This is a genomic window from Bradyrhizobium sp. USDA 4011 (genome assembly GCF_054063415.1).
The window spans coordinates 4018863-4076533 of sequence record NZ_JBSSGG010000001.1 but is presented as its reverse complement, the minus strand read 5'-3'; the positions used below and the strand labels follow the sequence as shown (position 1 = coordinate 4076533).

46 protein-coding genes and 4 pseudogenes (2 of these 50 cut by a window edge) are annotated in these 57671 nt (G+C 65.7%); 13 read left to right on the top strand and 37 right to left on the bottom strand.

Annotation, left to right across the window (positions count from 1 at the left end; genetic code table 11):
* The 3 genes from addA to ACVW1C_RS19010 all read right to left on the bottom strand — a co-directional run.
* On the bottom strand, positions 1-1669 hold the 5' end (the start) of the coding sequence (gene addA, locus ACVW1C_RS19020) for a double-strand break repair helicase AddA (protein ID WP_456759739.1). 1808 nt of this gene lie to the left of the window's left edge; the window shows 1669 of its 3477 coding nt (coding positions 1-1669); the start codon lies at positions 1667-1669; the stop codon falls past the left edge of the window.
* On the bottom strand, positions 1663-4809 hold the full coding sequence (gene addB, locus ACVW1C_RS19015) for a double-strand break repair protein AddB (RefSeq protein WP_456759738.1): 3147 nt from the start codon (positions 4807-4809) through the stop codon (positions 1663-1665). Before addB ends, addA begins: the two co-directional genes overlap by 7 nt.
* An 83-nt stretch (positions 4810-4892) precedes the next feature.
* Entirely contained in the window at positions 4893-5969 is a 1077-nt protein-coding gene (locus ACVW1C_RS19010; RefSeq protein ID WP_456759737.1) for a LysR family transcriptional regulator, read from the bottom strand.
* A 113-nt stretch (positions 5970-6082) separates the two neighbouring features.
* Between ACVW1C_RS19010 and ACVW1C_RS19005 the strand changes: the two genes are divergently transcribed.
* Positions 6083-6829, top strand: coding sequence for a hypothetical protein (locus tag ACVW1C_RS19005; protein WP_456759736.1), 747 nt, complete (start codon positions 6083-6085; stop codon positions 6827-6829).
* Positions 6830-6831: 2 nt separating this feature from the next.
* Positions 6832-7845 carry a DUF2891 domain-containing protein gene (locus ACVW1C_RS19000; RefSeq protein WP_456759735.1) on the top strand — a complete coding sequence of 338 codons (1014 nt, stop codon included), beginning with the start codon at positions 6832-6834 and terminating at the stop codon, positions 7843-7845.
* 208 nt (positions 7846-8053) lie between these two features.
* On the opposite strand, the gene ACVW1C_RS18995 is transcribed toward ACVW1C_RS19000, so the two are convergent.
* From ACVW1C_RS18995 to ubiE, 8 genes are all read right to left on the bottom strand, one after another.
* Positions 8054-8776, bottom strand: a complete 723-nt coding sequence (locus ACVW1C_RS18995; RefSeq protein ID WP_456763115.1) for a nucleotidyltransferase family protein — start codon at positions 8774-8776, stop codon at positions 8054-8056.
* A 170-nt stretch (positions 8777-8946) separates the two neighbouring features.
* Positions 8947-9267: a PilZ domain-containing protein gene (locus ACVW1C_RS18990; RefSeq protein WP_429029154.1), complete on the bottom strand. Its 321-nt coding sequence runs from the start codon at positions 9265-9267 to the stop codon at positions 8947-8949.
* A gap of 87 nt (positions 9268-9354) precedes the next feature.
* Complete coding sequence (tsaE, locus tag ACVW1C_RS18985) at positions 9355-10878, bottom strand: tRNA (adenosine(37)-N6)-threonylcarbamoyltransferase complex ATPase subunit type 1 TsaE (protein WP_456759734.1); 1524 nt, start codon at positions 10876-10878, stop codon at positions 9355-9357.
* Positions 10875-13385, bottom strand: a complete 2511-nt coding sequence (locus tag ACVW1C_RS18980) for an ATP-binding protein (protein ID WP_456759733.1) — start codon at positions 13383-13385, stop codon at positions 10875-10877. Before ACVW1C_RS18980 ends, tsaE begins: the two co-directional genes overlap by 4 nt.
* A 427-nt stretch (positions 13386-13812) precedes the next feature.
* Positions 13813-14271, bottom strand: coding sequence for a dUTP diphosphatase (dut, locus tag ACVW1C_RS18975; RefSeq protein WP_456759732.1), 459 nt, complete (start codon positions 14269-14271; stop codon positions 13813-13815).
* Positions 14268-15692 (bottom strand): bifunctional phosphopantothenoylcysteine decarboxylase/phosphopantothenate--cysteine ligase CoaBC, encoded by a 1425-nt coding sequence (gene coaBC, locus ACVW1C_RS18970; protein WP_456759731.1) that lies wholly within the window; start codon positions 15690-15692, stop codon positions 14268-14270. The genes dut and coaBC overlap by 4 nt, the downstream gene beginning before the upstream one ends.
* A 65-nt stretch (positions 15693-15757) precedes the next feature.
* On the bottom strand, positions 15758-17332 hold the full coding sequence (gene ubiB, locus ACVW1C_RS18965) for a 2-polyprenylphenol 6-hydroxylase (protein ID WP_456759730.1): 1575 nt from the start codon (positions 17330-17332) through the stop codon (positions 15758-15760).
* Entirely contained in the window at positions 17329-18090 is a 762-nt protein-coding gene (gene ubiE, locus ACVW1C_RS18960) for a bifunctional demethylmenaquinone methyltransferase/2-methoxy-6-polyprenyl-1,4-benzoquinol methylase UbiE (RefSeq protein ID WP_456759729.1), read from the bottom strand. Before ubiE ends, ubiB begins: the two co-directional genes overlap by 4 nt.
* Before the next feature lie 140 nt (positions 18091-18230).
* On the opposite strand from ubiE, the gene mutM reads away from it, so the two are divergent.
* The 3 genes from mutM (at position 18231) to ggt (ending at position 21465) form a co-directional block, all read left to right on the top strand.
* Complete coding sequence (gene mutM / locus ACVW1C_RS18955) at positions 18231-19112, top strand: bifunctional DNA-formamidopyrimidine glycosylase/DNA-(apurinic or apyrimidinic site) lyase (protein ID WP_456658356.1); 882 nt, start codon at positions 18231-18233, stop codon at positions 19110-19112.
* Position 19113: 1 nt separating this feature from the next.
* Complete coding sequence (locus ACVW1C_RS18950) at positions 19114-19677, top strand: GNAT family N-acetyltransferase (protein WP_456759728.1); 564 nt, start codon at positions 19114-19116, stop codon at positions 19675-19677.
* Positions 19678-19785: 108 nt separating this feature from the next.
* Complete coding sequence (gene ggt / locus ACVW1C_RS18945) at positions 19786-21465, top strand: gamma-glutamyltransferase (RefSeq protein WP_456763114.1); 1680 nt, start codon at positions 19786-19788, stop codon at positions 21463-21465.
* Positions 21466-21615: 150 nt separating this feature from the next.
* Here the strand turns inward: ggt and ACVW1C_RS18940 are convergent, their stop codons facing one another.
* On the bottom strand, positions 21616-22974 hold the full coding sequence (locus tag ACVW1C_RS18940) for a serine protease (protein ID WP_456759727.1): 1359 nt from the start codon (positions 22972-22974) through the stop codon (positions 21616-21618).
* Between the two features lie 110 nt (positions 22975-23084).
* On the opposite strand from ACVW1C_RS18940, the gene ACVW1C_RS18935 reads away from it, so the two are divergent.
* Complete coding sequence (locus ACVW1C_RS18935; RefSeq protein WP_456759726.1) at positions 23085-23885, top strand: HesA/MoeB/ThiF family protein; 801 nt, start codon at positions 23085-23087, stop codon at positions 23883-23885.
* 105 nt (positions 23886-23990) lie between these two features.
* Here the strand turns inward: ACVW1C_RS18935 and ACVW1C_RS18930 are convergent, their stop codons facing one another.
* Positions 23991-24998, bottom strand: a complete 1008-nt coding sequence (locus ACVW1C_RS18930; RefSeq protein WP_456759725.1) for an aldo/keto reductase — start codon at positions 24996-24998, stop codon at positions 23991-23993.
* A 120-nt stretch (positions 24999-25118) separates the two neighbouring features.
* On the opposite strand from ACVW1C_RS18930, the gene ACVW1C_RS18925 reads away from it, so the two are divergent.
* Entirely contained in the window at positions 25119-26039 is a 921-nt protein-coding gene (locus ACVW1C_RS18925; RefSeq protein WP_456759724.1) for a LysR family transcriptional regulator, read from the top strand.
* A 286-nt stretch (positions 26040-26325) separates the two neighbouring features.
* Here ACVW1C_RS18925 and ACVW1C_RS18920 read toward each other — a convergent pair whose 3' ends face one another.
* Positions 26326-27330, bottom strand: a complete 1005-nt coding sequence (locus ACVW1C_RS18920) for a 2-hydroxyacid dehydrogenase (protein ID WP_456759723.1) — start codon at positions 27328-27330, stop codon at positions 26326-26328.
* A gap of 355 nt (positions 27331-27685) precedes the next feature.
* Here ACVW1C_RS18920 and ACVW1C_RS18915 point away from each other — a divergent pair, with 355 nt between their 5' ends.
* Complete coding sequence (locus tag ACVW1C_RS18915; protein ID WP_456759722.1) at positions 27686-28210, top strand: SH3 domain-containing protein; 525 nt, start codon at positions 27686-27688, stop codon at positions 28208-28210.
* A gap of 72 nt (positions 28211-28282) precedes the next feature.
* On the opposite strand, the gene irrA is transcribed toward ACVW1C_RS18915, so the two are convergent.
* Entirely contained in the window at positions 28283-28774 is a 492-nt protein-coding gene (gene irrA, locus ACVW1C_RS18910; protein WP_456759721.1) for an iron response transcriptional regulator IrrA, read from the bottom strand.
* Between the two features lie 329 nt (positions 28775-29103).
* On the opposite strand from irrA, the gene fabA reads away from it, so the two are divergent.
* The 3 genes from fabA (at position 29104) to fabV (ending at position 32143) form a co-directional block, all read left to right on the top strand.
* Complete coding sequence (gene fabA / locus ACVW1C_RS18905; protein WP_028343922.1) at positions 29104-29625, top strand: 3-hydroxyacyl-[acyl-carrier-protein] dehydratase FabA; 522 nt, start codon at positions 29104-29106, stop codon at positions 29623-29625.
* Positions 29626-29668: 43 nt separating this feature from the next.
* Complete coding sequence (gene fabB, locus ACVW1C_RS18900; protein WP_456759720.1) at positions 29669-30892, top strand: beta-ketoacyl-ACP synthase I; 1224 nt, start codon at positions 29669-29671, stop codon at positions 30890-30892.
* A gap of 78 nt (positions 30893-30970) precedes the next feature.
* Positions 30971-32143 (top strand): enoyl-ACP reductase FabV, encoded by a 1173-nt coding sequence (gene fabV, locus ACVW1C_RS18895; protein ID WP_456759719.1) that lies wholly within the window; start codon positions 30971-30973, stop codon positions 32141-32143.
* Positions 32144-32365: 222 nt separating this feature from the next.
* Here the strand turns inward: fabV and ACVW1C_RS18890 are convergent, their stop codons facing one another.
* From ACVW1C_RS18890 to rimP, 9 genes and pseudogenes are all read right to left on the bottom strand, one after another.
* Complete coding sequence (locus ACVW1C_RS18890) at positions 32366-32962, bottom strand: glutathione S-transferase family protein (protein ID WP_456759718.1); 597 nt, start codon at positions 32960-32962, stop codon at positions 32366-32368.
* A gap of 340 nt (positions 32963-33302) precedes the next feature.
* Positions 33303-35460 (bottom strand): annotated as a pseudogene (gene pnp / locus ACVW1C_RS18885) (polyribonucleotide nucleotidyltransferase).
* Positions 35461-35774: 314 nt separating this feature from the next.
* A complete protein-coding gene (rpsO, locus tag ACVW1C_RS18880) occupies positions 35775-36044 on the bottom strand; it encodes a 30S ribosomal protein S15 (RefSeq protein ID WP_016844725.1) in 270 nt (89 codons plus the stop codon).
* A gap of 2 nt (positions 36045-36046) precedes the next feature.
* Positions 36047-37156, bottom strand: coding sequence for a tRNA pseudouridine(55) synthase TruB (gene truB / locus ACVW1C_RS18875; protein ID WP_456759717.1), 1110 nt, complete (start codon positions 37154-37156; stop codon positions 36047-36049).
* Positions 37156-37566 (bottom strand): 30S ribosome-binding factor RbfA, encoded by a 411-nt coding sequence (rbfA, locus tag ACVW1C_RS18870; RefSeq protein WP_092120693.1) that lies wholly within the window; start codon positions 37564-37566, stop codon positions 37156-37158. The genes truB and rbfA overlap by 1 nt, the downstream gene beginning before the upstream one ends.
* A 174-nt stretch (positions 37567-37740) precedes the next feature.
* Positions 37741-40446, bottom strand: coding sequence for a translation initiation factor IF-2 (gene infB, locus ACVW1C_RS18865; protein ID WP_456759716.1), 2706 nt, complete (start codon positions 40444-40446; stop codon positions 37741-37743).
* A 107-nt stretch (positions 40447-40553) separates the two neighbouring features.
* Positions 40554-41240: an RNA-binding protein gene (locus tag ACVW1C_RS18860; RefSeq protein WP_456759715.1), complete on the bottom strand. Its 687-nt coding sequence runs from the start codon at positions 41238-41240 to the stop codon at positions 40554-40556.
* Between the two features lie 15 nt (positions 41241-41255).
* Positions 41256-42869: a transcription termination factor NusA gene (nusA, locus tag ACVW1C_RS18855; protein ID WP_173639716.1), complete on the bottom strand. Its 1614-nt coding sequence runs from the start codon at positions 42867-42869 to the stop codon at positions 41256-41258.
* A 3-nt stretch (positions 42870-42872) separates the two neighbouring features.
* Positions 42873-43649 (bottom strand): ribosome maturation factor RimP, encoded by a 777-nt coding sequence (gene rimP / locus ACVW1C_RS18850; RefSeq protein WP_456759714.1) that lies wholly within the window; start codon positions 43647-43649, stop codon positions 42873-42875.
* 339 nt (positions 43650-43988) lie between these two features.
* On the opposite strand from rimP, the gene ACVW1C_RS18845 reads away from it, so the two are divergent.
* Positions 43989-45059, top strand: a complete 1071-nt coding sequence (locus ACVW1C_RS18845; RefSeq protein ID WP_456759713.1) for a DUF2336 domain-containing protein — start codon at positions 43989-43991, stop codon at positions 45057-45059.
* Positions 45060-45234: 175 nt separating this feature from the next.
* Positions 45235-46122 (top strand): annotated as a pseudogene (locus tag ACVW1C_RS18840) (phytanoyl-CoA dioxygenase family protein).
* Positions 46123-46169: 47 nt separating this feature from the next.
* On the opposite strand, the gene trmB reads toward ACVW1C_RS18840, so the two are convergent.
* The 13 genes and pseudogenes from trmB to ACVW1C_RS18775 all read right to left on the bottom strand — a co-directional run.
* Positions 46170-46910 carry a tRNA (guanosine(46)-N7)-methyltransferase TrmB gene (gene trmB, locus ACVW1C_RS18835; protein ID WP_456759712.1) on the bottom strand — a complete coding sequence of 247 codons (741 nt, stop codon included), beginning with the start codon at positions 46908-46910 and terminating at the stop codon, positions 46170-46172.
* Positions 46907-48031, bottom strand: coding sequence for a M20 family metallopeptidase (locus ACVW1C_RS18830; RefSeq protein ID WP_456759711.1), 1125 nt, complete (start codon positions 48029-48031; stop codon positions 46907-46909). Before ACVW1C_RS18830 ends, trmB begins: the two co-directional genes overlap by 4 nt.
* Before the next feature lie 206 nt (positions 48032-48237).
* Complete coding sequence (locus tag ACVW1C_RS18825; RefSeq protein WP_456759710.1) at positions 48238-48654, bottom strand: helix-turn-helix domain-containing protein; 417 nt, start codon at positions 48652-48654, stop codon at positions 48238-48240.
* A gap of 262 nt (positions 48655-48916) precedes the next feature.
* On the bottom strand, positions 48917-50530 hold the full coding sequence (gene lnt, locus ACVW1C_RS18820; RefSeq protein WP_456759709.1) for an apolipoprotein N-acyltransferase: 1614 nt from the start codon (positions 50528-50530) through the stop codon (positions 48917-48919).
* Complete coding sequence (locus ACVW1C_RS18815; protein WP_207834320.1) at positions 50527-51639, bottom strand: hemolysin family protein; 1113 nt, start codon at positions 51637-51639, stop codon at positions 50527-50529. Before ACVW1C_RS18815 ends, lnt begins: the two co-directional genes overlap by 4 nt.
* Before the next feature lies 1 nt (position 51640).
* On the bottom strand, positions 51641-52138 hold the full coding sequence (ybeY, locus tag ACVW1C_RS18810; protein ID WP_456759708.1) for an rRNA maturation RNase YbeY: 498 nt from the start codon (positions 52136-52138) through the stop codon (positions 51641-51643).
* A gap of 68 nt (positions 52139-52206) precedes the next feature.
* Positions 52207-53202, bottom strand: a complete 996-nt coding sequence (locus ACVW1C_RS18805) for a PhoH family protein (protein WP_456759707.1) — start codon at positions 53200-53202, stop codon at positions 52207-52209.
* A 65-nt stretch (positions 53203-53267) separates the two neighbouring features.
* Positions 53268-54657, bottom strand: a pseudogene (miaB, locus tag ACVW1C_RS18800) (tRNA (N6-isopentenyl adenosine(37)-C2)-methylthiotransferase MiaB).
* 59 nt (positions 54658-54716) lie between these two features.
* Entirely contained in the window at positions 54717-55415 is a 699-nt protein-coding gene (locus ACVW1C_RS18795; RefSeq protein ID WP_456759706.1) for an HAD family hydrolase, read from the bottom strand.
* A gap of 5 nt (positions 55416-55420) precedes the next feature.
* On the bottom strand, positions 55421-55873 hold the full coding sequence (locus tag ACVW1C_RS18790) for a Fur family transcriptional regulator (RefSeq protein WP_092120651.1): 453 nt from the start codon (positions 55871-55873) through the stop codon (positions 55421-55423).
* 65 nt (positions 55874-55938) lie between these two features.
* Positions 55939-56424 carry a ribosomal protein S18-alanine N-acetyltransferase gene (gene rimI / locus ACVW1C_RS18785; protein WP_456759705.1) on the bottom strand — a complete coding sequence of 162 codons (486 nt, stop codon included), beginning with the start codon at positions 56422-56424 and terminating at the stop codon, positions 55939-55941.
* The gene (tsaB, locus tag ACVW1C_RS18780; protein ID WP_456759704.1) at positions 56421-57116 is read right to left on the bottom strand and encodes a tRNA (adenosine(37)-N6)-threonylcarbamoyltransferase complex dimerization subunit type 1 TsaB; all 696 of its coding nucleotides are present in this window, start codon (positions 57114-57116) and stop codon (positions 56421-56423) included. The genes rimI and tsaB overlap by 4 nt, the downstream gene beginning before the upstream one ends.
* 160 nt (positions 57117-57276) lie before the next feature.
* Positions 57277-57671 (bottom strand): annotated as a pseudogene (locus ACVW1C_RS18775) (NifU family protein); it runs 176 nt beyond the window's last position.

The window sequence follows — 57671 nt, the reverse complement described above, 5'->3', positions numbered from 1 at the left end:
AGACGCCGTCGAACGGTGCGCGCCAGCCTTCGATGTCCTGGCGGTCGTCGGCGACGGCGAGATCCCAGAGCTCGATCAGGCTGGGGCCGGCGTCAGCCATCGCGTTGTGGATCGGATAGCCGTTCTCGACCGCATGAATGCTGCGGAATATCTCCTGCTCGCGGAACACGTGGTCGACCGAATGCAGGATTACCGGTCCCGAGCGGAACGAATAGGTGAACGACACCGGATCGAATTTCAGCCCGGCCTCCTCGAACCGCCGCTTCAGCTCGCGCCGCCGCAGGTCGAATTCGCGTGGGGCTGCGCCCTGGAACGAGAAGATCGACTGCTTCTCGTCGCCGACCGCGAACACGGTACGCACGAGGCCATCGCGCGCACCCGCGCCGGAGGTGAATTCCGAGATGATATGCGCGACGATGTCCCATTGCCGAGGACTCGTGTCCTGCGCCTCGTCGATCAGGACGTGATCGACGCCGCGGTCGAGCTTGTAGTGCACCCAGCCCGAGGAGACGCGGTCGAGCATCGCCAGCGTCTTGTCGATCAAATCGTCATAGTCGAGCAGGCCGCGCTCCAGCTTCTCGCGCCGGTAGTGCGCGGCTGCCGCGGTCGCGATGTGGATCAGCGCCTCGGTACGGTCGCGCGCGACCACGGCGCGCCGCCGCTCGATCAAGGGACCCAGACGATCGACCTCCGCCTCGAACCTGTGGCCTGCGACGGCATTCTTCTTGATGAAATTGTTGGTGACGACAGACGCACGCGGCGCGCGGTCATCGGTCAGGAAGACGCCGAGATATTCGTCGACCTGGGCCGCGCCGGTAAAGGTCAGCGCGCTCCGCAGCCGCTCGGCCTGCTTCTGATCCGCCTTGCTGCTGGTGTCGAGGAGCGTGGCCAGTTCCTTCCAGCTCGACCGCGGCAGGTTCGGCCCATCGACGATCTCGCGCTCGACATCCTCGATGCGAATATCGGCGGAGACGCCGAGCGCGGCCGACATCTGCGCGGCGGCGGCCGCGGCGCTGCCGGCGGCATCGGTCCAGGCCATGAAATGGTCGCGGCTGAGGCAGGCCTCACGGACCACCTCCTTGAAGGTGACGTCGGCGGCGCTCGCCATCGCCGTCCGCAGCGCGCGGCCGATCGGACTGTCGGGAATCCGCGACGCCTCGAGGAACACCGCGAGATTGGCGCGTTCCATCATCTCGTTCTGGTCGCGGTCGTCGAGCACGGCGAAGCGCGCCGGCACGTTGGCCTCGAACGGGAACTGTTGCAGCAGACGGGTGCACAGCGCGTGGATGGTCTGCACCTTCAACCCGCCGGGCGTCTCCAGCGCGCAGGCAAAGAGCTTGCGCGCCTCGCGCCGCAGCGTGGCGCTGGGATGTGCGATGCCGGCCTCGCGGATCGCGGTATCGAGCGCGGTGTCGTCGAGCGTCACCCAGTGGCCGAGCGTCGTGAACACGCGCTCGGCCATGTTGGCCGCGGCAGCCTTGGTGAAGGTGATGCAGAGGATCTTCTCCGGCGGCACGCCTGACAGCAGCAGGCGGATCACGCGCTGGACCAGCACATGGGTCTTGCCCGAGCCGGCATTGGCCGACACGAAGGTCGACGCCTTCGGATCGGACGCGCGCGCCTGCGCGTCGCGCACCGCCGGCGGGATGGGTCTGAGTGCCTTCACCATTCCTCGATCCCCAGGCCGCCGGCCGCGGACCATTCCTTGATGCGCGCAAGATCGTCATAGGCGCCGTAACGGTTCGCCCACATCGAGAGGTTCAGCGAGGTGTAGGCCTGCTGCTCGTCGTCGAAGGCGCGGATCAGATCTTCCAGCTTGCGCCGCGCGCTGTCGGCGGCTTCATCGGGCGGCTGCGGCGTATCGTTGGTCTTGATCTTCAGCTGCAGCGAACGCTGCTCGCCCGGCGGGTTGTTGCCGCTCAGCCTGACATAGACGAGGTCGCCGACCGAGGAATTCGCCGGAATGCCGGCAAAGCCGCCCTCGCGCAGGATCGCGGCTTCCAGTGTGAGCTGCGGCGACAGGCCCATGCGCACCTGCTTGCCGGTCGGCGGCTGGCCGGTCTTGTAGTCGAGGATCGCAAAGCTGCCGTCAGCATGCCGTTCGATGCGGTCGGCGCGCGCCGAGAGCACGAACGTCCTGGCATCGTCGAGCGGAATGCCGATCTCGCCGCGGATCTCGGCCTTGATTGCAGCAATACTGCCGCGCCGGGCCTGCTCCCATTCGGCAAACCACGCCGCGATACGCTGGAAGCGTGGCCACCACAGCGCGCGCGCTTCGGGCCGCTCCATCAGTGGCGCAAAATGCTTGGCCCCGATGTCGCGCAGCGCGCTCTTGATGTCGTCAGGCAGCGCGTCGGCATAAACCTGTGTGAACTCGCCGAGCGATTCGTGGATTGCGGAGCCGCGATCGGCCGCCGACAGCGGCATGTCGACGGGATCGAGCGGATCGAGCTTCAGGATGTAGCGCGCATAGATCGTGTAGGGATCGCGCAGCCAGTCCTCGATCGCGGTGACCGACATTTTCAGCGGCCGCGCCTCGCGCGGGGGCCGCGGCTCCGGCTGCGGGATCGGCTTGACGGTGTCGGGCCGGTCGAGTTCGGCTGCATATTGCACGTAAATTTCGCCGGCCGTTGTCGCCGCCTTCCAGCGCGCTTCGCCTGCCACGGCTTCGAGCCGGTGCAGGAAGCGCGAGGCGACCGCGGGCGCGCCGCCGACCTTGGCCGCATGGGTGAGGATCACCTCGTCATGGCCGAGCAGCTGCGCAAAGTCGTGCGCAGAGAGGCCGATGCGCCGTTCGGGGAGATCGAGCCCGAGCTCGTGCCGCATCGGCCGGCTCAGCCACGGATCGATCCGCGGCGCAGGCGGCCAGACGCCCTCGACCAGACCGCCGAGGATGACGCGATCCGACTCGGTCAGACGTGCCTCGAGCTGGCCGAAAATGTTGAGCTGCGCGCGCGCCGATTCCGGCCGCCGCACCATGCGGTCGGCGAACGCGGTCTGGAACACCTCGGGATAATCTGACAGCGGCGTCATTAGCCCGCTCGGCTGCTGCTTGGCGAGCAGCTCGTCGAAGGCGGACGCGAGCGAAGCCCCGGCGCGCTCCTCGAACACGATTGCGACGCCGTTCTGGTCGGCCGACAGTGCGATCAGCGCCTCGCGGTGACGCGCCGCCAGCTCGGCGAAATCATGGGGCTTTGACGAGGCCATGCCTTCCAGCGGCGCCAGCGCCGCCTGCAATCTGGCGATCAGGCCCTCGGCCTGGTTGAGCTCATTGTCGCGCAGCCGGGCGCGCGGCTCCATGGCATGCAGTGACGAGGTTTCGCCGCCATGCAGCTTGACGAGCTCGGCGCGGAAACGCGCGAAGTCCCGCGCAAGGCCGCTGGTTGCGGCTTGCGGCCGTGTGCCGCGGAGCAGCGCGATCTCCAGCACCTCGATCGCGCGCTTCAGCGCGCCATGCGCGCCGCCGAGCCGGAACAGCGGATGCTTGAGCAGCGCGAGCAATGTCGGCGGCTCCAGCCCTTTGGCCGCGGCCTCCGCGGTGAGGCGGGCGAACACGCCGGGCGGCGTTTCCATCAGCGCGTCGCCGCCGGAATCGTCGAACTCCAGCTTCCAGCGCGTCAGCGAGGCCATCACGCGGCGCGCCAGCGCGCGATCCGGCGTCACCAGCGCGGCCGATTTGCCGAGATGCCGCGCCTCGCGCATCGCGACCGCGATCGCCAGCGCCTCCATTTCCGGATTGGGCGCCTCGACCACGGTGAGATTGGTCATCCCGGCGGAAATCCGCGCCACGATCTCGGGCCGCTCCAGCCGGTCGTGCCACTGCGCGGTCGCGGTCGACGGCCGCATCGTCTCCGACACCAGCACCTCGCGGCCGAGCGGCGCAGGCTCGGCAAGGCTCTCGACGTCGCGGCGCTTGATGCCGAAGCGGTCGAGCAACGCGTGCATCGCGAATTGCGGGTGGTTGGACGAGGGCGGTGTGGTGAACCTGCCGTCGTCGCCGCGTTCGCCGCCGATCGTGTCCCAGGAATCTTCGTCGAGATCGGTGTCGAGCCCGGGCAGCACCACGGCGCCGTTCGGAAGCTTCGCCACCACGTGGAGGAATTTTGCGGTGGCCGGCATCGAGCCGGTCGAACCGGCCGCGATCACCGGGCCGGCGTGATGCGCGGTCAGCCGCGCTGCTTCCGCCTCGATCAGCTGATCGCGGCGCGCCGCGGGCTCGATCCGGCCGATCTCCTTGAGGTAGTTCGGCCAGGCGTCGCGCGCGATGCGCAGGAAGTCGAGCGAATGCTGCCAGTATTTGTCGAGCTGGTCCGGCACCAGGCGGTCGAGCGCGCGCCAGTCGACGCCGCGCGTCACCATGTCGTCCATCAGCCGCGCCAGGTCGCCGGCGAGCTGCAGCGTCGAGGCCGGACCGCCGACCACCAGCGGTGCCGACACCGGCGTCTTCGCCCAGGCCGCGACCAGATGCCCCAGCGTCAGCCGGCGCTCGAGCTCGCCGAGTCTCGGCGGGATCTCCAGCGGGGCGGCGCCGCCGACGTCGTCGGCCTGGTCGGCGAAAGCGAGCTCGTCCTCATCGATCTCGCCGAGCGCGACGATGCGCGGCAGCACCGCGGCGTCGGAAACGAGCACATCGAGGAATATCTCGCGCGCCAACCGTCCGGCGCGGCGGGTCGGCAGATAGAGCGTGGCGCCGGCGAGCTTTGCCGGATCGCTCTGCGCCTCGAATCCCGCGACCAGCCGGCCATCGACCAGCGCCGAGATGACGGTGCGCAGGAACGGCGCTGAGACGGGAACGCTGAAAACGCGCATGGGCTGCCTGGTTCGAATCAGGCGCCAATATAGGGAGCGGCGGCTGTCGTTAGCCACCCCTGCGGGTCAGCCATCACCACTGATTATCGCAGCCGGGCGGCGCAGCGATCGACGGCATCCAGGAACCAGCGCAGCGCCGGATCTTCAGCCGCGCGGACGGTATGGATCAGGTCGATCGCGAAGGCCGGGATGTCGATCGGCGGCATCACGACGGCAATTTCGGCGAGATGCGTGAAACGCCGGGCGACGCGCTCCGCCATCGTGGCGATGAGATCGGTGCCGGCCACGGCGAAGGGAACGGCCACCACATGCGCGAGCGTCACGGCCACCCGTCGCTTCAGCCGATGGCGCGCCAGCAGCGCGTCGATCACGCTCGGCAGCCCGTCGCCGCCGGCCGCGGAAAACAGCGCGTGCGGCAGGGTCGCATAATCTTGCAGGCTGAGAGCCTCCGATCGGCTCGCGCGCGCGCCGTCGCGGATGCAGACGAAGCGTTCCTCGAACAGGCGGTGCCGGACGCAGCGTGGCGAGTCCGCCAGATGGCCGCCGATCAGCGCGTCGAGTTCGGCGCGCTCGAGCTTGGCCAGGGCCGCCGTCGGGTCAGTCAGCGGGCGCACGGCAAGGTCGATGCCCGGCGCCTCCATGCGCAACAGGCGGCTCAGTTCCGGGACCACAACGAGGTCGCCGTAGTCGGTCGCCGCGATAGTGAAGCGCCTTCGCGCGCTGGCCGGATCGAAGCCCGGATCGGGCGCCAGCGCACCCCTGATTTGCCGCAGCGCCTCTCCGATCGGCCCGGCCAGGGCCAGCGCCCTTTCGGTCGGCTGCATGCCCGCGCCGGCGCGCAGGAACAATTCGTCCGCAAACAGCGCGCGCAGCCTCCGCAACGCGCTGCTCATCGACGGCTGGGCGAGGCCAATGCGCTCGGCCGCGCGGGTGACGTGGCGCTCCTGCATCAGCGCCTCGAAGGCGACCAGCAGGTTGAGATCGACGGCGGCTAAATTCATCACAGCAATAATGCCTATAAGAATAATCGATTTCAACAATGATCCACACAAGCCTAGGGTCGCGATGGACACGACGACGAGGCCAAAAGGTTTGAGACGTTCAGACTTGGGACGATCATTCACGAAGCTGATGCCGCGCGGGCCGACCTTGCTGGTCATCGGCGTGCTGGCTTTCCCGGCCCTCGCGGAAAGCGTGCGCCCGCTGATGGCGGCGGCGATCTTCGTCCTGGTTCTCGGGACCTTTCTCCAGGTCGACGGCGCGGCGTTCCGGCGTGCGCTGGGGCCGTCCGCTGGTCTCGCTGCTGTTGCCGGCGCTGGCGATGCTGGCCTGTCCGCTTGCGGTCGGATTCGCGGCGCGCGGCGCCGGATTTCGGCCGGAGCTGATCGTTGCGCTGGTGCTCTCGGTATGCGCGCCGCCATCGACCGGCACGGCGGCGGTCGCGCGCATGCTCGGCTTCGACGCGACCATTCCACTCGCCGTCACTCTGCTGTCGATGGCGTTGTCCCCGATCACGGTTCCGCTGATCGCGGCGGGATTTGCCGATCTTGCGCTCGATCCGCTGGCGCTCGCGACGCGGCTGGCGCTGCTGGTCGTCGGCGCCGGCGCGCTGGCGTTGCTGCTGCGCCGTCAGGCCGCTGCACAATTGGCGCGGCATTCGCGCACCATCGACGCGCTTGTGTTCGCCTCACTGTTGCTGTTCGCGATCGCCACCATGGCCGGGGTGCGTGCGCAGATCCAAGCGCAGCCGGCCACAGCGCTGACCTTGGTCGGCCTTGCCTTCGCCTGCAATCTCGCGCTGCAAGCGCTTGGCGCGCTGCTGACGCCGGGTCCGCTGGCCGAGCGGTTGACCACGGGCCTCATTCTGAGCAATCGCAACGTCGGACTGGTCTGGTCGGCGATGGGCGCGGCGGTGTCGCCGATGACGGCGCTGTTCTTCGCCGCCGCACAGTTTCCGATCTATATGATGCCGCGCCTGATCGAGATGCTGGTTCGGCGCGCGCGAAAGGAGAAAGCCTGATCATGAGCGAGACGATCCTGACCGAAGACCTCGCCGTCCGTTTCGCCCGCATCGCGCTCGGCCATGTCGGCCGCGAATATCCGAACAAGCCGGATCATGTGCTGGCCGGGCCGCAGGACGCACGCACGCCGCGCGAACTGCATCCGGTGTTCTTCGGCAGCTACGACTGGCACTCTTGCGTCCATAGCTACTGGATGCTCGCCCGGCTGCTGCGGCGCTATCCGGCGTCCGAAGCGGCGGACGAGATCCGCACCCTGTTCGACGCGCAGTTCGTCGCGGAGAAGATCGCGGCCGAATGCGCCTATCTCGCCGCCCCGACGGCGCGCGGCTTCAAGCGGCCTTACGGCTGGGGTTGGCTGTTGAAGCTCGCAACAGAACTCTCGTTGCTCGATGAGACGCGATGGCGGGAGCGGATCGCGCCGCTTGCCGCAATCTTCGCTCAGCGCTTTCGCGATTTCCTGCCGCTCGCCACCTATCCGGTGCGGGTCGGCACCCATTTCAACACTGCGTTCGGGCTGCGCATGGCCGCCGACTACGCCGCGGTGACGCAGGACGATGCGCTCAGTGCGCTGCTGCGCGACACGGCGCTGCGCTGGTACGGCGCCGATCAGGACGGTCCCGCCTGGGGTGAGCCGAGCGGCGACGATTTCCAGTCGTCCGCGCTGATCGAAGCGGAGTGCATGCGCCGGCTGCTGGCACCGGGCGACTTCCTGCCCTGGTTCGACCGCTTCCTGCCGCGGCTCGCGCAACGCGAGCCGGCGACCCTGTTCCGGCCCGTCACGGTCACCGATCGGTCGGATGGCAAGCTGGCGCATCTCGACGGGCTCAATCTCAGCCGGGCATGGTGCTGGCGCGCGCTGGCCGGCGCGTTGCCGGAGGGCGATGCGCGGCGCCCGATCCTGCAGGATACTGCGCGAGGCCATCTCGACGCCGGCCTGCCGCATATCGCCAGCGACTATATGGGCGAGCACTGGCTCGCGAGTTTTGCAGTGCTCGCGATCGACAGCGATGATTGATGGGTGGGTCTAGGTTGAGCTGGAACGGCGTCGTAGTTCACCTCTCCCTTCGGGAGAGGTCGATTTGCGCAGCAAATCGGGTGAGGGGTTACGGTCTATCGAGGGAGCAAGAGCCCTCACCCGGATTGCTTCGCAATCCGACCTCTCCCCGACGGGGAGAGGTGAACCGAAAGCGCGGCAAGCCGATTCAACCAAAACTCATCCCGCTCTAAGCGACGCTTTCGAGGAAAGCTTCTTCCGCGGCCTGGATTGCATCGGGGGTCCCGACATGCATCCAGACGCCGTCGAGGCGCAGGCCGAACAGCCGCTCCTGCTCGTTGGCGCGGTCGAACATCTTGGTCAGCGAGAATTCGCCGGCGGGGGCGTCGGCGAACAGCGCGGGCGACATGATCGCGGCGCCGGCATAGACGAACGGCACCACCTGGTTCTCCCGCCGCTTGCGCAGCGCGCCGTCCGGCAACATCGAATAGTCGCCGCGGCCGCTATAGCCGATGCTCGAGGCGGTCGGCGCCATCAGCAGCAGAATATCCATCCGCGCGGGATCGAAGATCTCGGCCAATCGCGCCAGATTGGAGCGCACGCCGTCGATCCACATCGTGTCGGCATTGAGATGGAAGAACGGCGCATCACCGAGCAGCGGCAGCGCCTTCACCACCGCGCCGCCGGTGCCGAGCACCTGGTCGCGCTCGTCGGAGATGATCACGCGCGGGTGGCTGCGGGTCTTGACGTGCTCGATGATCTGGTCGGGCAGGTAATGCACGTTTACGACCGCTTCGCTGACGCCGGCGCCGGCAAGCTTGTCGAGCACATGGTCGAGCAGCGGCTGGCCGGCGACGCTCACCAGCGGCTTCGGCATCGTGTCGGTCAGGGGGCGCATGCGCACGCCGAGGCCCGCAGCGAGCACCATAGCCTTGTGGGGAGTGACGGGCATTTTCCTGATATTCTCGGTCATCATCTCTCGGCGCCGATCATATCACGGCGATTCGGCAAGCGCATCGATCAGACGCCATAGTCACGGGACATGACGGCCGTAAGACGGCAACGACCCTCGTTGGAGCATGATCTTGCCGGAAAACCGTCTCCACTTTTCCGGATCATGCTCTAGACGTCGGCAGCCTGCGCGCCGCGTCTGGCAGTTTTCTTCTTCTTGTCGCCTTGTTTGAGGAAGTTGACGCCGATCTGGTCGCCATTGACCCATGCCAGTTCGCAGCGGCGATAGGCCAATCCTGTGGACGACAGCAGCAGAAAGAACTCCTTCAGGTTCAGGCCCTCGACCGAGCCGTCGACGGAGAGCTTGGCGCCCGTCTCCGACACGTCTTCCATGGTGCAGTCGCGCCGCCAGGTGCCGTCAATGCCCATCATGTGCGCGGCTATGCCGCGCTCAAACGTGACACGATCGCCCCTGCGTCGTTCCGTCCCCATCGTGTGGTCCTGCTCCCGATCCGGCCGCCTCCCGGATGAAATGCGGCCTTCGCAACTTTAGAAGACCCAAGGCTAATAACCCGTAAACTAAGGTACTGGAGGAGGGACGTTGGCCGTGTACCAGATGCGGAAGGTGGCCAACGCCGGATGGGCCAGCGACCGTTCGAGGTAGGTCCAGATCCGCGGCTGGTGCTTCAGATATTGCGGCTTGCCGTCGCGGCGGTTGAGCCGCGCAAAGGTGCCGAGCAGACGGGTGTTCCGCTGCGCCGACATGATCGCATAGAGCTCGGCGAAGCCTGCGGGATCGAAGCTCTCGTCGGTCGCGCGCCGCGCCTTGATGTAGCGGGTCAAGAGCGACAGCTCGAGCTGCTCGGGCACGTCGATCCGCGCATCCTGCAGCAGCGACACCACGTCATAGGCCGCGGGGCCGAGCAGCGCGTCCTGGAAGTCGATGATGCCGACGCGCAGGATGCCGGTGCGCTCGGCAAGCCAGATGATGTTGGGCGAATGGAAGTCGCGGATCACCCAGGTCTGCGGCGCCGCGGCGGGCTTCTGCAGAAGGCCGCGCCACATTCCGAGGAATTCGCTGCGGAGCTCCTCGTCCGGCTGCACGCCGCGGTCGGGCAGGTACCATTCCAGCATCAGCCCGATCTCGATCAGCCAAGCGTCGATATCGAACACGGGAATGTCGTAGCTCTCGTCTGACGTCACCGGCAGCGTGTCGGGCAGCACCTCGCGATGCAGCGCCGCCAGCATGTCGACGGCGGCCTCGTAACGTTCGACGATCGGCCGCGGTGGGTCGCCTTCGATCACGCCTTCGGCGCCGAGATCCTCGGTGATCAGGAAGCCTGATTCGAGATCGATGTGGCGGATCGCGGGTGCGGAGAAGCCGTGCTTGCGCAGGCCATTTCCGATGGCGACAAACGGCCTGACATCTTCGGCGAGATGCACCGCCGCACTGTAGGACCGGCCGTTATAGATCGCCGGGCCGTCGGGACGGCGCGGCGAGTTCATCAGGATGACGCTGCCGTCGTCGTTGCGCAGCCGCGCATAGGAGCGCGTCGAGGCATCGCCCGGCATGCGCTCGCGCCGGGCGTTGAGGAAGCCGCAGCGCTCGAGGAACCGGCGCAGCTCGTTGAGCCGCGCGACCTTCGCCGCGCCTTTGCCATGGCCGGTGATCTCGGCCGCGCGTGCGGCCGATCCGAGCGCCGGGCGGTGGCTGAACGCGATGTCGATGCGGTCAGTGGGCATGGCGTCCGGCGCGCGTTCCGGCCATTCGATCAGCGCCACGATGTCGTCGGGCAACGGCGACAGCCCGAGCTCCTCGAGCTCGCTGGCATCGTTGATGCGATAGAGGTCGGCATGAACCAGCGGAAACGACGGCAGCTCGTAGCTCTGCGCCAGCGTGAAGGTCGGGCTCGGCACTTCCAGCGTATCGTCGGCGGCGAGGTAGCGGATCAGCGCGCGGGCGGCCGCGGTCTTGCCGGCGCCGAGGTCGCCCGACAGCGTGATGACGTCGCCGGCGCCGATCAAGAGCGCGAGGTCGGCCATCAGCTCGGCCGTCGCGGTTTCGTTCGCGAGCGCCACCGAGAATGTCGAGGTCGCCGTCATTCGGCGGCGTTGCGATGTGCGGTCTGGTCGATCGGGAAGTCGCAGGTCACGGTCGTGCCGCGGCCTACGGTCGAATCGACGCGCACCCGTCCGCCATGCAGTTCGACAAAGGAACGGACCAGCGACAGGCCGAGCCCCGCGCCGCGATGCCGCGAGCCGTGCGAATGGCTCTCGAACCAGTTGAACACCTTGTCGCGCATCTCGGCCGGAATGCCGGGACCGGCGTCGGTCACCGAAAACACCACGCTGTGCTCGGTGCGGTGCGCGCTGATCGTGACGGTGGCGTCATGCGGCGAGAAGCCGACTGCGTTGGCGAGCAGATTGTAGAGCACCTGGACCACGCGCCGCTCGTCGCCGACGAAGGCGCCGATGTTGGGCTCGATATCGACCTTCAGCGTGATGCGGTCGGTCGCGAGACGGTCCTGGATGCCTTCGGCGGCGGCCTCGATCGCCTGGCCGATATTGACCGGGCCGAGCTCGAGCTTCATGGCACCGGCGTCGATGGTGGCGAGATCGAGAATGTTGTTGGTCAGCGCCAGCAGCGCGTTGGTCGATTTGGTGACGTAGTCGAGATATTCGGCCTGCTTCGGCGTCAGCGGCCCGGTCGAGGGATCGCTGAGGAAATGCGCGAAGCCGATGATGGTGGTGAGCGGCGCGCGCAGCTCGTAGGAGACGTGGTGGACGAAATCCACCTTCATCTGGTCGGCGGCTTCCAGCGCCTCGTTGCGCTCGCGCAGCGCCCGCTCGACATTCTCGGTGTCGGTGATGTCCTGGAACGCCAGCAAGGTCTTGCCGTCGGGCAGCGGGATGGTCATGCAATTCAGCACGCTGCCGTCCTTGCGCTCCAGCTTGAGCGCGACCTGGGCGCGGTTCTCGATCGCGGTGATCTGCTCGCGCAGCGTCCGCCAGGTCAGCGCGTCATCGAACAGCGGCCGGCACAGCGCTTCCACCGCCTCGATGTGCGGTTCGCCCTGCAGCGCATCGGCCGGCAGCTTCCACATCTTGGCGAAGGGCGGGTTGAACAGCTCGGCGCGGCCGTTGCTGCCGAACACCGCGACCGCTTCGCCGAGATTGTCGAGGGTCTCGCGCTGCACCCGGGTCAGGCGGTCGTAGCGGCGTGCGAGATCGAGGCTCTCGGTGACGTTGTCGAACAGATAGGTGACGCCGCCCTCGAGATTGGGCGTGGTGACGACGCTGATGGCGCGGCCGTCGGGCAGGAACCAGGTGTAGGTCTCGGATTCGACCGCGCGATAGGCCTCGTGCAGCTTGGCCTTCCAGGCGCGGAAGTCCGGCTGCTCGGGCAGCTTGCGGTTGGCGCGCAGCCGGTCCAGCACGCTGGAATCATCGGGATTGCTGTCGAGGAAGGCCTGGTCGAGGCCCCACAGCCGCCGATACGACTCGTTGTAGAAGGTGAGCCGCCGGTCGGCATCGAACACGGCAACGCCCGAGGATAGCTGATCGAGGGTGCGCCGGTGCGCCTCGACCATCCGCGCGATCGACGCGCGCAACGCGGCGGCTTCGCTGGCGTCGATTGCGATACCGGCGCTGCCGCCGGAGAGCTTGAGCGCCTGGACGTCGTAGATCCGCCGCTCGCCGCTGACCACGATCGGCAGCCGTGCCGCGTAACTGGCATTGTCGTTCAGCGCGCGGGTCAGTTCGGTGCGCTGGTCGCTTTCGAGCAGTTCGAGATTGCGCTGCAGCGCGTCCGACACGCTCTTGCCCTCGGTGGCGCGGACATAGGCAGCGTTGGCATAGCGCAGATTGCCCTCGAGGCTCTTGGCCCAGATCGGCCATGGCGCGGCAGCGGCGAAATCGCGCAGCAGCTCGGTCTCCTCCTGCAGCGTCTTGTAGCGCAGGTTGGATTCGGCGAGTTCGCGGCGCAGGCCGCCGAGCTCGCGGATCCGCACGATGGCCTGGCCGCCGATCGCGCGGCCCATCGCCTCGATGGCGCGGCCGGCCGAGGTCGAGAGGTTGAGCAGGAACGCTTCGCCCTTCTCGCGCAGCGCGTCGACCGCGTGGTCCATCTGCAGCGCCGGCTCGGGCGGCAGCCAGGTTCCGAAGGCGAGGATGCGTTGCGGCGCGCTTTCCTGCGACATCACCAGCGAGACGTCGCCCGAAATCTGCGGCCGGTTGTCGCCCGCCGCCCAGGATATCAGGACCTGCGGTTCGACGAACAGCAGCGCGCGCAGCCGGTCCGATTGCGCCTGCAGGTCCGTGATCTCGGACTGCAGCTGCTCTTCGTTCCGGGTGGCGCGCAGGCGGGTGCGCATCAAGAGGATCGCGGCGACGGCGGAGAAGCCGACCAGCGCGAACGACGTCGCGAGAACCGCGATCTCCTGATGATTGAAGCCGAGGTGATCCGACATCGCCTGGGCGACCAGGCTTTCAGCGGCAAAGGATGCGCGGGCCGGCAGCAATGCGCTGATGGCGAGCCCAAGCATGCCGTCGCGCGCCAGTGAGGTGCATGACAGCAGGGTTCGACGCATTGCCGCGACTACGCCCGACATATGTTGCCCCAGAACGCACAAACCTTAAGGCATGATCCGGAAAACAGGAGACCGGTATTCCCCCACGGCAAACGTATAACGTCTGTCCGGGGATCATGCCCAAGCAGGACCCAACAGCCCGACGAAGACCCCCCGTCGCGCTCGAATCAATCCAGAATAGTCCCAACCGGACTCGGCGAGTAAGAGTCCAGACCGTGAACGCAGAATCCGCTGTGAAAAAATGCGGCGGCTGATGTGGATTTTATACGAATTGAGTCCGTATTCACGCGGAGAGCGCGCCCGAAACGTGATCTCCCGGAGACGGCCGCACACTTCTCTGGTCGCGTTCTAGAGCTTCGGTTCTGATTGAATCAGAACCGCAGCTCTAGATCCTTGTTTTGACGCGTTTTCTTCACGCGAACCGGTGCCCACTTCGCTCGAAAACGCTTTAGCGTCCGGTCGAGCCGAAGCCGCCGCCGCCCCGCTCGGTCGGTGACAGCACGTCGACCGGAACCAGCTCGGCCCGGATGACCGGCGCGATCACCATTTGCGCGATGCGCTCGCCGCGCCGGATCGAGAACACCTCCTGGCCGTGATTGATCAGGAGCACGTTGATCTCGCCGCGATAGTCGGCGTCGATCGTGCCGGGCGAGTTCAGCACCGTGACGCCGTATTTGGCGGCGAGGCCGGAACGCGGCCGCACCTGCGCCTCATAGCCCGGCGGTAGCGCGATCGTCAGCCCGGTCGGAACCATCTCATAACGGCCCGGCAGCAGCAGCAGCGGCGCCGACCGCGGCACCGCGGCCAAAAGGTCGAGCCCCGCTGCGTCGGCGGTCTGATAGATCGGCAGCAGGAGATCTGCGCCATGCGGCAATTGGTGGACTTCGACCTTGATGGTGGCGCTCACGATGCGGTTCCTACGGCTCTTGCGATGCGCGACACCAGCACGGTCGCGACTTCGTCCTTGGTCATGACCGGCCAGGAGTCGACGGTGACGTCCTTGCCCTCGCGCGAGAGCAGATGAACGGTGTTGCGGTCGCCGCCCATCACGCCGGTTGCCGGCGAGACGTCGTTGGCGACGATCCAGTCGCAGCCCTTGCGCGCGAACTTCGCCTTGGCGTTCTCGATCAGATGCTCGGTCTCGGCGGCAAAGCCGATCACCAGCGGCGGCCGCTTCTCCTTCAGCTTGGAGATTGTCGCGAGGATGTCCGGGTTCTCGACGAGCTGCAGCGGCGGCATCCCGGCCGGGGTCTTTTTCAGTTTCTGGCTGCCTTCGGTGGCGACGCGCCAGTCGGCGACCGCGGCGGCAAAGATCGCGACGTCGACCGGCAGCGCGGCCTCGACCCGGTGCAGCATGTCGCGTGCGGACTCCACGCGCATGACGGCGATGCCCTGGGGATCGCCGAGCTCCACCGGGCCGGTCACCAGCACGACCTCGGCGCCGGCGGCGCGCGCGGCGGCGGCAATGGCAAAGCCCTGCTTGCCGGATGAACGGTTGGCGATGTAGCGGACCGGATCGATCGCCTCATGGGTCGGGCCGGCGGTGATCAGCACGCGCTTGCCGGCCAGCGGACGCGGCTGCGGTGGCCGCAGCATGCGGTCGGCGGCGGCGGCGATCTCGGTCGGCTCGGCCATCCGCCCGACGCCGGCCTCGCCGGCTTCCGCCATCTCTCCGGCATTCGGGCCGACGGTGTGGACGCCGTCGCGGCGGAGCTGCAGTACGTTGCGGCGGGTGGCCGGATTGTTCCACATCAGCGGGTTCATCGCCGGCGCCAGCAGGATCGGCCGGTTGGCCGCAAGCAGCGTGGCGGTGGCCAGATCGTCGGCATGGCCCTGCGCCATCTTGGCCATCAGGTCGGCGGTCGCCGGTGCCACCACGATCAGATCGCAGTCCCGCGCCAGGCGGATATGACCGGCGTCGAACTCGCTCTCGGCGTCGAACAGGTCGGTGTAGACGCGCTCATGCGACAGCGCGCTGGCGGCCAGCGGGGTGACGAATTGCTGGGCCGCCTTGGTCAGCACGCAGCGGACCTGGATGTGCCGCTCCTTGAGCCGCCGGATCAAATCCAGCGCCTTGTAGGCCGCGATCCCGCCGCCGATGATCAGGGTCACAGTGGGCTCGCCGGCCGCGCTGGCGACCCGTGGAACGGGGGCTGCAGCCGTCAGGGAACCCGCGTGGGGCGTCTCTGCGGGCTCCGGACCGCCCTCTGCGAGGTCACGGAGGATCACCCGGATCTCCTCCTCGACCGAGCGCCCGTTCCTGGCGGAGCGAAGCCGCAGATAGGCCTTCAGCGTGTCGTCGAGTTTGCGGATGGTCAGGCTGGCCATGGCGTGCCCCCAGCATCATGCTCAAATAATGATAGCGATGCTATCACATAGTGCATGCATTGCAATCAGTGCGCGCGAATAGCGAAAAAGATTGCGATCAGGGCGGCGGCAATGACCCAGAGGCCGACGGTCTGCACCCGCGCCTTGCGGGCCTCGGCGCGGGCCATTTCGTCGATCGAATCGGACGACAGCATGTGGCCCTCCCGGGTCATGGTCTCCAGCTGCTCGAGCACCGTCACGGCGCGGTTGGCAATCGACGGCAGGTTGGCGACGATGCGGCCGAGCTCGCCCGCGCCCGATAGCGCGCCCTGGATGCGTCCGGCCGGGCCGAGATTGTGCGTGATCCATTCGCGCACCACCGGGTCTGCGATCTTCCAGATGTCGAGCTTGGGGTCGAAGCCGCGCGCCACGCCCTCGACCACAACCATTGTCTTCTGCAGCAGGATCAGCTCGGGCCGCGTCTGCATGTCGAACAGCCCGGTGACCTCGAGCAGAAGCGTCAAGAGCTTCGCCATCGAGATTTCTTCGGCGGTGCGGTTGTGGATCGGCTCGCCGATGGCGCGGATCGCCTGCGCGAAATTCTCCACCGAATGGTGGCCCGGCACATAGCCGGCCTCGAAATGCACCTCGGCGACGCGGCGATAGTCGCGGGTGATGAAGCCGAGCAGGATCTCGGCAAGGAAGCGCCGCTCCTTCAGCCCAAGCCGCCCCATGATGCCGAAATCGACCGCGACCAGCCGGCCGGCCTCGTCGAGGAACAGGTTGCCCGGATGCATGTCGGCATGGAAGAAGCCGTCGCGCAGCGCGTGGCGCAGGAAACTCTGGATCACCTTGCGGCCGAGGTCCGGCAGGTCGACCTGGGCCTCCGCCAGCCGGGCGTGATCGTTCAGCGCGATGCCGTCGATCCACTCCATCGTCAGCACGCTGTGGGCGGTGCGATCCCAATCCACTGCGGGCACCCTGAAGTCCGGATCGTCGCGGGTGTTCTCGGCCATCTCGGACAGCGCGGCCGCCTCGAGCCGCAGGTCCATCTCCATCGCGACCGAGCGCGACATCGTGTTGATGACCTCGATCAGCCGCAGACGCCGCGCCTCGGCGGAATGCGCTTCCGCCTTGTGCGCGACAAAGAAGAAGTCGCTGAGGTCGCGCCGGAAGCGCGCGGCGACATTGGGCCGGAGCACCTTGACCGCAACCTGATGCCGGACGCCGTCGCGCTCGACCTCGGCGCGGTGCACCTGCGCGATCGAGGCTGCGGCAACCGCAGGACCCAGATGCACAAAGGCCTGCGACAGCGGCCGTTCCAGCGATTGCGTGAGGACGGCTTCGGCCTCTTCCTGCGCGAATGGCGGCAGGCGGTCCTGCAGGGCCTCGAGATCGAGCGCCATCGCCACGCCGACCACGTCGGGCCGGGTGGCGAGGAATTGCCCGAGCTTGAGATAGGCGGGCCCGAGCCGGGTCAGCGCGCGCGACAGCCGCGGACCGGATTTGGCGGAGCGGCGCTCGATCAGCCGCGCCAGCTTCAACGCAAGCTGCCCGGGCGGCGGCACCAGCGAGGGATCGACGACGCCGAACACGCCCTCGCGCGCAAACACGAAGCCGGCGCGGGCAAGGCGCGCGATGTGGGTCAGTGCAGAGATCACAAACGCCAGCCCGAATGCAGCGCCACGATGCCGCCGGAGAGGCTCTGCCACTTCACGCGCGCAAAGCCGGCGGCGCCGATCATTTCGGCGAACGCGCTCGGCCGCGGGAATTTGCGGATCGACTCGACGAGATATTGATAGGACTCGGCGTCGCCGGTGACGGCGCGGCCGAGCGGCGGGATCACCTTGAAGGAGAACAGGTCGTAGATCCGGTCGAGGCCGGGCACATCGACGGTGGAGAATTCCAGGCACAGGAAGCGGCTGCCGGGCTTGAGCACCCGGTAGGCTTCGCGCAGCGCAAGCTCGATCTGCGGCACGTTGCGGATGCCGAACGCGATGGTGTAGGCGTCGAACGAACGGTCGGCGAAGCCCAACGCCTCGGCATTGCCCACGACGAACGACACCCGGTCATCGAGGTGCTGCCTCGTGGCGCGCTCGCGGCCGACGGCGAGCATGTCGGTATTGATGTCGCAGACCGTGGCATGGAAGCCGGCGCCCGCGGTCTTGGCCGCCCGGAACGCGATGTCGCCGGTGCCGCCGGCGACGTCGAGCAGCGCGAACGGCCGGTCGCCCTTCGGCGGGTCGAGCGTCGTGATCATAACGTCCTTCCAGGCCCGGTGCAGGCCTGCCGACATCAGATCGTTCATCAGGTCGTAGCGCGACGCCACGCTGTGAAACACGTCGTTCACCAGCGTCTGCTTCTCGCCCAGGGGCACGTCCCTGAAGCCGAAATGGGTGGTTTGATCCGGCCGATCCATCACTCAGAACTCTTACCCTTTTTGGTCGCGTTTTCTTCACGCGAACCGGGACCCGCTTCGCTCGAAAACGCTCCAGCCGGACCATAGCGCGGCGGCCGCAATGGCGCTATCACGTCACTTCCAAAAGGTGAATGCCTGCCATGCCGGAATTACCCGAAGTCGAGACCGTCCGCCGCGGACTGCAACCGGCCATGGAAGGGTCCAAAATCCTCAAGGCTGAGGCCCGCCGCAAGGATTTGCGGTTTCCGTTTCAAAAAGACTTTATCGCCCGGCTCGAGGGCCAGACCATCACCGGGCTCGGGCGCCGTGCCAAATATCTGATGGCGGACCTGAACTCCGGCGACGTGCTGCTGATGCATCTGGGCATGTCGGGCTCGTTCCGCGTGCTGAAGCAGGAGGGCGCGGCGGCGCCGGGGCAATTCCACCATCCGCGCAGCGAGGATCGCGCGCACGATCATGTCGTGTTCCACATGTCGTCGGGGGCTGCGGTCGTCTTCAACGATCCGCGACGCTTCGGCTACATGAAGATCATTGCCCGCAATGCGATCGAGGATGAACCGCTGTTGAAGGGGCTCGGACCCGAACCGCTCGGCAACGAATTCGACGCGGCGATGCTGGCGCGCTCCTGCCACAACAAGAAGACCAGCCTGAAGGCCGCGCTGCTCGATCAGCGCGTGGTGGCGGGACTTGGCAACATCTATGTCTGCGAGGCGCTGTTTCGTTCGCATCTGTCGCCGCGGCGATTGGCCGCGACGCTCGCAACCAAGAAGGCCGAGCCCACCGACCACGCCAAACGGCTGGTCGACGCGATCCATTCGGTGCTCAACCAGGCGATCAAGGCCGGCGGCTCCTCGATCAGCGACCATCGATTGACCAACGGCGATCTCGGCTATTTCCAGCATTCGTTCCAGGTCTACGATCGTGAAGGCGAGACATGCCGCACCTCGGGCTGTGAAGGCATCGTCAGGCGCTTCACCCAGAACGGCCGTTCGACGTTCTGGTGTCCGAAGTGCCAGAAGTAACATGGTCGAGACGCCACGCATCGAGACGCGGCGCCTGATCCTGCGGCCGCTTGCACTGTCCGATGCCGCGGCGATCCAGCGTCACTTCAACAATTGGAACGTGATCAAGACTCTCGCCACCGTGGTGCCGTGGCCCTATCCCGAGGACGGTGCGGAAAGCTTCATCAAGCGGGAGCTCGACAAGATCGCGGCCGGCGAGGAGAGCTATCAATGGGTGCTGGTGTTGCGCGCCGGCGATGGCGAGGCGATCGGCAACATCAATTTCCGGCCGCGCGCCGACGGCCGCAAGGGCAATCGCGGGTTCTGGCTGGCCGAGCCTTACTGGAATCAAGGATTGATGACAGAGGCGATCGCCGCGGTGAATGATTTCGCCTTCCTGACGCTCGGCCTCGATCACTTCCATGTCTGCAATGCGCAGTCCAACGTCGCCTCGCGCCGGGTCAAGCAGAAGACCGGAGCCGAATTTGTCGGCTTCGTCGAGCTTCCGCACCACAATGGCGAATCCAGAGCGAAGAAATGGAAGGTCACGCGCGAAACCTGGCTGCGCGATCGCCCGACGACGTGACCCTCAATGGCGAATGCCGCCGTGAGAAAAGTTGTGGCGCCTTGACCGCGGATGCGAGGCCGCAGAACATGGCGCCCATCGCTCCTTCAAAACGAGAACACAATGGCGATTAACGGCAACTGGCGCGATCGCGCCGCGACAAGCTTTCAGTGCGAGAAGCAACCGGCCACCAGCAGCCGCGGCATGGTGGTGAGCAATCATCCGCTGGCATCGAGCGCGGGCGCCGAGATGCTGGCTGCCGGCGGCAACGCGATCGATGCAGCGATCGCGACCCTGTTCACGCTGACTGTGGTCGAGCCGATGATGGTCGGCATCATCGGAGGCGGCATGGCGCATATCCGCCTCGCCGACGGCAGCCATCGCTTCATCGACGGCCAGAGCACGGTGCCGAAAGCGGTGCGGCCGGACACCTACACCTCGAAGCCCGGTTCGGCGCATGACGTGTTCGACACCGTCGGCAACGAGAATCTGAACGGGCCGAAGGCGGTCGCCGTGCCGGGCTCCTTGAAGGCCTGGTGCGAAACGCTGCGCCGCTTCGGCACCATGAGTCTCGCCGACGTGATGCAGCCCGCGATCAAGCATGCGACACGCGGCTACGCGGCGACGCCCTATTTGCACGAATGCATCACCGATGGCGCCGAGGAGATGCTGAAGGACAAGCCGATCTCGGCGATCTATCTGCCTGATGGCACCCCGCTGAAGCCGGGCGAGCGCGTCGTGCAGGCCGAATATGCCGAGACGCTGAAATACATCGCCGACCATGGCGACAACGCGCTCTACCAGGGACCGCTCGGCGACATCCTGGTCGACTACATGAAGAAGAGCGGCGGCTTCATCGCGCAGGAGGATCTCGCGGCCTATAAAACCGTCGAGCGGCAGCCGATCCGTTGCGACTACCGCGGCTGGGAAATCCTCGGGCCGCCGCCGCCCGCGGCGTCAGGCGTGCACATCACAGAGATGCTCAACATCCTGGAAGGTTATGATGTCGCGCGCCTCGGCTTCGGCACGGCCGAGACCATCCACTATCTTGCCGAAGTGCTGAAGATCGCCTTTGCCGACCGCGAAGCCGCGAGCGGCGATCCCGCTTATATCAACGTCCCGCTGGAGCGGCTGACCTCGAAGGCCTATGCCGAGGAGCGGCGCCGCGCCATCGATCCTGATCGTGCGCAGGCCTGGAGCGCCGGCGTCACCCAGCTCGAAAGCGCGCACACCACGCACATGACGGCAGCGGATGCGATGGGCAATGTGGTCGCGACCACCCAGACCATCAACAATCTGTTCGGCGCCAAGATCCTGATCCCGGGCCTCGGCACCGTGCCGAACAACTACATGAACCTGTTCGATCCGCGGCCGGGACACGCGCTGTCGCTCGCCGCGGGCAAGCGCGTCACTACCTCGATGTCGCCGATGATGGCGCTGCGCGACAACAAGCTGGTGTATGCGCTGGGCCTGCCCGGCGGAAAGCGCATCTTCCCGAGCGCGATGCAGGCGCTGATCAATTTGATCGACCACGGCATGAGCCTGCAGGAGGCGGTCGAGGCGCCGCGGGTCTGGACCGAAGGCAATGCGCTGGAGGTCGAGCAGGCGGTGCCTGAGGCGATCCGCGCTGCGCTCGCCGCCAAAGGCCACAAGGTGCAAGTGGTGCCGACGGTCGCCGGCGGCATGAACGCGATCCAGTTCCACGCTGACGGCACCATGTCGGGCGCGGCCTGCTGGCGCGCCGACGGCACCCCGGTCGGCATCGCCGGCGGTCTGGCCCGCGCCGGGGTGCGGTTTGCGTTGAGGTGACGCCGACTGCGCTGTTTGACAGGTTGAACCGAGAACCATCCTCAACGTCGTCCTGGCTTTCGCCAGGACGACGTGTGGGAAGAGCCGAGGCTGAATCACACGAGTCTCTGGAATATCCGATCGCCCGCATGCGCGGGCGATGACAGCATCCTATTTCCTGACGCAGATCACGCGGACCACGGCGGCCTTGGCGTCCTCCGATTCGCCCGCCGCGGTGACGCCGTGCGTCTTCAGGAAGTTGCGCACCGTCTCGGCCGGCACCAGCGCGGCTTGCGCAGGCGGTGCCGCGTTTGCCGGGCCCGCGACGATGACGGGCTTCAGCACCGCGATGCCGGCAAATTTGCCGCCGCCATCGAGTGCTGCCGCGCCGGAGAATCCGATCGCAGGCGGCGGTGACAGCGCCTGATCGCCGCCGCCAAGTTGCGCAACCGAGGCCTTGACGCTGCTCGCAGCCGCGCCGCCGCCCTGGTTCTGCGGATCGGCGATGCCGGTGATGTCGAGCGCGGTCTGCGTCGCCTGGCCCGCGATGTTGAGCGGCTTCAGCCCGCGCGCGCCATAGACGCGCAGCAAGGCGAGATCATGATCCTTGTCCGCGGCGACCCGATCGGCATTGCCGTAGCCCGGGATCGTCAGCGCGATGCAATCGTCGGTCGCCACCCGGTCGGTGATAATAGCGCCATCGTCGCTGACCACGACGCCGGTGCCATATTCGACGGTCTTGCGCGGCGGCGGACCGGCCTGCACGCCGGACGGAAATGCGTCGAAGGCGCTCGACATCGCGATCACCACCGGCTCGACGGTGGTCTGCATCGCCTGATCATAGAGAATGGTGAGGATGCGCACCTCGTCACCCTTCAAGGTGCCGCGCAGATAGAATTTCTTCAATCCCTGCATGCCCGACAGCACGAAGAAATCCGGCTTCACCACGGTGTAGTCGATGGTCCGGCCGGCCGGCTCTTTCTTCTCCTGCTCGGCAAGCTTTGTTGTGGTTGGGCTCGCTTCCTTGCGCCGGGTCAGCAGCACCTGGACGGTGCTGGTCGGCGAGGTCCATTTGGCGCCGGAGGCGTCGCTGGTGAGCTGCGGCACCAGCTTGGTGGGAATGCCGAGCCGCGCCCCGGTGGCAGGCTCGGTGACGATCCTCCAGCCGACACTCTCCTGCTTCCGTCGCGCGGTGTCGGCGAGCACGCCGCGCTCCTGCGGGTTCAGCACGCCGGTCGGCTTGCCGCCGCGGTTCTTCTGGAATTCCTTGATCGCATTGACCATGCGCTCGCTGACGTCGCCGGTAATCGCGCCGTTATATTCGCCGACCCAGGCGAGGTCGGACTGCAGCGCCAGCCGCCCGGCCTGCGCCATCGCGCTCGCGGTATCCTCCGGCTTCTGCAGAGCGGGGCGGACCGGCACCGTCGCCACGGTCTTCGGCTTGGCCCCGGCCGTCGTCGGTGGCGTCAACTGGGCGTGCGCGGCGCCGATACCCGCGACCATCAATGTTGCGGAAAGCACCAATCTCATGACAAATCCGAGGGAAATGACTGATACCATTGACGTCCACGCAATTGAGCACATCTGCTTGGTCGGCAACAACCGCGCTCCGGTTCAGGGACAGCGCGCAGGACATCCTCATGCTGAGTGCCGACGAACTTGAACGCTATGCCCGCCACATCGTGCTGCGCGAGGTGGGCGGCCCCGGCCAGAATGCGCTGAAAAAGGCGTCGGTGCTGGTGATCGGCGCCGGCGGCCTCGGCGCCCCAGTGCTGATGTATCTGGCCGCCGCCGGCGTCGGCCGGCTCGGCGTGATCGATGACGATATCGTCTCGCTCTCCAACCTGCAGCGCCAGATCATCCATACGACGTCTGATATCGGCAAGCGCAAGGTCGACAGCGCGGCAGCGCAGATTGGTGCGCTCAACCCGCATGTGGCGTTCGAGCCGCATCCGACGCGGCTCACCGCCGGCAATGCGATGGCGCTGATCGGAAATTACGATCTCGTGCTCGACGGCTGCGATAATTTCGAAACCCGCTATCTGGTCGCCGATGCCTGCTTCCTCGCGAAACGGCCGCTGATCACCGCCGCGCTGGGCCAGTTCGACGGTTCGCTGACCACGATCCGCGCGCATGAGAAGAATGCCGAAGGCGTCTTCAACCCGACCTATCGCTGCCTGTTCCCGGAGGCGCCGCCGCCGGGAACGGTGCCGGCCTGCGCCGAGGCCGGCGTGATGGGCGCGCTCGCAGGTGTCCTGGGATCGATGATGGCGCTGGAGGCGATCCGCGAGATCGTCGGCTTCGGCGAGGGCCTGGTCGGCCGCCTCCTGATGGTGGATGCGCGGGCGATGCGGTTCGAGACCCTGCGCTACACACGCGATCCGCAGAACCCGCTCAACGGTGATGCGCCCGGCATCACCGATCTGAGCGGGCATCGGTAGTTTGTCAGAGCATGATCTGGAAAAGTGCGAAACGGTTTTCCGAAAAGATCATGCCCAAACAACAAGCTAAAGCGCGATGACGATTCAACCCACTCTCATCGCGCTTTAGGACGCGGCCGCGGGCTTCTCGCTGTCCATGTGCCGGAGGTGCTCCTCCGGATAGCGTCCGCCGGCGGCCGCGCCGGGCGGAAATGCTTCGGCGAGCGCGGCGAGATGCGCCGCGGTCAGCTTCACATCGCGCGCGCCGAGGGCCTCGGTCAGCCGCTCGCGCCGCCGCGCGCCGACCAGCGGCACGATGTCCTTGCCTTGCGCCGCGACCCAGGCAATCGCGACCTGCGCCGGAGAGGCGCCGATCTCGCCGGCGATGATGCGCAGCCGATCGGCGAGCGCGAGGTTGGTGTCGATATTGCCGGCCTGGAAGCGCGGGCTCAGCAGGCGGAAGTCCTTCGCGCCGGCGTGGTCCTTCGACCAGTGCCCGCTGATGAGCCCGCGCGCCAGCACGCCATAGGCGGTGACGCCGATGCCGAGTTCGCGGCAGGTCTTCAGGATGTCGGTCTCGATGCCGCGCGAGATGAGCGAATATTCGATCTGCAAATCGGCGATCGGATGCACCTTGTGGGCGCGGCGGATGGTGTCGGAACCGACTTCGGAGAGACCGATATGCCTGATCCAGCCGGCCTTGATCATGTCGGCCATCGCGCCGACCGTATCCTCGATCGGCACATTGGGATCGAGCCGCGCCGGGCGATAGATATCGATGTGATCGACGCCGAGCCGCTGCAGCGAATAGGCGACGAAGTTCGTCACGGCAACGGGACGGCTGTCATAGCCAAGAAAGCCGTAGTTGCGATCGCGCAGCGCGCCGAACTTGACGCTGATCTGCAGGTTGTCGCGGCTGCGGCTCTTCAAGGCCTCGCCGATCAGCATCTCGTTGTGGCCCATGCCGTAGAAGTCGCCGGTGTCGAGCAGCGTGATGCCGGCCTCGAGCGCGGCATGGATGGTGGCGATGCTCTCGCCGCGGTCGGTCGGACCGTAGAAGTCGGACATGCCCATGCAGCCGAGGCCGATCAGCGAAACCGTCGGACCGGTGGAACCGAGTTTGCGTGTGTCCATGGTGGTGTTCCCAAAACGTTGGAGCGGATGATCCGCCGCCAAATGACGCGGCTGATATGGGCCGGTCCGGTTTTGGGATAAGCTGGACAATCCAGAATGGGTTGTTCACTATATCGAACAATGCAGGATTTCGACCTTCGCGACCTCGATGCCTTCGTGGCGGTGGCGCGCACGCGCAACTTCCGGCGTGCCGCACTGGAGAGCCACGTCTCGGTCTCGAGCCTCAGCCAGCGCCTGCGTGATATGGAGGAGCGGCTCGGCGTCCGCCTGATGAACCGCACCACCCGCAGCGTTGCGCTGACCGAAGCCGGCGAACTGCTGCTCGCCCGCGTCGCACCGGCAATGGTCAACGTCGCCGACGCGATCACCGAGGTGCGCGGCCTGCGCGCGGAGCCGTCGGGGCGGCTGCGCATCAACGCGCCGCCGCCCGCGATCGATCTCGTGCTGGCGCCGATGGTCGCGCCGTTCCTCGCGAGATATCCGCAGGTCGATCTCGATATCGTCGCCGAAAGTGCATTCGTGGACATTGTCGCGCAAGGCTTCGACGCCGGCGTGCGCTACGGCGAGCATCTGGCGCAGGATATGGTGGCGGTCCCGCTCGGCGCGCCGCAACGCTACGCGGTCGTGGCGTCGCGCGATTACGTCGCGAAGCATGGCCGGCCGATGCATCCGAAGGATCTGCTGGCGCATGCCTGCATCCGCACCCGCTTCGGCAGCGGCGCGATCTTCGATTGGGAGTTCGAGAAGAACGGCCGGCTGGTGAAGGTTTCGCCACCGGCCAGGCTGATCGCGACCTATCTCGGCCTCGCGTTGCGCGCGGTCCATGACGGCGTCGGCTACTGGGCGACATTCGAGGGCTATGTCCGCTACGGGGTTAAGTCCGGCGCGCTCGTCAGCGTGCTCGACGACTGGTGTCCGCCGTTTGACGGGCCGTTCTTGTACTATCCGAGCCGCCGCCAGCCGCCGCCGGCGCTCGCCGCGTTCGTGTCGTTCGTCGCCGACTGGCGCAAGCAGGCGCGGCGGAAGACGAAGCCGAGCTAGTCCCACATCGTCGTCCCGGCGAAGCCCGGGACGCGCCGGTATTTGTTTACAGCGAGTGCCGGCCGCGCCGTCTCCTTTGCATGGGGTTGTTTTCGATATTTTTGCCAGCCGCTCTCTTCCCTTCCCCTTGAAAGGGGGAAGGTCGGGATGGGGGTTAGCCGCAGACGCCGCTGCGCGTGGAGAGAGCGGGATCCCCACCCGCTTTGCTCTGATGAGCAAAGCGACCTCCCCCTTTCAAGGGGAGGTCGGAGCTGCGTGGCTTGTATGCGTGATCCAGGCTACGAAATCACAGCATGCTCGGCAGCACGCGATCCGGCGGCTTGTGGGCGTCGAGGAAGGTTCGGATGTTGATGATCACCTTTTCGCCCATTTCGACGCGGCCTTCGATGGTGGCCGAGCCCATATGCGGCAGCAGCGTCACCTTGCCGGCCCTGGCGAGCCGCACCAGCTTCGGGTTTACCGCGGGCTCGTGCTCGTAGACGTCGAGGCCCGCGCCGCCGACATCGCCGGCTTCGATCAGCTTGATCAACGTGTCCTCGTCGATCACCTCGCCGCGCGCGGTGTTGACGATATAGGCTTCCTTCCGGATCAGCTTGAGCCGCCGCGCCGAGAGCAGATGATAGGTCGCCGGCGTGTGCGGGCAGTTCACCGAGATGATGTCCATCCGCGCCAGCATCTGGTCGAGGCTTTCCCAATAGGTCGCCCCCAATTCATCGGCGATCATGGGCGCCACCGGACGGCGGTTGTGATAGTGGATCTGCAGGCCGAAGGCGCGGGCACGGCGCGCCACGGCCTGGCCGATGCGGCCCATGCCGATGATGCCGAGCCGCTTGCCGCCGATGCGGTGGCCCAGCATCCAGGTCGGTGACCAGCCGGCCCAGTGTTGCTTGCCTTCGGTCAGGATCGCGGCGCCTTCGATCATGCGGCGCGGCACGGCAAGGATCAGCGCCATGGTCATGTCGGCGGTGTCCTCGGTCAACACCTTCGGCGTATTGGTCACCGTGATGCCGCGGGCATGCGCGGCGGTGACGTCGATATTGTCGACGCCGTTGCCGAAATTGGCGATCATCTTCAGCTTGCAGTCGGGCTGATTGATCACGTCCTCGCGGATCATGTCGGTCACGGTCGGCACCAGCACGTCAGCGGTCCTCGCCGCCTCGGCGATCTGTTCCGGCGTCATCGGCGTGTCGTCGAGATTCAGTCTGGCATCGAACAGCTCGCGCATCCGGGTCTCGATCGAGTCCGGCAGCTTGCGGGTGACGACGACGAGAGGCTTTTTCTTCACCGACATGTCCTGCTTTCATGAGGCGCGCGGCCCGTCAAAAACCGAGCCGTTGAGGCCTCATTAACCCGGTTGTTCGACACTGCTGATAGCCGCGCTGTCCCGCCGTTTCCTTCGCGTTTCCTAGGGTTCCCCGATACTTGCCCCGGCTGTCGCCAAGGGGAGACAACGGGAATTCGGGTGTTCTGGCTCTCAGGCGTTCCGTCCTCTCTAGCAGAAGGCCGGGCCAAGACAAGAACCCCTCGGATCCGTGCGGTCAGGGAACGAAGGGCGCCGGCGCAGGGGCCTTCGGGCACGGGCTTGAATTGGATTTGGGTTGCAGCTCGCCGAATGCGGGTTGGGCATCTCGGCAGGAGACGAGTTGATGGTCTGGCGTTTGGGTTCATTGGTGACGCTGGTCGGGAGCATGCTGAGTGCGTCGGTCATGCCCGGCCATACCGCCAAGGATTTGAGCCCCACCACCAGCGGCCTGCCGATACCGCGCTATGTCAGCCTGAAATCCGATCATGTGAACGTCCGGGCCGGCCCGACCAAGGACAATGACGTCGCCTGGGTCTACACGCGGTCGGGGCTGCCGGTCGAAATCACCGCCGAGTTCGAGAACTGGCGCCGGGTGCGCGATTCCGAAGGCGCCGAAGGCTGGGTCTATCACTCCCTGCTGTCCGGCCGCCGCACTGCGGTCGTCACGATGAAGAACAAGGACGATCTGGCCTCGCTGTACGATCGCCCCGACGCCACCAGCGCCATCGCCGCGCGCCTGCAGGCCGGCGTCGTCGCGCAGGTCAAGAAATGCGCCAATAACTGGTGCCGGGTCACCGGCAACGGGTTCGACGGCTGGATCGAGCAGCAACGCCTGTGGGGCGTCTACGCCGACGAGAAGGTGGACTGAGTTTCTTCGTCGCAAACGACAATGGCCGGGACGAGCCCGGCCATCACAACTCAAATCGACGTCAAGGCCGGATCAGCGCTTCTTGCGCAGCCGCACGACCATGTCGACGCGGGATATCTCGTAACCTTCCGGCACGTCGGGCATTTTCGACAGCATGAGGTTCGGATCGGGAATGTCGACCAGCTCGTGATTGTGCTCGAGATAGAAGTGGTGATGCGTCGACACGTTGGTATCGAAATAGGTCTTGGTGCCGTCGACGCTGACCTGACGCAGCAGGCCGGCATCGGTCAGCTGGTTGAGCGTGTTGTAGACGGTCGCCAGCGACACCGGAACCTTGGCCAGCGTCGCTTCCTCGTACAGCATTTCAGCGGTCAGGTGGCGGGCACCCTTACCGAACAGCAGCCAACCCAGCGCCATGCGCTGACGGGTCGGCCGGAGGCCGGCAGACTGCAGCATCTCGTTGACGTCATGCCACGGACAGCCGGTCAGGGCAGGGTGATGCCCCGCGCCCCGGGCAGCCGGGTGCACGGCATCATCGTTCACAGCCGGTACTTCGTCGTTCATATCCACTCTATGCACCCAACTCAGGCAATATTCCTCATAAATATAAAAAGGATGCCCATCAGATGCAAGTTTTTCGCAACTAGAACGAATCCAAGCGGCGGTAGAAACCTAAGGAGAAACGGCAATTTATCATCGGAATGCCGCTTTGCCGCCCGATTGGCCCTATGTTAGAGAGCGCGCGGACCACATATGCGCTTTCGGCAGAGATAACAGGCCGGTAGCGTACCCAGGTAGCGCCAAGATGCGGGACGGGATATTCCGGTTCCCGTGGGTAGATTAAGGTCCGACCAAGCAAAGCGCTTCATCGGGACATCAGAGGTGGAAAGAGGATGCTGGATCGGCGCGGCGGTTACGAATACGAGGATTTGCTGGCTTGCGGGCGGGGCGAGCTTTTCGGTCCCGGCAACGCCCAGTTGCCGCTGCCACCGATGCTGATGTTCGATCGCATCAGTGAGATCTCGCAAACCGGCGGCGAGTACGGCAAGGGGCTGGTGCGCGCCGAGCTCGAAGTGAAGCCTGATCTCTGGTTCTTCGGCTGCCATTTCAAGAACGATCCGGTGATGCCGGGCTGTCTCGGCCTCGATGCCATGTGGCAAATGGTCGGCTTTTACCTCGGCTGGATCGGTGGCGAAGGTCGTGGCCGCGCGCTCGGCCTCGGCGAGCTGAAGTTCTCCGGACAGGTGCTGCCGCACGCGCGCAAGGTTGTGTACAACATCGATATCAAGCGCGTGATGCGGTCAAAGCTCGTGCTTGGAATTGCCGACGGGTGGCTTTCCATGGACGACGAGATTATTTATCGCGCCAAGGACTTGAAGGTCGGATTGTTCAAGCAAGGCACCGCGCCATCTTGAGCAGGATCATCATGCGGCAACATAAAGGCAGGGCGAGGCGAACATGAGGCGGGTTGTCATCACGGGGATGGGGATTGTCTCGTCCATCGGTAACAACACCCAGGAAGTGCTTGCGAGCCTCTACGAGGCAAAGTCGGGCATTTCGCGCGCGGAGAAGGCCGCCGAGCTCGGCTTCCGTTCGCAGGTGCACGGTGCGCCGACGCTCAATCCCGCCGAGGTGATCGATCGCCGCGCGATGCGGTTCCTTGCCGAGGGTGCTGCGTGGAATCACGTCGCCATGGAGCAGGCGATCCGCGACTCCGGCCTCGAGGAAAATGAAGTCTCGAACATCCGCACCGGCATCATCATGGGATCCGGCGGACCATCGACGCGCACGCTGGTAGAGGCCGCCGACATCGCGCGCGCCAAGGGCCCGAAGCGCGTTGGTCCGTTCGCTGTGCCGAAGGGGATGTCTTCGACCGCGTCGGCGACGCTTGCCACCTGGTTCAAGATCAAGGGCGTGAACTACTCGATCTCCTCGGCCTGCGCGACATCGAACCATTGCATCGGCAATGCCTACGAGACGATCCAGATCGGCAAGCAGGACATCATCTTCGCCGGCGGCTGCGAGGAGCTCGACTGGACGCTGTCGGTGCTGTTCGACGCCATGGGCGCCATGTCGTCGAAGTACAACGACACGCCGGCGACCGCCTCGCGACCCTACGACATCAGCCGCGACGGTTTCGTGATCGCCGGTGGCGCAGGTGTCGTGGTGCTCGAAGAGCTCGAGCATGCCAAGGCGCGCGGCGCGCGGATCTACGGTGAGGTCGTCGGCTACGGCGCAACCTCCGACGGATACGACATGGTGGCGCCGTCGGGCGAGGGCGCCGAGCGCTGCATGCGCATGGCGATGTCGACGGTGGACACGCCGGTCGACTACATCAATCCGCACGCCACCTCGACGCCGGCCGGCGATCCGCCGGAGATCGAGGCGATCCGCAAGGTGTTCGGTAGCGGCGACAAGTGCCCGCCGATCTCGGCGACCAAGGCGCTGACCGGCCACTCGCTCGGCGCCACCGGCGTGCAGGAAGCGATCTACTCGCTGCTGATGCTGAACAACGGCTTCATCTGCGAAAGCGCGCACATCACCGAGCTCGATCCGGTCTTCGCCGACATGCCGATCGTGCGCAAGCGCATCGACAACGCCAAGCTCAATACCGTGTTGTCGAACTCGTTCGGCTTCGGCGGCACCAACGCCACGCTGGTATTCAGGCGGCTTGATGCCTGATTTCGCCTCTCCTCGCTTGCTGAGGCAGGTCCGCAGGCAGCGAATGGGGATATTGCAACGATCCGGAATGGGGTGGGAATGATTATTGAACCGCGCGTGCGAGGCTTCATCTGCACGACGGCACATCCGGTCGGCTGCGCCACGAATGTCCGCGAACAGATCGCCTACGTTCTCAAGCAGGGCCCGATCGCGGACTGCCCGAAACGGGTCGCCGTGCTGGGCTGCTCGACGGGCTACGGCCTCGCGAGCCGCATCGTCGCGACCTTCGCCGGCGGCGCGGACACGATCGGCGTATCGTTGGAGCGCGAACCGTCGGAAAAGAGGAGTGCCAGCGCCGGCTGGTACAACAACCGCGCCTTCGAGATCGAGGCCCAGAAGATCGGACGCTCGCCGCTCACGCTTGAGGGCGATGCCTTCTCCGACGAGATGAAGAAAGACTTCATCGAGCGTGTGCGCGAAAAATTCGGACAGCTCGACTTGCTGGTCTACAGCATGGCGGCGCCGGTCCGGACCGACCCCGACACTGGCAAGACCTATCGCTCGGTCATCAAGCCGCTGGGCGCGCCGGTCGAGATCAAAACGCTCGACACCGAGACCGGCGAGGTCTTCCAGACCACCCTCGAGCCTGCGAACGAGGATCAAACCGCGGCCACGGTTGCGGTGATGGGCGGCGATGACTGGAAGCGCTGGATCGACCAGCTCGCCGATGCCGGCGTGCTGGCGCCGGGCTTCCGGACGCTCAATTACACCTATATCGGCAGCGAGCTGACCTGGCCGATCTACTGGAACGGCACGCTCGGCCGCGCCAAGGTCGATCTCGACAGCAAGGCGGAAGCGATCCGGGCCCGGCTTGGTGCGGACGCCGCCCGCGTCGTCGCGCTGAAGGCCGTAGTTACACAGGCGAGCTCGGCGATTCCGGTGGTGCCGCTCTATGGCACGGTGCTGTTCAAGGTGATGAAGCAACTCGGGCTCCATGAGGGCTGCATCGAGCAGATCGACCGCCTGTTCCGCACCCGCCTCGGCAAGGGCGTCGAGCTCGACGATGCGCAGCGCATTCGGGTCGACGATTGGGAGCTTTCGCCCGAAGTGCAGACGGAAGTGTCGCGGCGCTGGCCGCTGCTCACCACCGAGACGCTCGGCGAATTGGCGGATCTCGGCGAATACAAGAGCCAGTTCCTCCGCCTGTTCGGCTTCGGCATCGACGGCGTCGACTACACGCAGGACGTCGATCCTCGCGTCGTCCCGGGCTAGGGCCTTTTGGGAATCCACTGCTTCGTCGGCTATTCCCCTTCCCCCTGAAAGGGGGAAGGTCGGGATGGGGGATCCAGCCAAAGGCTCCGCTTTACGCGGAGAGAGCAGATCTCCACCCGCTTTGCTCTGGCGAGCAAAGCGACCTCCCCTTTTCAAGGGAGAGGTCGGAGCAGCGCAACTCCATCATTTGATGATCTCGTTCGTCCGGGCTACGTCGCTGCGTTACCCCGCCGCGATCTTCTCTGCGCGCTGGAACGCGGGCCGCGCCACGCAGCGGTCGATATAGGCCTCGAATGACGGCCGCGGCGGCACCATCTTGAACACGCGCACCGCAAAGTTCAGCCCCGCGCCGATCGCGATGTCGGCGGCGGAGAACTGATCGCCGAGGATCCATTGCCCCTTCTGCAACTCGGCATCGAGCACGTCGAACACCTGCGCCGCGCTGCCCCATGCCGCGGTGCTGGTCGGCACCTCGAGCTTGGTGAAGAGCTGGATCAGCGCCGGCTCGATGCAGCTCGGCGAGAAGAACAGCCATTGCAGATAGCGTGCGCGCTTCGGATCGTTGGTGGCCGGCGCGGGCTTCGTCTCCGGATAGCGGTCGGCGATATAGGCGCAGATCGCCGCGGCCTCGGCGAGCTGGGCGTCGCCGTCGGTCAACGCCGGCACCTTGCCCATCGGGTTGATCTTGAGGAACTCCGGCGACTTCTGCGCGCCGGTGCTGATGTCGGTCAGCACCCGTTCGTAAGCCAGGCCGGATTCTTCCAGCAGCCAGATGGCGGAGAATGAGCGCGAGCGCGGCGACCAGTACAGCTTGATCATGGTGCGGTCCCTTCTTTGGCATGGACGAACGGCGTCCGTTACATCGCGCGTCCGCCACGAATTGGCAACGCACGACGGATCGGCAAATCGCGTGACCTCAGGTCGAGATGTTGGTCAATTAGGCGACAGGGCGGATGGTCGGCAGCGTCATCACTTGATTCCTCCCGCCGCGGATGTCGGGACAAGAAAGCCGGCGAGCATCTCGCGGAGCTCTCAAATCTAGCGCAGCCGTTCGCCGCCAGCGAGCCTTGCTCTGCAATGTGCCGGGCGCGTTCAAACCTCGCACCAAACAAAAAGGGCGGCCCTTCGGCCGCCCTTCGTTGTTTCATTCCAGACAGGCTTACTCGCCGGCAGCTTCGCGCGGGGCCGGTGCGTCGGTCTTCTGCTTGGCCTCGAGGTCCTCGCCGGTCTCCTGGTCGACCGCCTTCATCGACAGGCGGGTCTTGCCGCGATCGTCGAAGCCGAGCAGCTTGACCTTGACCTTGTCGCCTTCCTTGACGACGTCGGAGGTCTTCTGCACGCGGCTGGCCGCGAGCTGGCTGATGTGGACGAGGCCGTCCTTGGCGCCGAAGAAGTTCACGAACGCGCCGAACTCCATCACCTTGACGACGGTGCCCTCGTAGATCTGGCCGACCTCCGGATCGGAGGCGATGGACTTGATCCACTTGATCGCAGCCTTCATCGCCTCGCCGTCGTTGGAGGCGACCTTCACGGTGCCGTCGTCCTCGATGTTGACCTTGGCGCCGGTCTTCTCGACGATCTCGCGGATCACCTTGCCGCCGGTGCCGATCACTTCGCGGATCTTGTCGGTGGCAATCTTGAAGGTCTCGATGCGCGGCGCGTATTCGCCGAGCTCGGCGCGCGCCGCGGTCAGGGCCTTGGACATTTCACCCAAGATGTGGATGCGTCCTTCCTTGGCCTGGCCGAGCGCCACCTTCATGATCTCCTCGGTGATGCCCTCGATCTTGATGTCCATCTGGAGCGAGGTGATGCCCTGGTCGGTGCCGGCGACCTTGAAGTCCATGTCGCCGAGATGATCCTCGTCGCCGAGGATGTCCGACAGCACCGCGAAGCGCTGACCTTCGAGGATCAGGCCCATGGCGATACCGGCGGTCGGCCGCTTCAGCGGCACGCCGGCATCCATCAGCGACAGCGAGGCGCCGCAGACCGAAGCCATCGAGGACGAGCCGTTCGACTCGGTGATCTCGGAGACCACGCGGATCGTGTACGGGAACTCGTGATGCGGCGGCAGCACCGGGTGGATCGCGCGCCAGGCGAGCTTGCCGTGGCCGATCTCGCGGCGCTTGGTGCCGCCGAGGCGACCGGTTTCACCGACCGAGTAGGGCGGGAAGTTGTAGTGCAGCAGGAACGTTTCCTTGTACGTCCCCGACAGCGCGTCGATGTACTGCTCGTCCTCGCCGGTGCCGAGCGTGGTCACCACCATCGCCTGGGTCTCACCGCGGGTGAACAGCGCCGAGCCGTGGGCGCGCGGCAGCACGCCGGCTTCGGCGATGATGTTGCGCACGGTCTTGGCGTCACGGCCGTCGATGCGCTTGCCGGTGTCGAGGATGTTCCAGCGGACGATCTTGGCTTCCAGTTCCTTGAACACGCCGGCGACGCGGAGCTTGTCGTATTTCGGCTCCTGGCCTTCCGGGAAGAAGTGCGCCAGCACCTTCTCCTTGACGGCGCCGACCGCGGCATAGCGTTCCTGCTTGACCGGGATCGCGTAGGCCTTGCGGAGATCCTGCTCGGCAATGCCGAGCATCTCCTTCTCGATCTCGGAATTGTCGATCGTGGTGACTTCGCGCGGCTCCTTGGCGGCCTTCTCGGCGAGCTCGATGATCGCGTTGATGACCGGGCTGGAAGTGGCGGTGGCCGAACATGACCGCGCCGAGCATCACGTCTTCGTTGAGCTCCTTGGCTTCCGATTCGACCATCAGCACGGCGTCGGCGGTGCCGGCGACGACGAGATCGAGCTGGGTCTCGGTCATCTCGTCGAGCGTCGGGTTGAGCACGTATTCGTCATTGGCGAAGCCGACGCGCGCGGCGCCGATCGGGCCCTTGAACGGCGCGCCCGACAGCGTCAGGGCGGCGGAGGCTGCGACCAGCGATACGATGTCCGGATCGTTCTCCATGTCGTGCGACAGGACGGTGACGATCACCTGGGTCTCGTTGCGCCAGCCGTCGACGAACAGCGGACGGATCGGGCGGTCGATCAGGCGGGAGACCAGCGTCTCCTTTTCCGTCGGACGGCCTTCGCGCTTGAAATAGCCGCCGGGAATGCGGCCCGCGGCGTAGGTCTTCTCCTGGTAGTCGACGGTGAGCGGCAGGAAGTCGACGCCTTCGCGCGGCGACTTCGCGGCGACGACGGTGGCGAGCACCACGGTCTCGCCGTAGGTGGCCATCACGGCGCCGTCGGCCTGACGGGCGATCTTGCCGGTTTCAAGTTTGAGGGGACGTCCACCCCAGTCGATCTCGACGGAATGCGAATTGAACATTTCGGTTTTCTTTCATGGTTTCACGAAAGCACGGCGCCCTGAAACACAAAGACCATGCCAAGACGGCGAGACACTGATGCGCTGCTGCGGTCAGCATCCGGCGATCCTGCCATGGTCCCTGGATTTCGGATGGCGTCCATCCTTTCGGTCATCTGGGCATCTTGCCCGGTCCAGCGGCCGGATTGCTGCTGGACGCTAGTGCATGGCGCGATGGCCATGCTGTTGCGCATGATCATCTTTCGACAATTCGAAAGCCCGAGTTCACGGACGACCATGCGAAAACGCGCGCGAACCCCGCGCGCGTGCTTCTCAAATCAACGACGGATGTTGTGCTTTTCGAGCAGCGCCTTGTAGCGCGCCTCGTCCTTGCGCTTGATGTAGTCAAGCAGGGAGCGACGCGTCGACACCAGCTTCAGGAGGCCGCGGCGTGAATGGTTGTCCTTCACATGGCTCTTGAAGTGCTCGGTGAGGTTATTGATGCGTTCCGACAAGATCGCGACCTGAACCTCGGGCGAGCCGGTGTCGCCGGCTTTGTTGGCATTCGTCTTGATGACTTCCGCTTTGCGTTCGGCGGTAATCGACATCGTCAGTTACTTTCATTGTTGCGAGCCGGACCGGCAGTCAGTCCGTTCAGGTTGAACACGCGCTTGGGGATGAGTTCGCCATTGCCAATTTCGGCAAGCGCGAGAAGCCGGCCTGCCACCGTGACATAGACTGTGCCGCTGGTATTGGGCGCATCCCGTCCGCGCAACAAAACGGCTTGGCCCCGGTGGAGCCTTGCCGCATCAGCCCGTGTGACGGCCAGTGCCGGGATGTCGTCCAGCGCGGTCTCAACGGGCAAAAGCGCGTCGGCGAGGCTGCCCTCGCCAGACGCGGCTCTATTGCATAAAGCCTCCAACTGTTCCAGCGGAATCATGTCCCGCTCGGTAAACGGACCGACCAGGGTCCGCCGCAGGGCGCAGATATGGCCAAAACAGCCCAGAATCCGGCCCATATCTCGGGCCAAGGCCCGGACATAGGTTCCCTTGCCGCACTCGGCCTCGAACACGGATTGTCCGTTATCTCCATGTTCCACAAGGGTTAATTCGTGAATCTCGACCGGGCGGGGCTTCAGTTCCACGGTCTCGCCGTCGCGCGCCAGGTCATAGGCCCGCTCGCCCTGCACCTTGATGGCAGAATATTGCGGCGGGATCTGCTCGATCACCCCGGTGAAGCGCGGCAGCAGCTGGCGGATCGAATCGGCGGTCGGCCGGCTCTCGCTGGTCCTGACCGGCCGTCCCTCGGTGTCGTCGGTGTCGCGTTCCTCGCCCCAGCTGACCGTGAAGCGGTAGCGCTTGCGGCCGTCCATCACGAACGGCACCGTCTTGGTGGCCTCGCCCAGCGCGATCGGCAGGCCGCCGGAGGCGAGCGGATCGAGCGTGCCGGCATGGCCGGCGCGCTTGGCCTGGAACAGGCGCTTGAGCACGGCGACGGCCTGCGTCGAGGTCATTCCGATCGGCTTGTCGAGCACCACCCAGCCATGGACGTCGCGCTTGTCGCGGCGCGGCTGCTGGTTCTGCTTGCCCTGCTTCTGGCGCGGGTCGTTGTTGGTGCGGCGCGCATCGTCGGTGCGCGGCCCGGCAAAAGCATCCCGCTCAGCGTCGCGCGCGTCGGCATCCTTCGCCTCGATCACGCTGTTGGTCGTCATCACAGTCATCACTCGTCGTCCGAATCGGGTGCAAGGTCTCGCTGCACCGCAGGTGTCCGCAGTAGTTTCTCGATGCGCTCCGCCTCGTCGAATCGCTCATCGACGCGGAAGCGAATGTCGGGTGCAAATTTCAGGTTGACGCGATGCGCGATCTCGCCGCGAAGGAACTTCTTGTTGCGCTCGAGCGCGGCGATCACCGCGTCGGTGTCGCGTCCGCCGAGCGGCATCACGTAAACCGTGGCGAGCTTCAGGTCCGGCGACATACGCACCTCGGGAACGGTGATGATGTGGCCTTCCAGATCGGGATCGTGGACCTCACCTTGCGACAGAATCTCGGCAACTGCGTGGCGAACCGTTTCGCCGACGCGTAGCTGACGTTGCGATCCGCCGGGGCTGGAACTCTTCTTTTGACGGGGCATGACCTTCTTCCAAAACCGTCGCGCCCGCCGGCCTTGGCCGCGGGCATCAATGTCTAGCATTGCTTTCAATCGGACGATGCGCCGGTGGCCGGACTAAAAGTCCGGCCACGTCGTCGCATTCTCAGCTAAATGGACCCAACGCTTAGTAAGATCTGCGCTTCGTAAGATTTGGACTTACAGAGAGCGCTGGATCGTCTCGATGCGGTAACATTCGATCACGTCGCCGACACGCATGTCGCCGTAGTTCTCGAATGCCATGCCGCACTCCTGGCCGGCGACCACTTCCTTCACTTCATCCTTGAAGCGCTTCAGCGTCGACAGCTTGCCTTCGTGCACCACGACGTTGTCGCGGATCAGGCGAACATTGGCGCCGCGTTCCACGGTGCCGTCGGTGACGCGGCAGCCCGCGACCTTGCCGACCTTGGAAATGTTGAACACTTCCAGGATCTGCGCGTTGCCAAGCATAGTTTCGCGCAGCGTGGGCGCGAGCAGGCCGGACATCGCCTTTTTGATGTCATCCACGAGGTCGTAGATGATGTTGTAGTAGCGGATCTCGATGCCGTTGCGCTTGGCTGCGGCCGCCGCTTCCTTGTTGGCTCGGACCGAGAAGCCGATGATCGCGGCGTTGAAGCCTTCCGCCAGCGTGACGTCGGACTCCGAGATACCGCCGACGCCGGCATGCAGGATGCGGGCGGCGACTTCGTCGGTGCCGAGCTTCTCCAGCGAGCCCAGGATCGCTTCCAGCGAGCCCTGCACGTCGGCCTTGACGATCAGCGGGAACTCCTTGCGGCCCGCGGTCTTGAGCTGCGACATCATCTGCTCGAGCGAGCCGCGCATGCCGGAGATCGAGGCAGCCGCGTTCTCGCGCTTCTGGTGCGCGCGGTAGCTCGTGACCTGGCGGGCGCGGGCTTCGTTCTCGACCACAGCGAGACGGTCGCCGGCTTCCGGCGGACCGTTGAAGCCGAGCACCTCGACCGGCACGGACGGGCCGGCCTCGTCGAGATTCTCGCCCTGGTCGGAGATCAACGCGCGGACGCGGCCCATCTCGGCGCCGGCCACGATGATGTCGCCGATCCGCAGCGTGCCGCGCTGCACCAGCACGGTCGCGACCGGGCCGCGGCCGCGATCGAGCTTGGCTTCGATCACGGTGCCTTCCGCCGGACGCTGCGAATTGGTCTTCAGGTCGAGGATTTCGGCCTGCAGCGCGATCATTTCGAGCAGTCGGTCGAGATTGGTCTTGTTCTTGGCCGAGACCTCGACGTCGACCACGTCGCCGCCGAGGGATTCGACCTGCACCTCGTACTGCAGCAATTCGGTGCGCACGCGCTCGGGCCGTGCATCGGGCTTGTCGATCTTGTTGATCGCCACGATCATCGGCACCTTGGCCGCCTTGGCGTGGTTGATCGCTTCGATCGTCTGCGGCATCACGCCGTCATCGGCCGCGACCACCAGCACGACGATGTCGGTGACCTTGGCGCCGCGGGCGCGCATCGCGGTGAACGCGGCGTGGCCGGGCGTATCGATGAAGGTGATCTTCTTGCCGCTTTCCGGCGAAGTCACCTGATAGGCACCGATGTGCTGGGTGATGCCGCCGGCTTCGCCCGACACCACATTGGCGTGGCGCAGCGCGTCGAGCAGCGAGGTCTTGCCGTGGTCGACGTGGCCCATGACGGTGACCACGGGCGAACGCGGCTCGGTGTCGGTGGAATCGTCGACAACGTCGAACAGGCCTTCCTCGACGTCGGACGCGGCGACGCGCTTGACGCTGTGGCCGAGTTCTTCGGCGATCAGTTGCGCGGTGTCGGCGTCGATCACGTCGGTGATCTTGTGCATCGCGCCCTGCTTCATCAGCATGCGGATGACATCGACCGCGCGCTCCGACATGCGGTTCGCGAGCTCCTGGATCGTGATCGCTTCCGGGATGACGACTTCGCGGACCAGCTTTTCCTTCTGCTCGTTCGACGCATGTCCCTTCAGGCGCTGGGTGCGGCGTCGGAACGAGGCGATCGAACGCTCGCGCACTTCGTCGACGTTGAGCGCGGTGGTCACGGTCAGGCGGCCGCGCTGCTTCTGCGGGCCGGGCTTGTGGGTGGTCTTCGGCGCAGCCGCGGGGCGTACGATGCCGCCGGGGCGGCGCACCAGACGCGGACCTTCATCTTCGTCAGCTTCGGCGGCAACGGCCGGCGGCTTCGTCGGCACAGCGGCCGCCGCAGTGCGCGCGGTTGTCGTGGTCGTCGGGCGGCCTGCGGGCGCGCGGGCGGCCGGAGCAGATGCGGGTGCGGCTGTGGCAGGCTTGGCCGGTGCAGCGGCAGGTGCCGCGCCGGGCTTGGCTTCGCCTTCGCCGAAGCGGCGCTTGGCTTCGACCTCGGCCTTGCGCTTGGCCTCTTCCTCGTGGCGGTGACGCTCCTCTTCCGCCTTGCGGCGGGCCTCGGCGGCCTCGCGCTCGACCTTCTCGGCAGCCTCGCGGGCGGCGCGGCGCTTGGCTTCCTCTTCGGCCTGGCGGCGCTCCTCGATGTCGCGCAGACGCGCGTCGGCAAGCGCGCTGGCACGGGCTGAACGCTCGTCTTCGGTCAAGGTCGGCAGCACCACGCCGGAGCGGGTGTTGCGCTGTTGCTGGCCGGGAGGCGGGCCCGAGGGGCGGCCCTGCGGCGGCCTCGGGGCCGGTGCCGCCGGCTTTGCAACCACGGGTTCCGGCGCATGCGCCTCGCCGGGGCCATCGCCGCCGACGCGACGCTTGCCGCGTTTCTCGACCACGACCTGCTTGGTCCGGCCGTGGCTGAAGCTCTGGCGCACGGTGCCCGTCTCGACGCGCGGCTTCAGCGACAACGTCTTGCTCGGGACACTCAGAGTCTTGTCGCCAGGGGTCTTGGTATCAACCATTCAGCAGTCCTAATCTCGTTTCGCTGTGCGTATGCCGCACAAATCCTTCAACTGTCGTCGTTTGCTGAGCATGATCCGGTCGGAAAGACGGCATCCGCCCTCCTGGATCAGGCTCTGGAATTTCTGGCCGCTTCGGCGGTCTTGTCGTCGTCGGCCATCCGGTATCGGACCAGCAACTGGCAGCGCGACAGGAACGTCTTGCTCGCCGGGCCCGCGAGCAGCGCAGCATGTATCACATTTGACCGCCCAAGTGCCAAATCCAATTCTTCCGACGTCAAAACATTGACGATGGCGATTACCGGCGATTCACCACGTTTTTCGCCCCTTTGCCTGACGATCCCGTCCAATTTGCGGATTCCGTCCGCCGCGCCATCCGAAGCGTGGATCAGGGCGGCAGTTTCGTTCCGGTTGAGTGCGTCCTCGACCTTGCCGAAGCCCGCGACGACCTGCCCGGCCTTGGCGGCCATCGCCAGGGCCTCGGTGACGCTGCGGACCAGGAGGGCGTCGGTGTCGGCGGGAAGGGTCGGCGCGACCCGGACATCGCGCTTGAATCCCTTGCTAAATTGGTGACGACGGACGGCTTCCGCAACGCTGCGCCGCGATGCGGAAACCCACATTCCGCGGCCCGGCAGCTTGCGCTTGAGATCCGGGATCACCTCGCCCGTGGGCGCGATGACGAACCGGATCAGTTCGTCGATCGGACGCACCTCGCGGCTGACCGCGCACATCCGCGTGGTCGCGGACTTCTGCGTCCGCGGTCCATCGTCGAGATCGGGGTCAGCCTGAGCGAGCATCCGTGGGGCATCTCCTTACGATGCCGCTTCTGCTTCGGCGGCCTCGGCCTCCTCAGCAGGCTTGGCAAGGTCGGCCTCGGTGATCCAGCCGGCCTTCAGACGGGCCTGCATGATCATGGCCTCGGCCTCGTCGCGGGAGACCTCGATGCCATCGAGGAACCCGGCATGCTTGGTCGGCTCGCCGCCTTCCTTGCGCTCGGTCCAGCCGACCAGATCGTCGGTGGCGCAGCCGGCCAGATCCTCGACGGTCTTCACGTCGTTCTCGCCGAGCTTCACCAGCATCTTGCCGGTGACGCCGGGCACATCCTTCATGGCGTCCTCGACGCCGAGTTCCTTGCGCTTGGCCTCGAGTTCAGCCTCAAGCTGCTCCAGATATTCGCGGGCGCGGGTCTGCAGCTCGGTGGCGGTCTCCTCGTCGAAACCCTCGATACCGGCGAGTTCCTTGACGTCGACCAGCGCGAGTTCCTCGACCGAGGTGAAGCCTTCCGAGGCGAGCAACTGGCCGACCACCTCGTCGACATTGAGCGCTTCCATGAACACGCGGGTCGAGTTCTCGAAGTCGGCCTGGCGACGTTCCGACTCTTCCTGCTCGGTCAGGATGTCGATGTCCCAGCCGGTCAGCTGCGAGGCGAGGCGGACATTCTGGCCGCGGCGGCCGATCGCCAGAGAGAGCTGGTTGTTGGTGTCGGGAACCACGACCTCGATGCGCTCGCGGTCTTCGTCGATCACGACCTTGGCGACTTCAGCTGGCGCCAGCGCGTTGACGACGAAGGTCGCGATGTCGGGCGACCACGGAATGATGTCGATCTTCTCGCCCTGTAGCTCGTTCACCACGGCCTGCACGCGCGATCCGCGCATACCGACGCAGGCGCCGACCGGATCGACCGAGGAATCGCGTGAGATCACGCCGATCTTGGCGCGCGAGCCCGGATCGCGGGCGACCGCCTTGATCTCGACGATGCCGTCGTAGATTTCGGGCACTTCCTGCGCGAACAGCTTCGCCATGAACTGCGGGTGGGTTCGCGACAGGAAGATCTGCGGACCGCGGGTCTCGCGGCGGACGTCGAAGATATAGGCGCGGACGCGGTCGCCGTTGCGGAACACTTCGCGCGGCAGCATCTCGTCGCGGCGCACGATCGCTTCGCCACGGCCGAGGTCGACGATCACGCTGCCATATTCGACGCGTTTGACGATGCCGTTGACGATGTCGCCGATGCGGTCCTTGAATTCCTGGTACTGCCGGTCGCGCTCGGCCTCGCGCACCTTCTGCACGATCACCTGCTTGGCGGATTGCGCGGCGATGCGGCCATACTCCAGCGGCGGCAGCGTGTCGGCGATGGTATCGCCGACCTGGGCGCCCGGATTGGCGCGCTGCGCGTCGTGCAGCGAAATCTGGTTCGACGAGTTCTCGACGACATCGACCACCAGCATGTGGCGCGTCAATCGCAGCTCGCCCTTCTTTGCGTCGATCTCGGCATGGACGTCGGTCTCGCTGCCGTAGCGGGCACGCGCGGCCTTGGCGATGGCGTCTTCCATCGCCGCGATCACGATGGAGCGGTCGATCGACTTTTCGCGCGCAACTGCGTCTGCGATCTGCAGCAGTTCGAGTTTGTTGGCGCTGACTGCCATGGCTTAGTCTCCTTCGAATGGATCGATCTCGCCACGGCGCGCGCGCTCGGCGGCCAGGCGGTGCTTCTTGGTGTTGGTCGGCGCCGGCTTGGCGCCGGGCTTGTGAGCAGGCTTGGGTTTCGGCTTCTGACTCTTCGCAGGATCGCTCTTCTTGGCGTGGGCCGGCTGCGGCGGCGCGAGGCCGAGCTCGCGGCGCAGCTCGCGCTCGGCGGCCTTGCCGCGGCGCATCGATTCCTCGATCAGCTCGTCGGTCAGCACCAGTCGCGCGTCCGAAATGTCCTCCATCACCAGGAGAACCTCGGCGTCCTCATTGGGACGCGGATCGTCGCGCTTGATGCGCACCGCATTGCCTTCGACGCCGGCGAGCAGGCCGCGGAACCGCTTGCGGCCCTGATGCGCCACCGCCATCTCGATCTTCACCAGATGCCCGGTGTAGCGCTCGAAGTCGGAGCGGCGCACCAGCGGCCGGTCAATTCCGGGCGAGGAGATTTCCAACCGGTAGGCGCGCTGGATCGGGTCGGCGACATCGAGCACCGGCGACAGCGCGCGCGAGATCGCCTCGCAATCCTCGAGCTGCATCGAGCCGTCGGGACGCTCCGCCATGATCTGCACGGTGCAGCCGGCGTCGCCCGAGACCTTGATGCGGACCAGGCGATAGCCCATGCCCTGCAGCACCGGGACGGCGACCGCAGCGACGCGCGCCGCGACCCCGGGCTCGACGACAAGCCGCGGCTCGGCGAGCAGTTCGGTGTCCACGGGCGTGGCGGTCGGATCGGTCATATCCAGTGTCAAAGGCTGTCTAAGGTTGTCTGAGGTCTGTTGTGTTGTTCAGGTGGCCTTAAGGGGCCGCTAACGCTACCTAAACTGGACCCGGCCTCGCTGGGTCCCGTCAGGTAATAAAAAAGAGCGGGTCCCGGGGGGCCCACTCTCCTACGCGATCGTATGAGATACCATAAGTTGCGGTGGATATAGCTCTTTTGCCGCGGTCCGGCAAGGCCTCCGGGCGCGGCGGGAGACGATTTTGCGGGCTCCGGGGTGCAGGTTTGACCTAACCCTCCGTTTACGAACGGGGCCATAGATTGCCGAAAATCGGCAGAAGTCGCCGGTTGGACAAGGCTCATGACGACAGCCCCCGCGCTGATCCCGGAACTCGACGACATCGTTCGCCGTGGCGACCCCAAGCGCCGCGCCGAAGCCGCGCGGCGGCTCGGCGAGCTGTTCCTGCAGGGCGCCGCGAGCTTTCGCCCCGACCATATCGACCTGTTCGACGGGGTGCTGACCAGTCTGGTCCCGCATGCCGACCTTGCTGCACGGATCGATCTCGCCGAACGGCTTGCGCCGCTCGCCAACGCGCCGCGGCATCTGGTCGGGCAACTCGCCCGCGAGGACGAGGTCGCGATCGCGGGGCCGGTGCTGCGCCGATCGCCGGTGATTGACGAAAAGGTGCTGCTCGATATCGCCAATGCCAAGGGCCAGGGCCATCTGCTGGCGATGGCCGAGCGGTCCAAGCTCTCGACCGCGCTGACCGATGTCATCGTCCGTCGCGGCGATCGCGACGTCATCCGATGCGCAGCCGGCAATGCGGGCGCCGCATTCTCGGACGCGTCCTTCACGACGCTGGTGCGGCGCGCCGGTCAGGATGGCGTGCTCACGCTGCGGATCGGCCGCCGTGACGATCTTCCGCCCGTGCATCTGAAGAGCCTGCTGGCCGGTTCGATCGACGTGATCCGCCGCCGGTTGCAGGTCGTCGCCAAGCGGGAACGGCAGGCCGAGATCAAGCTGGCGCTGAACGAGATCGAAGGCGTCGTCGCGCAGGTCGAGGGCCGCGATTTCGCTGCCGCGCAGCGCGCAATCCTGGCATTGCATCGCGCCGGCGAATTGAACGAGGCCGCGGTGGCAGGCTTCGCCAAGGCCTTCAAATATGAGGAATGCGTGGCGTCGCTCGCGGCGATGACCGGCGTGAAGATCGTCACGCTGGATCGCCTGATCTCCGGCGATCGCTACGATCCGATCCTGATCGCGAGCAAGACGATCGGGTTCGAGTGGCCGACCGTGCGCGCCCTGATCCTGATGCGGCTCGGGCCGAACCGCGTGCCGTCGCCGGCCGATATCGAAGGCGCGCGGGTGAACTTCGTCCGCCTGATGCCGTCGACCGCGCAGCGCGTCGTGGACTTCTGGAAGTCGCGCTAGAGTCGAGCGCCGCGCGACCGTCGGCGACAAACTTCTCCGTCATTGCGAGAAGCGAAGCGACGAAGCAATCCATGCTTCCGCGCGAGTGGAGCTATGGATTGCTTCGCTTCGCTCGCAATGACGAGGCGAGGCAGCAGTGCCAAAAATCCCTTCCCAAAAATTGGGTCGGCCCGCTATGCTCACATGCAAGGCGCGACACAGCGCCAACGGGGAGATCGCCATGCTGACGGACGCCGACATCCAATCGCACGCCGAGCGGATCCGCGACGACGGATACACCGTGATCGAGCGCGCCGCCTCGCCGGACCTGGTCGAGGGGTTGAAGGACGCGGTGCTGAGAATCGAGAGCGAGCATAATCTCGCACCTGCCAGGACGTCGTTCGAGGGTTTCAAGACGCTGCGCATCAACAACCTCCTGACCTATGACGATCTGTTCTGGGAGGTGCCGCTGCATGAGAACATGCTGCCGGTGGTCGAGCGCGTACTGGACAAGGAATGCCTGCTATCGTCGTTCTGCTCGCTGGTGCTCGGTCCCGGCCAGGAGGCGCAGCCGATCCACGAAGACACCTAGTTGATCCCGCTGCCGCGGCCGCACATTCCGATCACGATCAATGCGATCTGGGCGCTGTCCGATTTCCGCGACGACAACGGCGCGACGCGGATCATTCCGCGCAGCCACAAATTCGATTCGTCGCCGGAATACGGCAAGGACTATGACGCCGTCACCGCGACCATGCCGGCCGGCAGCGTGATGCTGTTCGACAGCGCGCTGTGGCATGGCGGCGGCGCCAACACCAGCGACGCCAGGCGCTTTGCCTTTTCCTGCGCCTATTGCTGGGGCTGGATGCGGCAGCAGGAGAATCTGCAGCTCGGCATTCCGCGCGAGACCGCGGCCCGCTTTCCGCGCCGCCTGCAGGAATTGTGCGGCTACAGCGTCTACAAGGGCCAGTTCGGCCACATCGACAATCACGATCCGATCGAGCTGCTCGGTCGCGAACCCGGCAAGCGCATGGTCTGGGAGGCCACCGACGTCAGGAAGGCGCGGATGGCCGGGCAGGGATAGCATCTCGTCGATCCGGGTTCGTGCTTCGCACGCCCCGGAATGACGCATCAAGGCAAGCGCTTGAATCGCAGATACGCCGCCTTGCGCCCCTCGCGCTCGGCCTTGGCGCCGTAGCGCGTCATGGTGTAGTCCGGCCACGGCTCAAGCCAGTCGATCGCGCGCTCGGCGAGCCAGGCGAAGTCGGGCGAGCGCAGCAGATGCGCGAGCGTCCAGGCGCAGTAATCGTCGATATCGCTGACGAAGCGGAATTCGCCGCCCGGCGGGAGCAGCCGGGTCATCGCCGCGACCGTTGCATCCTGCACGAAGCGCCGCTTCCAGTGCCGCCGCTTCGGCCAGGGATCGGGATGGATCAGGTCGATGCGCGCCAGCGAGCGCGCTGGCGCCCAGGCCAGCAGCTCGGCGGCGTCGCCGGCGAACAGGCGGATATTGCCGATATTGTGCGCCTCGATCTGGGTCAGGATCTTGGCCATTCCGTTGACATAGGGCTCGCAGCCGATGAAGCCGGTCGCCGGAAATGCCTGTGCCTCCGCGATCAGATGCTCGCCGCCGCCGAAGCCGATCTCGAGCCTGACATTGTCGATGCCGTCATCGAACAGTTCCGTCAGCGCCTCGGGTGCGGGCGCCGAGATGTCGAGCGAAAGATGCGGCAGTAGATTGTCGATCAGGTCGGCCTGGTGCGCGCGCAGTTTGTGGCCCTTGCGCCGCCCGAAGAACGAGCCGCGCGAATGGGCCATCGCGCCATCGTCGGAAGAATCGCGATCGCCGCTGTCGTTCGGAGCCGGTGTCATCGCAGCGTCTGGTAGAGACGGTAGAGCAGGCGCGCGCGGGGCTCGATCGACGAGATGTAGAGCTGCTCGTAATGGGTATGCGCGCCCTTGCCGTCGACCCCGAGTCCGTCGAGCGTTGCAGTATGCGGTGCGGTGAAATTGCCGTCGGAGCCGCCGCCGGTGAACACATCGATCAGCTCGAAGCCGAGTTCGCCTGCAAGCTCCCTGGCGTGCTCGTAGAGCGCGGCGCCGGCATTGCTCTTCTCATAGGGCGGACGGTTCAATTCCCCGGTCACCTTCACGGTGACGCCGTCGGTGTGCGAGGTGATGCCGAGGATCTTCGGCACCAGCTCGTCGGCGTCGGCCATGGTCGGCACGCGCATGTCGACTTCGGCGTAGGCCTCTTCGGCGATCACGTTCGGCTTGGTGCCGCCGCGGACCACGCCGACATTGACGGTGACGCCGCGCTTGAGATCGTTCATCGCCTCCAGCGCCAGGATCACATGGCCGAGTTCCCGGATCGCGCTGCGGCCATCCTCGGGGCGGGTGCCGGCATGTGCCGGCGCGCCCTTGATATGCACGTCGAAGCGCGCGACGCCCTTGCGCCCGGTGACGATCTTGCCGCCGTCGCGCGCCGGCTCGGTCACCAGCACGTATTTGGCCTTGCGGCCCTCGGCCTCGATCAGCGCCCGCGAGGTCGGGCTGCCGATCTCCTCGTCCGATACGTAGAGCTGGGTGATGCCGAGCGGCGGGCGCACGTCAGCGGCGCAGATCTGCCGGAACGCATGATAGGCGAGATAGGCGCCGCCCTTCATGTCGTAGATGCCCGGGCCGAACGCGCTGTCGCCTTCGATCCTGAATGGTAACCGTTCGATGAATCCCATCGGATGAACTGTGTCGAGATGGCTCAACACCAGAATGCCCGGCGCGTCCTGCCCCCAGGACGAGCGCGTCACCAGGTGATCGCCGCAGCCGCCGCGTCCGGCAATGCGGTCGACGGTGGCCGGCAGATCGCGATAGCCCGATGCGACGTGATCGGCGAGCTTGTTGACCTGATCCGGCCGCTCCGTCGGAGATTCGATCTCGACCCAGCGGCGAATGCCGTCGAGGATATCAGCGGTTTCGAACGGATTGCTGGCCATGTTGTTGTCGTCGCCTGTAAATTCGCTTTGTCATTCAGCGCACGCGCCGAAGCACGATCCGGTAAAGTGTGACGCGGTTTTACGAAAGGTCATGCTCGATCAAGGAGCTAGCGCGCGACGAGATTGCATCGGAACTCGTCACGCTTTAACGCGCGCCGGAATGACATATTCCAGATTTGACGATCTCTCAAACGGATATGGCCGAATCAGCCCTGTTCGGCCGCCTCGCGCGCCGCAATCTGCTCGACCAGTTCGACGATGCTGCGGCGGAGCTTGGCGTCCGCGATCCGCGTGAACGCACGGGTCAGGGCCAGGCCTTCGGCGGTTGCCAGAAAATCGGACACGTAGGCCGGCGAGGGGCCCTCGCTGAAGCCGTCGGCGGTCTTGACGCCGCTCGGGCCGCCATCGAACAGGAAGGAGACCGGCACCTGCAGGATTTCGGAGATCTGCTGCAGCCGGCTGGCGCCGACACGGTTGGTGCCCTTCTCGTATTTCTGCACCTGCTGGAACGTCAGGCCTAACGCCTCGCCCAGTTTTTCCTGGCTCATGCCGAGCATGATGCGTCGCATACGGACGCGGCTGCCGACATATTTGTCAACAGGATTGGGCGCTTTGGTGGACATCTCCAACTCTCCTAAGGGATTGCGCGCCCGGGGGTGAGGCAAGTTGGACGTGGAGTATGCCTCAGGCGCCGGTGCCGTCAAATCCTGCAAGGAGGATCGGGACGAAATGCGGACAATTTGCGCAAAGGGGCTGACTTGGCTTGTGATTTCGCGTGGACCCGTACAATGCGAAGTGCACGGTCGATCTGTCAACAGGTGGAATCACGCTGAGGTAAATTTCGACACTTTTTCGGGTTCGTGTGACAACCGGCGATAAGCGCCGTCAGGCCTTTCGCCTGACAAAACGCCTCCGCAATACGATTGCGAGGGCAACTAACACAATCACAGCGGCGGGGAGGTTTCCGACACGCGCATAGATCGTCGGCGCGATGGCCGCCGGCAGGCCTGCATCGAGCACGCCTTCGATGCCGAGCCCGAGTTGGGCCACAATCCGCCCGAGCGGGTCGATGATGGCCGATATGCCCGTATTCGCGGCGCGCACCATCGGCAGGCCTTCCTCGATCGAGCGCAGCCGGGCCTGCTGCAGATGCTGATAGGGGCCGGTCGAGATCCCGAACCAGCCGTCATTGGTGACGTTGATGATCCAGCCGGGACGGTCGTCGCGGCTCACGACATTGCCGGGGAAGATCGCCTCGTAGCAGATCAAGGGCAGCGCGCGCGGCGTGTTCGGAATATCGAGCGTCCGGCGGATCGTGCCGGGAATGAAGCCGCCCTGCACCTTGGTGAGCTGCACGAAGCCGAGCTTCTCCATCCAGTCCTGGAACGGCAGATACTCTCCGAATGGGACAAGGTGCAGCTTGTCGTAGACCGCAAGCACGCTGCCGTCATGATCGATGACGTAGATCGAATTATATGCGCGCGTGACGCGGACGCCGGGCGGCAGATCGGGCGCGCGCACCGAGCCGGTGATCAGCACGGTTCCCTTCGGCAGCAAGTCGGCAATCTGCGCCATCGCGTCGGCTTCCTTGGTCAGGAAGAACGGAAACGCGGATTCCGGCCAGATCAGGATGGTGGCGTCGCTCACTCCGGTCGAATGCGGCCCGGACGCACGATCCGACAGAGTGAGATATTTCTGCATCACCGCCGCCTTGGCGGAGTAGTTGAACTTGGCGTCCTGCTGCAGATCGGGCTGCATGATGCGTAGCTTGACGCCGCTGACCATGCTGGTCGGCTGTTGCGAGAGGCGCACCGCACCGAACGCCAGCATCGCGGCGAGAACCAGCACCGCGGCCACCGGCGCGCGCCACGGCTTGCGGCCGCGCGAGGCGCCGTCGATCAGAACGGCGGGACTTGCGAAGATCGCGACTGCCAGGAACGTCATGCCCCACAGCCCGATCAGCGATGCGGTCTGCGCCAGCGCCAGGGGTTCGGTCAGTGCGTAGCCGAACGCATTCCACGGAAAGCCGCTGAGGAGATGGCCGCGCAGCCATTCCGAAATCGTAAGCCCGACCGCCAGCGCCAGCACGCGCGAAGCGTCGCGCGGCCAGATCAGCCGTGCGAGCGCGAAGCCGAAGGCGGTGAACAAAGCGAGATAGGCGGGCAGGCCGAGCACCGCGAACGGCGTCAGCCAGGCGAAAGTGTCTGCATCGACGAAGAAGGCGTAGCCGATCCAGTACAGTCCCGGCACGAAATAGCCGACGCCGAACCAGAAGCCGGACAGCGCTGCGGCGGGTACGCCGCGCCAGCGTCCCGCAGCGCTGCCATCGATCAGCCAGACCGCGATCGAAAACGTCAGAAACAGCACCGGCCAGGCGTTGAACGGCGCCATCGCCAGCGAGGACAAGGCGCCGGCCGCGAGCGCGAGCACGACGCGCTTCCATCCCCATGTCAGGATGACGGCGAGACCGATCGATCGGAGCTTGTCGGAAAGCCTCACTGCGGACCGGCTCCCTCGCCGGGCGGCGGCATGTTGTCATTCGCCTGCGGATTGCCGGAATCCGGTGCCTGCTCGCGGCGCCGCTCGCGCTCCTTGCGCGGCGCCGGCCGTTCCTTGCGGGTCGTTACCCGCACACGCTTGACCCGACGCGGATCGGCGTCGAGCACCTCGACCTCGTAATTGCCCGGACCGGAAATCACCTCGCCGCGCACCGGCAGGCGGCCGACGAACGACACGAGATAGCCGCCCAGCGTCTCGACCTCCTCGCCGGCCTCGCCGGTGACGAAGTCTTCGCCGATCACCGAACGGACATCGTCGAGGCTGGCGCGCGCGTCGGCGATGAAGGAGTTGTCCGGCTGGCGGACAATCGACGGCGGCTCGTCGGAATCGTGCTCGTCGTCGATCTCGCCGACGATCTGCTCGACGATGTCCTCGATCGACACCAGCCCGTCGGTGCCGCCATATTCGTCGACCACCAGCGCGAGATGGATGCGCGAGGCCTGCATCTGCGCCAACAGGTCGATCGCGCGCATCGACGGCGGGATGTAGAGCAGCTTGCGGATGATATGGGCATCCGCCAGCGGCAGCGCGAGATCGACGCTGCGCAGATCGAGCCCGGCCGGGAACGGCTTCTTGCGCTTGGTCTTGGTCGCGTCGGTGACGCGCGCCTTCGCGGTCATAAAGGCGAGCAGGTCGCGGATGTGCACCATGCCCTCGGGGTCGTCGAGCGTTTCGTTGTAGACGACGAGCCGCGAATGCGCCGCGCTCTCGAACAGGCTCATCAATTCGCCGAGCGGGATGTCGCGCTTGACCGCGACGATGTCGGCGCGATGGATCATGACGTCGGCGATCCGCCGCTCGTTCAGCGAAAGGATGTTGCGCAGCATGGTGCGCTCGATCGCCGAGAAGCCGACATCGTCGGGCGTCGAGGCGTCGAGCACCACCTGCAAATCGTCGCGCACCGAGCCGGCCTTCCAGCCGAACAGCGTGCGGATCGCGCGCACCAGCCAGCCTTCGGCCGCCGGGCGCTGCACCTCGCCTTCGTGCACGACGGCGGGCAGGTTGCTCACGTTGCGCGGATTGTCATGGGTCGGGTCGGAATCCGGCATGTCAGGCGATCCGGTCCGCATAGGGGTCGGGAATGCCGAGGGAGGAGAGGATCTCGCGCTCGAGCGCCTCCATGTCCTCGGCATCGTCGTCGTTCTCGTGGTCGTACCCGATCAGATGCAGGAAGCCATGCACCGCGAGATGGCTCAAATGGTGGTCGAACGGTTTCTGTTCTTCATCGGCTTCCCGCCGCGTCGTCTGATAGGCGATCGCGATATCGCCGAGCATGCGCGGGGCATCGTCGGGTCCGCCGGCGCTTTCCGGCTGCAGCGCCGGAAACGACAGCACGTTGGTCGGCTTGTCGATGCTGCGCCAGTTGGCGTTCAGGGTGCGGATCCCGACGTCGTCGGTCAGCATCACCGCAAGCTCGGCATCCGCGACATCGGCATCGGCGATTGTGGCGGCGGCCTCGATGGCGCGGTGAATCACCGCGTCGGCATCGGGCTCGGCCTGCCAGCATTCGGCGGTGACGAGAACCTCGGTTGCAGGAAAAGCGGACACGTTCGTTTCAAAATCTGCGTTAGGGCCGGAACCCGCACCGCGCGGGCTCGCGGCCGAAGCTAGTGGTCTCAAGATCTGGCGTTTGCCGGCTTTTGCGGCAATCCCTCATAGGCGGCCACAATGCGCGCCACCAATTCATGGCGGATGACGTCCTCGGCCTTGAAATGCACCTGCGCGATGCCTTCGACGCCGTCGAGCAGCTTCACGGCTTCCGTGAGCCCCGAAGCCTGGCCGTGCGGCAGGTCGACCTGCGACGGATCGCCGGTGACGATCATCCGGCTGTTCTCGCCAAGACGCGTCAGGAACATCTTCATCTGCATCGTCGTGGTGTTCTGCGCCTCGTCGAGGATGATGGCGGCGTTGGTCAGGGTGCGGCCGCGCATGAAGGCGAGCGGCGCGATCTCGATCTCGTTGCCCTGCAGCGCGCGCTCGACGACGCGGGCATCCATCAGATCGTACAGCGCATCGTAGATCGGGCGCAGATACGGATCGACCTTCTCCTTGAGATCGCCGGGCAGGAAGCCGAGCCGCTCGCCCGCCTCGACCGCGGGCCGCGTCAGGATGATGCGATCGACTTCCTTGCGCTCGAACAGCTGTGCTGCGTGAGCGACCGCGAGCCAGGTCTTGCCGGTGCCGGCCGGGCCGATACCGAACACCAATTCATGCCGCTTCAGCGCGCGGATGTAGGAATCCTGCGCCGCGGTGCGGGCGCGCACCGGACGCTTGCGCAGATTGATCGTTTCAAACGTCGGCTTGGCAGTCTTGTTGTCGAACTCGAACAGCGAGCCCTGCGCGATCACGGCGCGGATCGCGCCTTCGACTTCGCCCTGATCGAGGTCGTGCCCCTCGATGGCCTGCGCATACAGGGTCTCGAGCACGCGCCGCGCCGCGTCGCAGCCGTCGCGGGAGCCCGCGATGGTGAGATGATTGCCGCGGGAATCGACCACGACGCCGAGCCGCCGCTCGATCAGCGCCAGATTCTGTCCGTAAGGGCCGACCAGCGCGGATGCGGCACGGTTGTCGTCGAAATCGATGACGACCTGGGTCTCAGGTGGCACTTGCATGTCGCGGTCAGGTTTGCGGCTGGGAGCTAGCGAAGACGAATCCGATGCGCTTTTGGGCAAGGATTTCAGGCTCCAATGGTCTGCGAAATGAGGCCGGATGCGGATTGGGTCGCGAGCTCGCCGATCAGGCTGTAGCGCTCGAGGCTGTCGATCCTCACCGGGAGGACCTGGCCGATGATGTCAGGCGACGCGATCACATGGGCGGGCTGCAGATAGGCGGTCCGGCCGACGATCTGGCCCGGATTGCGCGCGGCACGCTCGAACAGCACATCGACCGTTGTGCCAATCGCAGCCCGGTTGAAGGCCGATTGCTGGCTGTCGATCAATTCCTGAAGCCGCCCCAAGCGCTCGTCCATCTCGGCTGCTGACACCGTCTCCCGCATCTCCGCCGCCGGCGTGCCTGGCCGAGGCGAATACTTGAATGAATACGCCGCAGCGTACCCGATTTGCGTGACAAGCGCGAGAGTGGCGGAAAATTCTTCCGCGGTCTCGCCGGGGAAGCCCACGATAAAATCTGATGAAAAAGCAATGTCTTGCCGCGCGGCCCGGAACCGGTCGATGACGCGCCGGTAGTCATCGGCGGTATGCTTGCGGTTCATGGCGGTCAGGATCCGGTCCGGCCCCCGATTGCACCGGCAGGTGCACGAACGGCATCAGCTGGGGCAAATCGCGATGCGCCGCGATCAGGTCGTCGTCGACGTCGCGCGGATGGCTGGTGGAATAGCGCAGCCGCGTGACGCCGGGAATTTCCGCGAGCCGCTGCAACAATTTGCCTAGCGGCCAGGCGCGGCCGTCGGGGCCCTCGCCATGATAGGCGTTGACGTTCTGTCCGATCAGCGTGATTTCGCGCACGCCGTTATCAGTGAGTTGCTTGACGTCGTCGATGATCTTCGCGACCGGCCGCGAGACTTCCGCGCCGCGCGTATAGGGCACCACGCAGAAGGTGCAGAACTTGTCGCAACCTTCCTGCACCGTGACGAAGGCGGAGATGCCGCGGGCGCGGATCGCGCCGGGCTTCGGCTGCGGCAGGAAGCTGAACTTGTCCTCGACCGGGAATTCGGTTTCGAGTGCGCGGCCGTTTTCCTGGGCGCGCTTCAGGAGTGCTGGCAGATGATGATAGCTCTGCGGCCCGACCACGATGTCGACGGTCGGCGCACGATGGATGATCTCGGCGCCTTCGGCCTGCGCGACGCAGCCGGCGACCGCGATCTTCATCTCGCGGCCCTGGCGCGCGGCCTCATCCTTGGTGACGCGGAGCCGTCCGAGTTCGGAGTAGACCTTTTCCGACGCCTTCTCGCGGATGTGGCAGGTGTTGAGGATCACGAGGTCGGCGTCTTCGGCGCTCGCAGTCTCGACAAAGCCCTCGCCGGCCAGCGTGTCCACCATGCGCTGCGCATCGTAGACGTTCATCTGGCAGCCATAGGACTTGATGTGCAGCTTGCGCGGCGTCGTCATGGAACCCTGAATGCGAAAATGGAAACGGCGCCATCAGGGCGCCGTTGCTCAAATAAGGCTTAAACCGGGGAAAATCCAGCGATCGAGCCGTGTTTTTGGCCGGCTTGGGCGATCAAATCGGGCAATTGGCGCATATCTGCGAAGGTTATGGCCGCGCCGGCCTGGCGCAGCATGTCCTCATGTTCCGCCGTGCAGTGGCTGCCGCCGTAAAAACCGAGCACGGTCATCCCGGCGGCGCGGGCGCCGGTGACGCCGGCCACGCTGTCCTCGATCACGATACAGCGCGCGGGGCTGGCGCCCATCCGGGTGGCCGCGAACAGGAACAGATCGGGCGCCGGCTTGCCGCGCTTGACCTGCGTGGCGGAGAAGATATGTGGCGCGAGCTGGTGGTAGAGCCCGGCGCAGGTCAGGCCGTGATGGATCTTCTCCGGCGTGCCGCTCGACGCCACGCATTTCGGCAGATCGAGCGCGGCGATCGCCTCACCGACATGCGCGATCGCGCTGAGATCGTCGGCATAGAGACTGAGGGTCGCGTGCTTGACCTCGGCCTCGAAGCTCTCTGGCAGCGCGCGGTCGATCTCGCTTTCGACGATCCGCCGCGCCTCGTGGTCGGATACGCCGAGGAAACGCTTCAGCACGCCGTCGGGCGTGATCGGAAAGCCGTGCCGCGTCAGCGTGTCGGCATGCGCGCGACAGGAGATCACCTCGCTGTCGACCAGCACGCCGTCGCAATCGAAGATGACGAGATCGAAGCTCACCCGGTTTACGACTTGCTGTCGTCATCGAGCGGCACGCAATAGAGCTCGAGACGGTGATCGACCAGCTTGTAGCCGAGCTTGCGCGCGATCTCGGCCTGCAGCTTCTCGATTTCCTCGGAGGTGAATTCGATCACCTTGCCGTCGCGCAGATTGATCAGGTGGTCGTGATGGCTCTCGGGCATCTGCTCGTAGCGCGCGCGGCCCTCGCGGAAGTCGTGACGCTCGATGATGCCGGCATCCTCGAACAGCTTGACGGTGCGATACACCGTCGAGATCGAGATCTTGTCGTCGACCGCCACGCAGCGGCGGTACAGTTCCTCGACATCGGGATGATCCATCGCCTCCGCCAGCACCCGCGCGATCACGCGGCGCTGTTCGGTCATGCGCATGCCGGTCGCGGCGCAGCGCGCCTCGATGCCGGTATTTTTATGCGCAGGCGGGATTTTCACCGTGGTCATGGGGTTCGGGCCGTATTCTTCAAGCCTTGGGCGGCAGAGTGGGGTGTTGTGCCATCGCGCCGATGTTACGACAAGTCGCGCCGCATCAGAAGCGCGTTCAAATGTTCCCCGCCGGGCTGCTTGTAATAGCGTTCGCGGCGGCCGATCACGCCGAATCCGGCCCTTTCGTAGAGCCGTCGCGCCGGCTGATTGTTTTCTTCCACTTCGAGGAAGATGGTGCGGATGCCGCGGCCGGCAAGATGGCCGAGATGGGTCAGCAGCAGCTCGCGCGACAGGCCGCGCCCGCGCTGATTGGAATCGATCGCGATCGACAGGATTTCCGCTTCGTCCGCCGCCATCCGCGAGACCGCAAAGCCGATCACCTTGCGACCCTGGCGCAGCCGGTGCACCAGCGTGTTGCGCTCGGTCAGCATCGCCTCGAATTCGCCTTCGCCCCAGCCGCGATGAAACGAGGCGCCGTGCAATTGCGCGAGCCGCGCCGCATCACGCAGGGATGCGGGCTCGACCGCGGGCGTGCCGCCGCCCCACCATCGCGACAGCCAGCCGCTCATGTCGACGGCGGCGCGCTGATGACCAGGCGATCCTTCGGCGGCTTCGCGTCGGGTGCGCGCAGATAGAACGGACGCGGCGGCGCAGTGTCGGGATCCACCGCGGCGCCGACCCAGGCGACCCAGATAATGTCGGGAGCGGGCTGCCTGTCGACCTTGACCGGTGGAGCGGCATCCGCAGGCCAGCGCTCGGCAAGGATATTGGCGGCGTTGCCGACCAGATGCAGCGCGCCGAACTGTGCGGCCTCGAGCGCTTCCGCGATCGGCGCAACCTTCGGCTTGAGCATCAAGCTGCCGTCGCCGCTGACCAGCTGGAAATAGACGTGATCGTGCCGCGCATCGATCGCCGACAGGATTGCGTGCGCGCCATTCCCGGCAACCACGGGCGCGGCGTAGGCGGCGAGCGTCGATAGCCCGACGACCGGCTTTTCCGCAGAGAGTGCGAGGCCGCGCGCTGCCGACAGGCCGACGCGCAGGCCGGTAAAACTGCCGGGGCCGGTGGTGACGGCGATGCGGTCAAGCCCGGCAAAGCCGATGCCGCTCTCCTTCATCACCCGCGCGATCAACGGCATCAGCGCCTCGGCATGGCCGCGCTGCATCGCCTGCGATTCGATGGCGATGGTATTGCCGGAGTCGGTGTCGAGCACCGCCGCGGAGCAGGCGTCGAGCGCCGTATCGATCGCGAGAATCATCATGGGGCAAACGTCAGGACGAACGGAAGGTCAGAACCATTTCCGATTCGCCGGCTCACTGTTCGTCCCCCCTCTCAGGGCGGGCAAAGCGTGCAGTGCCTTGCCCACCATCAACTGTGTCGTATCGAAGGTGGGCCGCGCCTGGCTGCTCACCCGGCGCAAATTACATCGGCCGGACTTCCTGCACGTCGGGCACGAAGTGCCGCAGCAGGTTCTGGATGCCGTGTTGCAGGGTCGCGGTCGATGACGGGCAGCCGGCGCAGGAGCCCTTCATGTTGAGATAGACGATGCCGTCCTTGAAGCCGCGGAAGGTGATGTCGCCGCCGTCATTGGCAACCGCTGGACGCACGCGGGTCTCGATCAGGTCCTTGATCTGCTCGACCGTCTCGGCGTCTGCCTCGTCGAAGAACTCGTCTTCCTCGTCGCGGGCGTCATCGCTGCCAGCGGTGCCGTCGGCGAGCAGCGGCGCGCCGGACATGTAGTGCTCCATGATGGCGCCGAGGATCGCGGGCTTGAGGTGCTGCCAGTCGCCGTCCGCTTTGGTCACGGTGACGAAGT

Coding starts and splice junctions, on each gene's coding strand:
- fabV (WP_456759719.1), top strand. CDS start 30,971: ATGATTATTGAACCGCGCGTGCGAGGCTTCATCTGCACGACGGCACAT.
- fabB (WP_456759720.1), top strand. CDS start 29,669: ATGAGGCGGGTTGTCATCACGGGGATGGGGATTGTCTCGTCCATCGGT.
- addB (WP_456759738.1), bottom strand. CDS start 4,809: ATGCGCGTTTTCAGCGTTCCCGTCTCAGCGCCGTTCCTGCGCACCGTC.
- rbfA (WP_092120693.1), bottom strand. CDS start 37,566: ATGCCCCGTCAAAAGAAGAGTTCCAGCCCCGGCGGATCGCAACGTCAG.
- rpsO (WP_016844725.1), bottom strand. CDS start 36,044: ATGTCGATTACCGCCGAACGCAAAGCGGAAGTCATCAAGACGAATGCC.
- fabA (WP_028343922.1), top strand. CDS start 29,104: ATGCTGGATCGGCGCGGCGGTTACGAATACGAGGATTTGCTGGCTTGC.
- trmB (WP_456759712.1), bottom strand. CDS start 46,910: ATGACACCGGCTCCGAACGACAGCGGCGATCGCGATTCTTCCGACGAT.
- tsaB (WP_456759704.1), bottom strand. CDS start 57,116: ATGATGATTCTCGCGATCGATACGGCGCTCGACGCCTGCTCCGCGGCG.
- irrA (WP_456759721.1), bottom strand. CDS start 28,774: ATGAACGACGAAGTACCGGCTGTGAACGATGATGCCGTGCACCCGGCT.
- ACVW1C_RS18990 (WP_429029154.1), bottom strand. CDS start 9,267: ATGGGGACGGAACGACGCAGGGGCGATCGTGTCACGTTTGAGCGCGGC.
- ACVW1C_RS18815 (WP_207834320.1), bottom strand. CDS start 51,639: ATGCCGGATTCCGACCCGACCCATGACAATCCGCGCAACGTGAGCAAC.
- rimI (WP_456759705.1), bottom strand. CDS start 56,424: ATGAGCGGCTGGCTGTCGCGATGGTGGGGCGGCGGCACGCCCGCGGTC.
- rimP (WP_456759714.1), bottom strand. CDS start 43,649: ATGACCGATCCGACCGCCACGCCCGTGGACACCGAACTGCTCGCCGAG.
- ACVW1C_RS18830 (WP_456759711.1), bottom strand. CDS start 48,031: ATGGCCAGCAATCCGTTCGAAACCGCTGATATCCTCGACGGCATTCGC.
- ACVW1C_RS18940 (WP_456759727.1), bottom strand. CDS start 22,974: ATGAGATTGGTGCTTTCCGCAACATTGATGGTCGCGGGTATCGGCGCC.
- ACVW1C_RS19000 (WP_456759735.1), top strand. CDS start 6,832: ATGAGCGAGACGATCCTGACCGAAGACCTCGCCGTCCGTTTCGCCCGC.
- ubiE (WP_456759729.1), bottom strand. CDS start 18,090: ATGGATCGGCCGGATCAAACCACCCATTTCGGCTTCAGGGACGTGCCC.
- ACVW1C_RS18930 (WP_456759725.1), bottom strand. CDS start 24,998: ATGGACACACGCAAACTCGGTTCCACCGGTCCGACGGTTTCGCTGATC.
- ACVW1C_RS18995 (WP_456763115.1), bottom strand. CDS start 8,776: ATGCCCGTCACTCCCCACAAGGCTATGGTGCTCGCTGCGGGCCTCGGC.
- tsaE (WP_456759734.1), bottom strand. CDS start 10,878: ATGACGGCGACCTCGACATTCTCGGTGGCGCTCGCGAACGAAACCGCG.
- ACVW1C_RS18915 (WP_456759722.1), top strand. CDS start 27,686: ATGGTCTGGCGTTTGGGTTCATTGGTGACGCTGGTCGGGAGCATGCTG.
- nusA (WP_173639716.1), bottom strand. CDS start 42,869: ATGGCAGTCAGCGCCAACAAACTCGAACTGCTGCAGATCGCAGACGCA.
- ACVW1C_RS18890 (WP_456759718.1), bottom strand. CDS start 32,962: ATGATCAAGCTGTACTGGTCGCCGCGCTCGCGCTCATTCTCCGCCATC.
- ACVW1C_RS18825 (WP_456759710.1), bottom strand. CDS start 48,654: ATGTCCACCAAAGCGCCCAATCCTGTTGACAAATATGTCGGCAGCCGC.
- ACVW1C_RS18790 (WP_092120651.1), bottom strand. CDS start 55,873: ATGACCACGGTGAAAATCCCGCCTGCGCATAAAAATACCGGCATCGAG.
- ACVW1C_RS18935 (WP_456759726.1), top strand. CDS start 23,085: ATGCTGAGTGCCGACGAACTTGAACGCTATGCCCGCCACATCGTGCTG.
- ACVW1C_RS18860 (WP_456759715.1), bottom strand. CDS start 41,240: ATGCTCGCTCAGGCTGACCCCGATCTCGACGATGGACCGCGGACGCAG.
- infB (WP_456759716.1), bottom strand. CDS start 40,446: ATGGTTGATACCAAGACCCCTGGCGACAAGACTCTGAGTGTCCCGAGC.
- ACVW1C_RS19010 (WP_456759737.1), bottom strand. CDS start 5,969: ATGACCAGCAAGGTCGGCCCGCGCGGCATCAGCTTCGTGAATGATCGT.
- ACVW1C_RS18925 (WP_456759724.1), top strand. CDS start 25,119: ATGCAGGATTTCGACCTTCGCGACCTCGATGCCTTCGTGGCGGTGGCG.
- coaBC (WP_456759731.1), bottom strand. CDS start 15,692: ATGGCCAGCCTGACCATCCGCAAACTCGACGACACGCTGAAGGCCTAT.
- ACVW1C_RS18845 (WP_456759713.1), top strand. CDS start 43,989: ATGACGACAGCCCCCGCGCTGATCCCGGAACTCGACGACATCGTTCGC.
- ACVW1C_RS18950 (WP_456759728.1), top strand. CDS start 19,114: ATGGTCGAGACGCCACGCATCGAGACGCGGCGCCTGATCCTGCGGCCG.
- truB (WP_456759717.1), bottom strand. CDS start 37,156: ATGACTGTGATGACGACCAACAGCGTGATCGAGGCGAAGGATGCCGAC.
- ACVW1C_RS18980 (WP_456759733.1), bottom strand. CDS start 13,385: ATGTCGGGCGTAGTCGCGGCAATGCGTCGAACCCTGCTGTCATGCACC.
- ACVW1C_RS18805 (WP_456759707.1), bottom strand. CDS start 53,202: ATGCAAGTGCCACCTGAGACCCAGGTCGTCATCGATTTCGACGACAAC.
- mutM (WP_456658356.1), top strand. CDS start 18,231: ATGCCGGAATTACCCGAAGTCGAGACCGTCCGCCGCGGACTGCAACCG.
- ACVW1C_RS18920 (WP_456759723.1), bottom strand. CDS start 27,330: ATGTCGGTGAAGAAAAAGCCTCTCGTCGTCGTCACCCGCAAGCTGCCG.